54 protein-coding genes and 1 pseudogene (1 of these 55 running past the window's edge) are annotated in these 57,671 nt (G+C 37.7%); 48 read left to right on the forward strand and 7 right to left on the reverse strand.

The genetic code is table 11. From position 1 onward, the window contains the following. The first annotated feature begins 88 nt into the window (after positions 1-88). Entirely contained in the window at positions 89-2,464 is a 2,376-nt protein-coding gene (locus RRY75_RS02950) for a hypothetical protein (RefSeq protein ID WP_332527244.1), read from the forward strand. 98 nt (positions 2,465-2,562) lie between these two features. Here RRY75_RS02950 and RRY75_RS02955 read toward each other — a convergent pair whose 3' ends face one another. The 3 genes from RRY75_RS02955 to RRY75_RS02965 all read right to left on the reverse strand — a co-directional run bounded on the left by RRY75_RS02955 (position 2,563) and on the right by RRY75_RS02965 (position 4,886). Beyond that, positions 2,563-3,189 (reverse strand): DJ-1/PfpI family protein, encoded by a 627-nt coding sequence (locus RRY75_RS02955; protein ID WP_332491225.1) that lies wholly within the window; start codon positions 3,187-3,189, stop codon positions 2,563-2,565. A gap of 71 nt (positions 3,190-3,260) precedes the next feature. Continuing rightward, complete coding sequence (locus tag RRY75_RS02960; protein ID WP_332491223.1) at positions 3,261-4,190, reverse strand: helix-turn-helix transcriptional regulator; 930 nt, start codon at positions 4,188-4,190, stop codon at positions 3,261-3,263. 87 nt (positions 4,191-4,277) lie between these two features. After that, positions 4,278-4,886, reverse strand: coding sequence for a class I SAM-dependent methyltransferase (locus RRY75_RS02965; protein WP_332527245.1), 609 nt, complete (start codon positions 4,884-4,886; stop codon positions 4,278-4,280). 331 nt (positions 4,887-5,217) lie between these two features. Between RRY75_RS02965 and RRY75_RS02970 the strand changes: the two genes are divergently transcribed. The 3 genes from RRY75_RS02970 (at position 5,218) to RRY75_RS02980 (ending at position 9,205) form a co-directional block, all read left to right on the forward strand. After that, positions 5,218-7,128, forward strand: coding sequence for an ATP-dependent DNA helicase (locus tag RRY75_RS02970; RefSeq protein ID WP_332527246.1), 1,911 nt, complete (start codon positions 5,218-5,220; stop codon positions 7,126-7,128). Between the two features lie 196 nt (positions 7,129-7,324). Next, the gene (locus tag RRY75_RS02975) at positions 7,325-8,506 is read left to right on the forward strand and encodes a DEAD/DEAH box helicase (RefSeq protein ID WP_332491218.1); all 1,182 of its coding nucleotides are present in this window, start codon (positions 7,325-7,327) and stop codon (positions 8,504-8,506) included. A gap of 30 nt (positions 8,507-8,536) precedes the next feature. Then, positions 8,537-9,205 (forward strand): YkgJ family cysteine cluster protein, encoded by a 669-nt coding sequence (locus RRY75_RS02980; protein ID WP_332491216.1) that lies wholly within the window; start codon positions 8,537-8,539, stop codon positions 9,203-9,205. A 165-nt stretch (positions 9,206-9,370) separates the two neighbouring features. On the opposite strand, the gene RRY75_RS02985 is transcribed toward RRY75_RS02980, so the two are convergent. Further along, positions 9,371-10,186 carry a helix-turn-helix domain-containing protein gene (locus RRY75_RS02985; protein ID WP_332527247.1) on the reverse strand — a complete coding sequence of 272 codons (816 nt, stop codon included), beginning with the start codon at positions 10,184-10,186 and terminating at the stop codon, positions 9,371-9,373. Positions 10,187-10,301: 115 nt separating this feature from the next. Here RRY75_RS02985 and RRY75_RS02990 point away from each other — a divergent pair, with 115 nt between their 5' ends. The 15 genes and pseudogenes from RRY75_RS02990 (at position 10,302) to RRY75_RS03060 (ending at position 25,393) form a co-directional block, all read left to right on the forward strand. After that, entirely contained in the window at positions 10,302-11,453 is a 1,152-nt protein-coding gene (locus tag RRY75_RS02990) for a glycoside hydrolase family 27 protein (protein WP_332491212.1), read from the forward strand. A gap of 148 nt (positions 11,454-11,601) precedes the next feature. After that, positions 11,602-14,025, forward strand: a complete 2,424-nt coding sequence (locus tag RRY75_RS02995; RefSeq protein ID WP_332527248.1) for a hypothetical protein — start codon at positions 11,602-11,604, stop codon at positions 14,023-14,025. Between the two features lie 332 nt (positions 14,026-14,357). Beyond that, a complete protein-coding gene (locus tag RRY75_RS03000; protein ID WP_332491208.1) occupies positions 14,358-14,555 on the forward strand; it encodes a helix-turn-helix domain-containing protein in 198 nt (65 codons plus the stop codon). A 110-nt stretch (positions 14,556-14,665) separates the two neighbouring features. Further along, positions 14,666-15,142 carry an LURP-one-related/scramblase family protein gene (locus tag RRY75_RS03005; protein WP_332491206.1) on the forward strand — a complete coding sequence of 159 codons (477 nt, stop codon included), beginning with the start codon at positions 14,666-14,668 and terminating at the stop codon, positions 15,140-15,142. 158 nt (positions 15,143-15,300) lie between these two features. Continuing rightward, complete coding sequence (locus RRY75_RS03010) at positions 15,301-16,266, forward strand: tRNA dihydrouridine synthase (protein ID WP_332715624.1); 966 nt, start codon at positions 15,301-15,303, stop codon at positions 16,264-16,266. 54 nt (positions 16,267-16,320) lie between these two features. Continuing rightward, positions 16,321-16,494, forward strand: coding sequence for a protein adenylyltransferase SelO family protein (locus tag RRY75_RS03015; RefSeq protein WP_332527250.1), 174 nt, complete (start codon positions 16,321-16,323; stop codon positions 16,492-16,494). Then, the gene (locus tag RRY75_RS03020; protein WP_332491203.1) at positions 16,436-16,705 is read left to right on the forward strand and encodes a hypothetical protein; all 270 of its coding nucleotides are present in this window, start codon (positions 16,436-16,438) and stop codon (positions 16,703-16,705) included. Before RRY75_RS03015 ends, RRY75_RS03020 begins: the two co-directional genes overlap by 59 nt. A 117-nt stretch (positions 16,706-16,822) precedes the next feature. After that, entirely contained in the window at positions 16,823-19,234 is a 2,412-nt protein-coding gene (locus tag RRY75_RS03025) for an InlB B-repeat-containing protein (protein ID WP_332527251.1), read from the forward strand. Positions 19,235-19,426: 192 nt separating this feature from the next. After that, positions 19,427-19,660, forward strand: coding sequence for a hypothetical protein (locus tag RRY75_RS03030; protein WP_332491200.1), 234 nt, complete (start codon positions 19,427-19,429; stop codon positions 19,658-19,660). 178 nt (positions 19,661-19,838) lie between these two features. After that, the gene (locus tag RRY75_RS03035; RefSeq protein ID WP_332491198.1) at positions 19,839-20,528 is read left to right on the forward strand and encodes a YjjG family noncanonical pyrimidine nucleotidase; all 690 of its coding nucleotides are present in this window, start codon (positions 19,839-19,841) and stop codon (positions 20,526-20,528) included. A gap of 124 nt (positions 20,529-20,652) precedes the next feature. Beyond that, a complete protein-coding gene (locus RRY75_RS03040) occupies positions 20,653-21,993 on the forward strand; it encodes a TrkH family potassium uptake protein (RefSeq protein ID WP_334309871.1) in 1,341 nt (446 codons plus the stop codon). A 10-nt stretch (positions 21,994-22,003) separates the two neighbouring features. Continuing rightward, complete coding sequence (locus RRY75_RS03045; RefSeq protein ID WP_332491195.1) at positions 22,004-22,666, forward strand: potassium channel family protein; 663 nt, start codon at positions 22,004-22,006, stop codon at positions 22,664-22,666. 109 nt (positions 22,667-22,775) lie between these two features. Continuing rightward, the gene (locus tag RRY75_RS03050; RefSeq protein ID WP_332491193.1) at positions 22,776-24,101 is read left to right on the forward strand and encodes an MATE family efflux transporter; all 1,326 of its coding nucleotides are present in this window, start codon (positions 22,776-22,778) and stop codon (positions 24,099-24,101) included. Positions 24,102-24,222: 121 nt separating this feature from the next. Then, a pseudogene (locus tag RRY75_RS14255) lies at positions 24,223-24,342 on the forward strand (LysR family transcriptional regulator); the annotation flags it as partial. Between the two features lie 214 nt (positions 24,343-24,556). Further along, positions 24,557-25,393, forward strand: a complete 837-nt coding sequence (locus RRY75_RS03060) for a MerR family transcriptional regulator (RefSeq protein WP_332491191.1) — start codon at positions 24,557-24,559, stop codon at positions 25,391-25,393. A gap of 301 nt (positions 25,394-25,694) precedes the next feature. Here the strand turns inward: RRY75_RS03060 and RRY75_RS03065 are convergent, their stop codons facing one another. Further along, complete coding sequence (locus RRY75_RS03065; protein WP_332491189.1) at positions 25,695-27,263, reverse strand: extracellular solute-binding protein; 1,569 nt, start codon at positions 27,261-27,263, stop codon at positions 25,695-25,697. Between the two features lie 441 nt (positions 27,264-27,704). Here RRY75_RS03065 and RRY75_RS03070 point away from each other — a divergent pair, with 441 nt between their 5' ends. The 10 genes from RRY75_RS03070 (at position 27,705) to RRY75_RS03115 (ending at position 40,156) form a co-directional block, all read left to right on the forward strand. After that, positions 27,705-27,944: a thioredoxin family protein gene (locus RRY75_RS03070; protein ID WP_332527254.1), complete on the forward strand. Its 240-nt coding sequence runs from the start codon at positions 27,705-27,707 to the stop codon at positions 27,942-27,944. Between the two features lie 201 nt (positions 27,945-28,145). After that, positions 28,146-29,882, forward strand: a complete 1,737-nt coding sequence (kdpA, locus tag RRY75_RS03075; RefSeq protein ID WP_332528221.1) for a potassium-transporting ATPase subunit KdpA — start codon at positions 28,146-28,148, stop codon at positions 29,880-29,882. A 13-nt stretch (positions 29,883-29,895) separates the two neighbouring features. Then, entirely contained in the window at positions 29,896-31,968 is a 2,073-nt protein-coding gene (kdpB, locus tag RRY75_RS03080; protein ID WP_332491185.1) for a potassium-transporting ATPase subunit KdpB, read from the forward strand. Between the two features lie 143 nt (positions 31,969-32,111). After that, a complete protein-coding gene (kdpC, locus tag RRY75_RS03085) occupies positions 32,112-32,717 on the forward strand; it encodes a potassium-transporting ATPase subunit KdpC (protein ID WP_332491183.1) in 606 nt (201 codons plus the stop codon). A gap of 79 nt (positions 32,718-32,796) precedes the next feature. Beyond that, positions 32,797-35,472, forward strand: coding sequence for a sensor histidine kinase KdpD (locus RRY75_RS03090; protein ID WP_332527256.1), 2,676 nt, complete (start codon positions 32,797-32,799; stop codon positions 35,470-35,472). Then, a complete protein-coding gene (locus RRY75_RS03095) occupies positions 35,462-36,172 on the forward strand; it encodes a response regulator transcription factor (protein ID WP_332491180.1) in 711 nt (236 codons plus the stop codon). The genes RRY75_RS03090 and RRY75_RS03095 overlap by 11 nt, the downstream gene beginning before the upstream one ends. A gap of 157 nt (positions 36,173-36,329) precedes the next feature. Next, positions 36,330-38,234, forward strand: a complete 1,905-nt coding sequence (locus RRY75_RS03100) for a beta-N-acetylhexosaminidase (protein WP_332491178.1) — start codon at positions 36,330-36,332, stop codon at positions 38,232-38,234. 309 nt (positions 38,235-38,543) lie between these two features. Further along, entirely contained in the window at positions 38,544-38,741 is a 198-nt protein-coding gene (locus RRY75_RS03105; RefSeq protein ID WP_332491177.1) for a cold shock domain-containing protein, read from the forward strand. Between the two features lie 262 nt (positions 38,742-39,003). Beyond that, complete coding sequence (locus tag RRY75_RS03110; protein ID WP_332527257.1) at positions 39,004-39,588, forward strand: YeeE/YedE thiosulfate transporter family protein; 585 nt, start codon at positions 39,004-39,006, stop codon at positions 39,586-39,588. 1 nt (position 39,589) lies between these two features. Continuing rightward, positions 39,590-40,156: a YeeE/YedE thiosulfate transporter family protein gene (locus tag RRY75_RS03115; RefSeq protein ID WP_332491173.1), complete on the forward strand. Its 567-nt coding sequence runs from the start codon at positions 39,590-39,592 to the stop codon at positions 40,154-40,156. 50 nt (positions 40,157-40,206) lie between these two features. Here RRY75_RS03115 and RRY75_RS03120 read toward each other — a convergent pair whose 3' ends face one another. Next, positions 40,207-40,887: a Crp/Fnr family transcriptional regulator gene (locus tag RRY75_RS03120; protein WP_332491171.1), complete on the reverse strand. Its 681-nt coding sequence runs from the start codon at positions 40,885-40,887 to the stop codon at positions 40,207-40,209. 410 nt (positions 40,888-41,297) lie between these two features. On the opposite strand from RRY75_RS03120, the gene RRY75_RS03125 reads away from it, so the two are divergent. The 11 genes from RRY75_RS03125 to RRY75_RS03175 all read left to right on the forward strand — a co-directional run bounded on the left by RRY75_RS03125 (position 41,298) and on the right by RRY75_RS03175 (position 52,034). Beyond that, entirely contained in the window at positions 41,298-42,059 is a 762-nt protein-coding gene (locus RRY75_RS03125; protein WP_332491169.1) for a sugar phosphate isomerase/epimerase family protein, read from the forward strand. A gap of 24 nt (positions 42,060-42,083) precedes the next feature. Beyond that, complete coding sequence (gene yfcE, locus RRY75_RS03130) at positions 42,084-42,647, forward strand: phosphodiesterase (RefSeq protein ID WP_332491167.1); 564 nt, start codon at positions 42,084-42,086, stop codon at positions 42,645-42,647. Positions 42,648-42,878: 231 nt separating this feature from the next. Next, positions 42,879-44,204 carry an amidohydrolase gene (locus RRY75_RS03135; protein ID WP_332491165.1) on the forward strand — a complete coding sequence of 442 codons (1,326 nt, stop codon included), beginning with the start codon at positions 42,879-42,881 and terminating at the stop codon, positions 44,202-44,204. After that, positions 44,198-45,340: a BMP family ABC transporter substrate-binding protein gene (locus RRY75_RS03140; protein WP_332527258.1), complete on the forward strand. Its 1,143-nt coding sequence runs from the start codon at positions 44,198-44,200 to the stop codon at positions 45,338-45,340. Before RRY75_RS03135 ends, RRY75_RS03140 begins: the two co-directional genes overlap by 7 nt. 37 nt (positions 45,341-45,377) lie before the next feature. After that, positions 45,378-46,934: an ABC transporter ATP-binding protein gene (locus tag RRY75_RS03145; RefSeq protein WP_332491162.1), complete on the forward strand. Its 1,557-nt coding sequence runs from the start codon at positions 45,378-45,380 to the stop codon at positions 46,932-46,934. Next, positions 46,927-48,000, forward strand: coding sequence for an ABC transporter permease (locus RRY75_RS03150; RefSeq protein ID WP_332491160.1), 1,074 nt, complete (start codon positions 46,927-46,929; stop codon positions 47,998-48,000). The genes RRY75_RS03145 and RRY75_RS03150 overlap by 8 nt, the downstream gene beginning before the upstream one ends. A 10-nt stretch (positions 48,001-48,010) precedes the next feature. Beyond that, entirely contained in the window at positions 48,011-48,937 is a 927-nt protein-coding gene (locus RRY75_RS03155; protein WP_332491159.1) for an ABC transporter permease, read from the forward strand. A 355-nt stretch (positions 48,938-49,292) separates the two neighbouring features. After that, complete coding sequence (locus RRY75_RS03160) at positions 49,293-49,760, forward strand: MarR family winged helix-turn-helix transcriptional regulator (protein WP_332491158.1); 468 nt, start codon at positions 49,293-49,295, stop codon at positions 49,758-49,760. Continuing rightward, on the forward strand, positions 49,729-50,556 hold the full coding sequence (locus tag RRY75_RS03165; RefSeq protein ID WP_332491157.1) for a transporter substrate-binding domain-containing protein: 828 nt from the start codon (positions 49,729-49,731) through the stop codon (positions 50,554-50,556). Before RRY75_RS03160 ends, RRY75_RS03165 begins: the two co-directional genes overlap by 32 nt. 9 nt (positions 50,557-50,565) lie before the next feature. Continuing rightward, positions 50,566-51,315 carry an ABC transporter permease subunit gene (locus tag RRY75_RS03170; protein WP_332491155.1) on the forward strand — a complete coding sequence of 250 codons (750 nt, stop codon included), beginning with the start codon at positions 50,566-50,568 and terminating at the stop codon, positions 51,313-51,315. Then, positions 51,312-52,034, forward strand: coding sequence for an amino acid ABC transporter ATP-binding protein (locus RRY75_RS03175; protein ID WP_332491153.1), 723 nt, complete (start codon positions 51,312-51,314; stop codon positions 52,032-52,034). Before RRY75_RS03170 ends, RRY75_RS03175 begins: the two co-directional genes overlap by 4 nt. Before the next feature lie 161 nt (positions 52,035-52,195). Here RRY75_RS03175 and RRY75_RS03180 read toward each other — a convergent pair whose 3' ends face one another. Continuing rightward, on the reverse strand, positions 52,196-52,657 hold the full coding sequence (locus tag RRY75_RS03180; protein WP_332491151.1) for a DUF3888 domain-containing protein: 462 nt from the start codon (positions 52,655-52,657) through the stop codon (positions 52,196-52,198). A 354-nt stretch (positions 52,658-53,011) separates the two neighbouring features. Between RRY75_RS03180 and RRY75_RS03185 the strand changes: the two genes are divergently transcribed. From RRY75_RS03185 to RRY75_RS03215, 8 genes are all read left to right on the forward strand, one after another. Continuing rightward, positions 53,012-53,272, forward strand: coding sequence for a hypothetical protein (locus tag RRY75_RS03185; RefSeq protein ID WP_332491150.1), 261 nt, complete (start codon positions 53,012-53,014; stop codon positions 53,270-53,272). Beyond that, the gene (locus RRY75_RS14195; protein ID WP_334309870.1) at positions 53,262-53,456 is read left to right on the forward strand and encodes a 4Fe-4S binding protein; all 195 of its coding nucleotides are present in this window, start codon (positions 53,262-53,264) and stop codon (positions 53,454-53,456) included. The genes RRY75_RS03185 and RRY75_RS14195 overlap by 11 nt, the downstream gene beginning before the upstream one ends. Before the next feature lie 263 nt (positions 53,457-53,719). Next, a complete protein-coding gene (locus RRY75_RS03190; protein WP_332491149.1) occupies positions 53,720-53,854 on the forward strand; it encodes a hypothetical protein in 135 nt (44 codons plus the stop codon). A 22-nt stretch (positions 53,855-53,876) separates the two neighbouring features. Next, entirely contained in the window at positions 53,877-55,010 is a 1,134-nt protein-coding gene (locus RRY75_RS03195) for a 1-propanol dehydrogenase PduQ (protein WP_332527259.1), read from the forward strand. Between the two features lie 9 nt (positions 55,011-55,019). Next, positions 55,020-55,370, forward strand: a complete 351-nt coding sequence (locus RRY75_RS03200) for a BMC domain-containing protein (RefSeq protein WP_332491145.1) — start codon at positions 55,020-55,022, stop codon at positions 55,368-55,370. A gap of 2 nt (positions 55,371-55,372) precedes the next feature. Continuing rightward, on the forward strand, positions 55,373-55,816 hold the full coding sequence (locus RRY75_RS03205; RefSeq protein WP_332491143.1) for a EutP/PduV family microcompartment system protein: 444 nt from the start codon (positions 55,373-55,375) through the stop codon (positions 55,814-55,816). A gap of 27 nt (positions 55,817-55,843) precedes the next feature. Next, positions 55,844-57,277, forward strand: a complete 1,434-nt coding sequence (eutA, locus tag RRY75_RS03210; RefSeq protein WP_332491141.1) for an ethanolamine ammonia-lyase reactivating factor EutA — start codon at positions 55,844-55,846, stop codon at positions 57,275-57,277. 30 nt (positions 57,278-57,307) lie between these two features. Continuing rightward, positions 57,308-57,671, forward strand: the beginning of a protein-coding gene (locus RRY75_RS03215) for an ethanolamine ammonia-lyase subunit EutB (protein WP_332491139.1). It continues 1,001 nt past the right edge of the window; the window shows 364 of its 1,365 coding nt (coding positions 1-364); the start codon lies at positions 57,308-57,310; its stop codon lies off the right edge, out of view.

A 57,671-nucleotide genomic window follows, 5' to 3' on the forward strand; every position in this document is an offset into this window, starting at 1 on the left:
AAATACTTGAATTTATTAAAAAATAAAATATAATTATTGAGAATACAGCAATTTTATAACAGTAATATCTATTAGAAGGAGATTAATAATGGAAAAGTTCCAGTTCCAAGCAGGTCATCTCAGCGTTACATACAATCAAAAAGGCTACATTGAAACATTAGAAGTGAATGGGAAAAATTATTTACCTTTAGATGTACAGGCACCCCTTATAAGAGTCGTTAAACAAGAAAAGGTCTACTTGCCAACTCAAGCTGTTGTTGAAGGCGAGCGCATTTATTTAGCGTTTCAGGAGGCTCGTGCAACCATTAAGCTAGGCATGAAAGGCTATTCAAACTATCTCACATTAGAAGTTGAAGAAATAATAGGAGAGGGGATTGATACACTTATATGGGGCCCCTACCCTACTAGCATTCAAGAAACGATCGGTGAAATTATAGGCGTCGTAAGAGATCAGGAAACAGCAATAGGTATGCAAGCTTTAAATATTAAAACGCTTACAGGATGGCCTTGTGAGCTTACCTCTGAATTTGATGACCAAGGAGAACAAAGTCTTTTTAGTGTCTCAGTATGTGGATTTAAATATCCAGACTTAACAGCTGCACCCACTCAATTTGGTAGTGTGATTCAAGGCTATTGTAGAGATAGAAGGCATGACCGTATAGGTCAGGTATGGACGAAGGAACATGTATGTATTGAAGGTTTTGAAGGAGAAGATGCAGAGATTGTAGGAAGTAAAATTGCATTGTTTGGATGTCATCCAGATATGATATTAGATACTATTGAAAAGATAGAAGTTGAGCAAAATCTCCCTCATCCAATGATTGAAGGGGAATGGGTAAAGACGGCTAGAAAAGCCATGATGTCCTACATGATTACGGATTTTTCTGAAGCAAACATAGAAGATGTATTAGACATGGCACAAAAAGGTGGATTTGAATATATCTATCATCCAGACCCATTTACCCATTGGGGGCATTTTAAATTTAGAAATGACCACTTCCCAACTGGAGAAGAGGGGATGAAAGGGTGTGTTGAGCAAGCACAAGCCAAAGGTATAGGGGTAGGTGTCCATACGCTGACTACATTTACTACAACAAATGATGCCTACGTAACACCTGTGCCAGACCAGAGATTAGCTAAAGTCCAAACCACTTATCTCGTAGAGGACTTGGATGAAGAAGCCGATTGTATTGCACTAGCAGATGTAACCCATTTTGAAGAGGTTGACACATTAGGTGCTGCTTTGGTAGGAAATGAAATCATTCAGTATGAATACGTAAAGGAGAACGATGGGAAGTTTTATCTCATGGATTGTACAAGAGGGGCCTTTGGGACTCAATCTGCGCCACATAAGGCGAATGAAAGAATATCTAAACTATGGGATTATCCTTATAAGGTCCTATTCCCTAACTTAGAGCTACAAGAGGAATACATAGATAGATTGGTAGCATTGTTTAATGAGCTAGGATTAAAACAAATTTCCTTTGATGGATTAGAAGGCTGTCTTGCAACGGGGCATGAGGCTTATAGTATTTGTCGTATGGTGGCTAAATATTATGAAGGATGCAATCATGAGGTCATCAACGATTCAAGTCGATTACATCACTACTTATGGCATATTCATACACGTACAAATTGGGGAGAGCCTTGGGGAGCTAAGATGCGTGAAGGGCAGACAGAGCTTAGAACAAGTAATCAGCCTTTTTATAAGAGAAACTTGTTCCCAAGAATGTTAGGATGGTTCCTTATCAGATTAGCTGAGCGTAAGTTTGAAGCGACTACACCAGATGAGGTTGAGTGGATGTTATCAAGAGCAGCTGGATTTGATGCAGGATTCTCAATCTGTATGGATTATAAAGTCATGAAGGATCATGGGTATAGCGCGCGTTATATGGAACTGACTAAGCAGTGGGAGCGTGCAAGAGCACGAGATGCTTTTACAAAAGAGCAAAAGGCTAGATTAATAGAGGATCAAGAGGAATGGCATTTAGAAAAGGTTGGAGAAGATAAGTGGATACTTTATCCAATCCATATCTCTAAGGAATACATGTGCGACCCTGAACAGCTTCAACCCGGTCAACCAGGTGGCGCAGACTGGAACTACACCAATAAGTTCCACCAACAAGTGCTTCAGTTTAGACTAAAAGCTGCAAGTTTAGATAGAAACAGCGAAGGGTATATAGAAAATCCCTGTTTCAGAATAAATGGTAAAAAATATATGTTTAAATGTAGAGTACGTGCACATCAATACCTTGTTTATGAAGGAGGCAAAGAAGCTACAATTTGTGACCAAAACTTTAAGACATTGAGCACCGTAAAACTTTCTAGTAGTACAGAAGTAACAAGTGAATGTGGTCCGAATCCGATTATCTTTAACTGCGATTTTGGGGGAGAAGATAGACCTTGTGCAGAGGTAAGATTTATCGTCAAAGGACAAGGTGAAGCAGTAAGTGTGCAGGCATAGGTTGAACAATATCAGAAATTTATCCCAAGCCTACATCATCTTATGATAAGAGATAGACTTAGGATAAGGGGTGGGTGTAAAATTAATGTTTCATGATGCTATTTTACACTAGAGAGTAACGCTGTGTAATACTTAGGGTCACCTGTCAGATAGTATTGATACCACGCTTCTAGCGTTAGCGGAGAATACACATTGAGATACGCTAGAATGTGTTTAGCCCATAATAAGCCACCCGCTGAACTTGCGGTGATGATAGACGAATCTACAACAGAAGGTACATTTTGGTAAAGGTTATGACCTGTATAAGGGGTAGAAAAATAATCTAGGTAGGCTAAATCATTACTCGTATGTAAACGGTGATTTAAAACACCTAAGTCTGCCAATGCTAAAGTGGCTCCACATATGGCGGCAACTAAAATACCTTGTTCAATACAGGTACTTGCTCTGTCTAAAATAGACTTTTGAGTAGTATCTTGCCAAGTATTCGCACCCGGTAGAAGTAGGGCAACGACTTCTTGGTCATCTAGCTCCTCGAGGGACCAATCAGGGGTAAGGGTTAGACCACCTAAAGTTTTAATAGGATTTTTGGTTTGTCCCACTGTTTTAATAGTATACTTAGGTGTATTTTTAGAGAGCATGGTTTGCATACTCATGGCTTGTAAGAAATAGCCTATTTCCCAGTCAGCCATAGTGTCTAGTACATAAATACATAGTGTTTTTTGCATGTTTATTGTCCTTTTCTTTCTTAGAGGTATAAGGCTTTACTTAGTGCATTATAAAATAAGAACAGTGACAACTAGCTGTCACTGTTCTTATAAAAGTTTAGGGCTTGCTCTAAGTGATTTTGGATGTGTAAGGCAAAAGAAGGGGGAGATAGGACCCTCATCTGGCCACCAAATCCAAGAAGAATGGAAAAGAGCATAAAGTCATTACTTTTCATGAAGAGTTCACTGAGTAACCTGTTCTCTTTTTCACTGATAACAGTTGCATGGGGAAAATATTCTTGAAAGAGTGTTTGCATTTCTTTAGGATAGTCTACAACAACGGCGATATCATTTTTGTTACGGTTATTTTCGTGAAGTTCTAATTCTTTTTCAATATTATATGATTGTAGCCAACTCACATGATTGAGTGTCAAGTTACGCATGCGAACGAGCTTGTACATACGGAAACTTCTAGTATCACAATTGTAGCCAAAGGCATACCAAGCATACCACTTGTAAGAAACGTGTAAGATGTCAGCAGTGACCCTAGAAACTTTGTTTTGCATAGTGGTATATTCAAATATCACATTGACCTTTTGTGCGATGGAGGCTTTTAAAAGTTTAAGAAGCTCGGTCACATAAGTATTTTCAGCAATAACGGAGAGGTCAATTTCCAGCGGCTTTTTAGAATCAGAAAGGGCATAAATATGTTTGACCTTTTCGTAAGTTTCAGTTACTTTTTCATCACCATAAATATCTTTTAGACTTTTTAACGCCAACAACATGTATTCGGAATTGGTGTGGTCGATTAACTTTTCACTGAGTTTGTAATGACTATGAATGGAATAGCCACCCTTAGAACCCACTTCAGCATAGATAGGAATACCCGCTAAAGTCAGGCTATCAATATCTCGCAGAATAGTTCGGCGTGATACTCCAAACTGTTTGGCCAATACACTAGCACTTACACACTCTCGATTAAGAATATAAAAGAGAATCCCTATTAATCTTTCAATTTTCATTTGTAGACTCCTTATAGTAACGATTAGGTCTATTTTAGCTTGAGGAGTAAGAAACTTCAACCTTGGTGATCACTAAGAATACCGTTATCATTGCCTATCAAGACATTTTAGAATAGTATCTAGACGCCAAAGGGCAAGAGATTTATCTCTAGCGGTATTTTCGTTAATAAGGGCAAGGGGATGAGGGAAGTTAAAGGGCGCAACTTCAAAATTGAGTGGTCGCCAATACCCAGTTTCAATATCCGGATTCATAGTGTGCTCAGGAAAAGTGGTCATAAGGACATAAGTAGAAGAGCTTTTGACAAAGTTAGTTAAAATAGTATGAATATCTTCTAAAGTATGATGAACGAGACAATCACGGCATAAAATGAGGTCCGCTTTAGGTAAATCATCTGTGGCAATATTGCGAAGAAGAAATTGTCTGTGTGTATTACTATAACGCTTTTGAACAGACTCAATAAGTTCAGGAACCATATCTATACCAATATAGGAATCAATGCCTAAGTTGAGATATTGCATCCAGTTAAAGTCACCACAAGCAGCATCAAGGAGAGAAGAAATATGGTATTTCTGAAAAAGTGGGGGGAGCGCAAGCGCAATGGTTTGAGTAGAAGCCACAGTTGAACCCGTACCAGATACTGTCTCTTGAGCGCCCCAGAGATTTTGAAGAAAAATCTTATTGAAAATTTCGTGCATGATGGGCACCTCCTTTTAGTATAGTATGATTGAGCAATAAAAAGTTGACCTATGCAGACAATTTTTAAATCATAAGATTTTGTTTCTAGGATAGACTAAAGTGAATGTGCTTAGCTAAAAGTTTTTCATAAATCCAATTGAACATCCTATCAATCTCGAGTATACTAAGCTATAGAGTAAAAAAACGAATGGGCTTTAGCCAGAATCCTCTAAATACCTTAATGTAAATAGAGGATTCTATTTCTGTTTACAAAGAAATTTAGTTAATCGTGCTTAAAATGACAGTTGAAGTATTTTACATTAAATATGCATGAGGATATAGGAGAAAAATATGAGTATAAAAAGCAAAACACCCTTTGATTATAAGAATAAACAAGAATTTCAAAGTAAATTAGTAGAGTGGGTTGGAGATGTGTTGTATGACTATCTTCCAGAACATGAGTATGAGGTGCGTGATGAGCAAATTTTTACGGCTTTTCAAATTGCAGATGCCATGTGTGATAAAAAGGTTCACTTAGCAGAGGCAGGACTTGGAACAGGGAAAACATTTGCTTATTTATTATCAGCCATTCCTTATGCTAGGTTTACAGGCAAACCTGTAGTGATTGCCTGTGCCACTACAGCACTTCAAGAGCAGCTTGCAGGTGAGGGCGGGGATATTTTGGCCTTATCTAGATTACTAGAACTAGAAATTGATGCGAGAATGGCCAAAGACCCTAATCAGTATATTTGTGATGTGCGTGTCGAGGAACAAATAGAAAAATTAGGTGGATTATCTCATGAAATCCAAGCGTGGGTCAATACGACAACAATAGGTGCACGTTCGGAAATTCCAACGATCTCAGATAGTGAGTGGAAGAAGATAAAATGGGAAGAATCTATGGCTTGTGATATATGTTCTAGCCGAGGATTTTGTAAACTTGTAAAAGCAAGAGAACAGTACAGAGTGACAAAAGACTTGCTTATTGTAGACCATGAGACGTTCTTCCATGATTTATGGACACGTCAGGAACGATTAGACAATGGGAAATCTACTATTCTTCCGGAATATAGCGCGGTGATTTTTGATGAGGGACATAAAGTACTTCTACCTGCTATGATGCAAGCTGGGCAACAAGTGAATCAGGAAGAAATGGATACGATGATTGCTGAACTTGAGGAGCTACAAGGGGCGAGAGATTCATTAGTGTCTATAACGGATAGTCTAGAAAGTGCTGCTTATACATTCTTTAATGTATTGCAGGAGTCTATTATAGTAGATGAAAGTGCAGAGAGGGTATCCATTGGTAGAAACGATACTTTAGTAAAAGCTGCCAATACCTTACGTAGCTTATTAGATAGTCTTCTTTTAGAACTACAAATTGAACAAGAACTTCATACAGAGTCCCTCTCCCCCCATCAAATACAAGGTTATGAGGGCCAAATTGAAAGAACAATGTGGGCACTTGGCCAATTTGTGAGAGACCAAGGTGCAAATATTGTGTCTTGGGTAGACCAAAAGAATGATAGCTTTTGGGTGGTGCCACGTAGTATGGGTGCGATGATTCATCAACATTTGTTTAAACAGAATATCCCTGTAGTATTTACTTCTGCCACGTTAAGCCATAAAGGTGATTTTAGTTATTTCATAAGAACTTTCGGGTTAAAAGGGCCATCTAGCTCTACCATTGGAAGTCCTTTTGATTTGGAAAATCAAGTAGTTGTTCACTTATCAGAAACTACAAATAAGATTGAACACTTAGTAGCGTTATTAAAAGAGAATGGTGGACGTGCCCTTGTGCTTACAAGTTCCTTACATGAAGTGAGAAGCATTAGAAAGGCATTACAAGGACAACATTTCCCATTTGAAATGATATGGGAAGACCAAGGGGATCGTGGCTATTTGGTGCGCAAGTTCAAGGAAGAAGAGACCTCAGTTTTAATAGGCGCTCACTTCTGGGAAGGTATTGACGTGCCAGGAGATGCATTGACTTTATTAGTTGTATGGGATCTTCCTTTGCACATTTCGGATCCTCTTATTGAGGTACAACGTAAGGAAGCAAAAGAGCAAGGATTAGATTCAATTACAACAGTGGACTATCCTGAAATGGCACTTAAATTAAAACAAGGTTGTGGAAGACTCATTCGAACAGAAGATGACAAGGGTGCAATTGTTATTCTAGATCCTGTAATCGGAACACCTTGGGAAAGTTATGTCATGGGTGCCCTACCTCAAGGCGCAAAGGTTATTACTCAAAAATAAGTTGTGCTTATGGCTTAGAGATGTTAAATCTCTAAGCCATTTATTTTGTTCAAAGTTTCAATCGTTTTATCCAAATGATGTAGGATGTTACTTTTATGAATTATGTGTTATACTAATAATTTGAATAATAACACTTTAGAATCTAGAGTAATCATAGAATCTGGATTTTTTGAGATGAGAATGGAAGTAAATAGATATGAATTTTAATGAAATGAAGTTAATAAAACCCATTTTAAGAGCAGTTACAGAGGCGGGATTTGAAAAACCATCGCCGATTCAAGAGCAGACGATCCCCCTTGTATTGGAGGGACGAGATGTATTAGGGTGTGCACAAACAGGAACGGGAAAGACGGCAGCATTTGCACTCCCTATTTTACAACATCTCTCCAAGTCTAAGAGTAAAAATATACGTGCACTGATTCTAACACCTACAAGAGAATTAGCGATACAGATTAATGAAAACATTGAAAAATATAGTCAATATACCTCTATCCGTACAGGTGTGATTTTTGGCGGAGTGGGGCAAAGACCACAAGTCGAAATGCTCCGAAATGGTATAGATATTCTAGTGGCCACACCAGGGCGATTAAACGATTTAATTAATCAAGGATATATTAAATTGAACAAGATTGAAGTGTTTGTGTTGGATGAAGCGGATCGTATGCTAGATATGGGCTTTGTACAAGATATTAAAAAAGTTATCAAACAGTTACCTTCAAAACGTCAAACATTACTCTTTAGTGCGACCATGCCAAAAGAAATTGAAAAACTTGCAGTGGATATGTTGAAGAATCCAGCTACAGTGAAAGTAGCACCTGTTACCAATACATTAGATAAAATAAGCCAAGGAGTTTATTTTGTAGATAAGGCTAATAAGACATCATTATTAATATCGCTCCTCAAGAAAAAGGAAATTAAGAGTGCCATTGTCTTTACCAATACAAAGCATGGTGCCAATCGTGTGGTGAAAAATCTGGATAAAGATGGCATTAAGGCATTGGCTATCCACGGTGATAAAAGTCAGAATGCAAGACAGACTGCATTAAATAGTTTCAAAGAAGGTAAGATTAAGGTGCTTATTGCAACAGATATTGCGGCAAGGGGCATTGATATATCAGAGCTATCACATGTATTTAATTATGACCTTCCAGATGTGCCAGAAACTTATATTCATAGAATAGGTAGAACGGGTAGGGCTGGACAAGATGGTATTGCACTCAGTTTCTGCAACATTGATGACCTTGATAACTTACGAGGTATTGAACGACATATCAAAAAGGGCATTCCAGAGTTAGAATGTAAGTGGCCAATGGTTGTTCTGGAAAAAACTGAAAAAGCAGTTAAGCCACCAAGAAAGAAAGTAAACAGGAAGAAATAGAGGAATATGTGAGTATACCAGGAGGGGAATATGAATTCACGCATGACATTAGAAGGTATTTCAGACGGAAAAGTTTATGATATTGAAGATTGGGTAGCAGCAGATGCTGGTGGGTGTAATGGGTGTAGTGCCTGTTGCCACGATGTAGGCGACTTAGTTGTTTTGACACCCTTTGATATTTATGAGATGACAAGACGCCAAAAGGCGTCCTTTGACGACCTATTGGTAGATAAGATAGAGCTACGTGAAAAAAATAGAATTTGGTTGCCTCATTTAAAAATGCAAGAAGAGACTAAGCGTTGTAGCTTTTTAAATGAAGAAGACAGATGTACTATACATGGGCAACGTCCAAATATTTGTCGTTTGTTCCCGCTTGGAAGAGTTTATGAAGATGATGATTTCAAATACTTCTTACAAGTAGGAAACTGTACCAAACCTAGTTTAACAAAAGTACAAGTAAAAGAATGGATTGGCATCGAGAACTATGCAGAAAATAAAGCCTTCATCTTGGCGTGGCATCGCCTCTTAAAGGCACTCACTTTCCGTTTGAAGTTTGTACGTGATGAGGAAGAGCTTGCAGCCATCAACCAATACCTTTTAGATACTTTTTATAGAAAGTTAGTAAAAGAGGGGGAAGATTTTTACGTAGCTTTTGCTAAGTGTCTCCCAGAGGCTAAAAATCAGCTAAATATCCTCTAAAGTAAGAAGGATATGAAGAGAAGAAAAAATAAGACCTATCATCTGTTAAAAGCTAGTTGTTAATAGGTGATAAGTCTTATTTTGTTGCTCAAATCTATTGACCTATGGGCCTTAACGGAAAAATGAACATAATTTTACATCATTGTTTTGAATTGTTTAGTGTGCTCATAGGCCTTTTAAGTACTGAGTTTTATAGTGTAGAGGTGAACAGCCATAGGCCTTTTTAAAGGATTTTGAAAAATAGGCTTGGGAGGTAAAGCCTAAGCGTTCGCTAATGGTGGACAGGGTATTATTTTGTTGGAGGTAGCGTTTGCTCTCTTCAAGCTTCATATTCATAAAAAAGGTGTTGACCCCCTGTCCTGTATAGGTTCTAAAAATATTTTTAAGTGTTGTGCTACACACACAACAGGCAGTAGCAATTTCTAGGATGGGACAACTTCTGTGAAGGTTTTCCTTCATATAGGCAACGGCTTGATTATAGATGAGCGTTTCTTTTGTATTGGAATAAGGAATGGCTACACTTTCTTTGACAATACGTCCAATAAAAACTTCTAAAAGCTTTTTAAAGGAGGCGGGAGCAAGATCAATAGTATGGCTAGTGAGTTGATGTTTGACTCTAAATTGTTCAAAATCAGATAAAGCCAGCTTAAATAAAATAAGGTTCTCATCACTTAAGGCAAAAATTTGAGATAGATATAAAAGGGGAAGCTCATGACTTGTAAAGTGGATAACAATGAGTTCAGCCGTATGGCCTGGAGCAATATGATTACGATGAAAGACATTAGGCTCACCAATAAAGGCCTGATTAGCCTTAAGGGTGAAGACCGTATCATCATAAGTAACTTCTAGTTGTCCGTCTAGGACTACGTTGATTTCCCAAGTATCATGCCGGTGTCCATAGAAGACATGAGCAGAATCAAAGAAATAATGATTAAAGTATTGAATATGAGAGAGTGAAAAATCATGAATAAAGATGCTCATTGGGTACCTCACTGTGTCTAATAGTATAAAAAATATGGCTAATTATATATATAAATGAAATCTTTTAACCTTTATACTTTGATTATAAATAAATTATCCAGAAAAGGAAACAGTTATGTTTGAGACAAAAAAAGAAAATACTTATAAAAAAAGATTAACACCTATTATGGGATGGGCTTCATGGAATCATTACCATATAGATATCAATGAGGCGCTATTTAAAAGACAAATAGATGCTTTGGTAGAAACAGGGCTTGCCGAAGTAGGCTATACCTATTTCAATATTGATGATGGCTTCTTTGGTGGGCGTGATGAAAATGGATACATCAAGCCTCATCCTGAGCGTTTTCCAAATGGTATGAAAGTTATTTCAGATTATGTTCATGCTAATGGATTAAAAGCAGGGATTTATTCAGATGGGGGGAATAATACTTGTGCCCATATTTATGATAATCCAGATAGCAATACAGATGGGGTAGGCGTTGGTCTATATGGCTATGATGAACAAGACCTGAGAATGTATTTAATCGATTGGGATTATGACTTTATTAAGGTAGACTGGTGTGGCGGACTAAGAATGGGTCTAGACGAGGAAACCCGTTATACTGAAATAGGGAAAATTATAGAAAAAATAAGTGAAGAAAAGCAAAGTCATGTCATCTATAACGTTTGTAGATGGGAATTCCCAGGGGAATGGGTAGTAAATGTAGCAGATTCTTGGAGAGTATCAGGGGATATTGGATTATACTTTGACAGTGTTTTAAAACAAATTGATGCAGTGAAGCCTTTAGGAAAATACCATGGTCCAGGACATATTAATGACTTAGATATGTTACAAGTAGGAAGAGGCCTTTCTTATATAGAAGACCAAACACATTTTGCAATGTGGTGTATGATGTCTACTTCTTTAATGCTTGGAAATGATTTAACAACGATATCTGAAGAAACACTTTCTATCCTCAAAAATACAGAACTCATTGCGATTAATCAAGATCCTGCTTGTATGCAAGCGATCCTTCACGGTAATGAGGGGGATATTGAAATTTGGGTGAAAGATTTAGTAGGTCCATCTACTTGTCAAAAGGCTATAGCTCTTTTGAATAGAGGAAATGAAGATGCTGAAATCACTGTGAACTGGAGTGAACTAGGCTTTGAGGGAGACATAAAAGTAAGAGATCTATGGGCACATCAAGATATGGAAGTTAGTGGCGTACATAAGGTGTGCGTAGCGGCACATGGAACAGCAGTCTATAAAGTTACACAATAGTGTTTAAATGTAAACCCAGTAAAGCTTACTGGGTTTATTTATTTACTTTTAAAGTATAAAAATATTGAAAAATATTATATATAAATATACAATAAGGGTTCAAAGTATCGTATGAAAAGCTTGCAAGATGAGGAAGGTAGGAAATAATATGAATGCAGCAATAATCTACGTGGCACAGGGGACCAAGGGGGAAGTATGTGATGGAAGTAGGCACAATCCCTATAGTACACTCCAACAAGCTAAAGAGCATGTGAGAAGACTTAGACAGACTCAAGAAATTTGTGAAATTCGTGTAAAAATAGCAACTGGGAACTATTTTTTAGAACAGCCACTTGCATTTGAAGTAGAGGATAGTGGGTCCCCATTATGTTCAGTAATCTATGAAGGGGATACAAATGGAGCGCGTGAACAAGTCATTTTAACGGGTGCTAAAAAGCTTGACATCAATCAATGGGAGCCAGAGGTAGGTCGTTCTCATATTTGGTTTACCTACATAGAGAAGGGGCTTAAATTAGATGGTTTAGTACTCAATGGAAAACCACAAACTTTATGTCGCTATCCTAATTTTGTAGAAGGTGCATTGCCTTTGGGCTCTGCAGCTACAGCTGAAGAGATTAAAGCCAGGGTGCAGCAGTACGAGCATGTCAAGGGTGGCTATATTCGTGCCCTACATCACTGTCGTTGGGGTGGGAATTCTTATAAGATTTTAGGAAAAGATGCAGAGCACCCATTAGGCCTTAGTCTAGAGTGGGTGGGTGACAATAACAGAGGTTCAGCATTTGACCATGAAGCTGTTGTAATCGAAAATATTTATGAAGAGTTAGATGCACCTGAGGAATGGTACTACAATCCCAAAAGTGGTAAGCTGGCCATTTTTAAAACGCCTAATATGAATTTAGACCAAATGGTATGTGAAGGCATCATCAATAGTGAGTTGATTCAAATAGTAGGAGACAAAGCAGGGGAAAAAGCAGGACACCTTACTTTTGAAGGCATTCATTTTATGCATACCAAAAGAACGCTCTTTACAGTCGATGAACCCAAGAAGCACTATACACCATTACTTAGGGGGGATTGGTGTGTGGTACGTACGGGGGCAGTTTTGATTCAAGATGCAGAAGAGGTAACCCTAAGGAATTGTCATTTTGACCAGATTGGTGGGAATGCCATTTTTATTAATGGTTATAACAAAGGTCACAAAATAGAAGATAATATCATAGAAAATGTGGGTGCAAGCTGTATTCAAGTAGCAGGTTTACCAGAAGCTGTGTATGAACCTTCTTTTTGGAAAGAAAGTCCTAACTTAAGTGAGACAGAGCATGCTGTACACAAGACATTTATTGAGGAGAAGCATTGTACAGGACCTAAAAGCATGCACTATCCAAGAGAAATCTATATTATGAATAACTATATGTGTAATATGGGAATTTTTGAAAAACAATCTAGTGGCGTCAATCTTTCTGTGTGTAGCCGATGTAAAATTCTGAATAATACTATTCATAATAGTCCAAGAGCTTGTATCAATGTCAATGATGGAACCTTTGGAGGCCATGAAATTGCATACAATGATATCTTTGATGCTCAAAAAGAAACTACAGACCATGGTCCTTTCAATTCATGGGGAAGAGATCGCTTTTGGTCAGTACCTTGCTACAATGCCAGTGGTTTGTATGGCGATCAAATACGTCCCTATGCACTACTAGATGCTATAGAACCTGTCAAGCTACATGACAATCGTTTCCATCATGGGGCAGACCAACCTCATACTTGGGGAATTGATTTGGACGATGGGTCTTCTCACTATGAGATTTATAACAATCTGTGTCTAGGTCTTGGAATCAAGTTAAGAGAAGGATTTGACCGCAAAGTTTATAACAATATTTTAATGGACGGCAGTTTTAATATTCACTGTACTTATGCTGAAGCCAGCGACCAAATTTTCCGTAATGTGGTTATTTGTGATGAACCTTGGAAGTTTGCTGGACAACAAGGTGGTGATAACGCTAGGCTCAAGGTGGGCAAGTATAAAATAGATGGAAATATCTACTACACCGAAGGTGCGCAGGTAAGCTTGCCTGATTTCTTTGAAGCTGAAGGATACGATATACATGGAAGTATGAATCAAGATCCTCAGTTTGAAAATCCACTCGAAGAAAACTATACCATCACCAATGTAGAGGTGATTACAGAAACAGGTTTTTGTAATCTGCCCAAAGTGGTTTATGGTAGTACAAAAGCCAAGGTGAAAGGACCGCACTATGTTGGGCGCACTTATAGACCAAGTGGTGCTAGCCTCGTGTATAAATGGTTAGGGGCTACACTTACAGCGATAGACGAAGGCATTATTTCTTCTACAGCATCTAGTGGTTATAAAGGTGCCTATATAAAAGAAGTACCACTTGCATCTCAAGCTTATGCGTTAGGTTTACATGAGCAAGATTTATTGAGAGAAGTCAATGGAGAAAAACTTCAGCAACTAGAAGAAAGTTGGAAAGTACTAGAAAAGATAGATGCAACATCTATTAAGCAGCTTAAGGTATGGAGGCAAACTCAGAATTTAATCCTTAAATAAAGGATTTTCCCATTTGACTTACTTTAGGATTGCAAGTAAAAATATACCCATGCATCCACCTATTACTATGCTACCTTTGAACTAGAGAATGTCGAAAGGCTAGAGATGAGTATTCCTTCTGATAAAATAGGTTATATCATTGAAGGCGACTAAGGCATTTTAAGCTTTCAAGGCAATTTGTTTGTGAAATTTGAACGTTCGAGTGAAGTCTAGGAGTATACAAAGGGAAAAGCTTTGATTTAAGACTAGACAGAAAATAAAATGGCTTCTATGATAGAGAAGAACCTAAAATTATACGAGATAAAGGGATAAACCTAAAAGGAGACCAATGTATGCACGACAAAATAAATGAACTAATGAAAGAATACTATGTAACTTTTGAAGAGTTAGCGGTAAGGTTAGGTGTGAGTAAACAGACATTGACCAGAAAGTTTAAAGGGACAACAGACTGGACTTACCCAGAAATGATGTTGCTTGCACAAATTTTTAATATTCAGGATCCACAGACCTTTTTCTTTGAACAAAACTAACTTATGCTGTAAGTCTATACTTTGATGGCATATTCATTTATAATAAAATGAGATAATTTCAACTTGTAGAAGATTTTATAAGTTATAGACGAGAAGTGGGGGTACTAGGCATGCAAATGTTATTTAAGCAACGTTTTTTCTCATGGTTTGATAGCTATGATATTTACGGAGAAGATGGAAGCATTTTATATACGGTTAAAGGGAAGATGGCATGGGGGCATTGTCTAGAAGTTTATAATGCCCATGGCATACATGTAGGCACACTCAAAGAAGAAGTTCTCACATGGATGCCAAGATTTCGTATGTATTTAAATGGTGACCATGTGGGTGACATCAAAAAGGAGTTTAGCTTTTTTAAGCCATCTTTTACGTTAGACTGTAAAGGATGGAAAGTGGAGGGGAATTTCTGGGAGTGGGATTACCAAATTGCAGAAGTAGGTGGTGGTACTGTAGCCTGGGTTTCCAAACAACTTCTCAATTTTACTGATACTTATACAATAGATGTACCAGAGGCAGAAAATGCATTAATGTGTTTGATGATTGTTTTAGCCATTGATGCAGCTAAGTGTTCTTCTAATAACGGTTAAAAAGTAAAAATAAGATAACACGTTTAAGGCTTTCTATGTAATGAATATAGGGAAAGAATAGACGTGTTTTTTGATGAAAAGGATTAAAGATGAAGGATGAACCACTTTGTTGTATAATAGCTTTAAAGTAATATAAGCATAAAGGAGTTATTAAACAAATGAAATTTTATTTTGCACCTATGGAAGGTATAACAGGATATATTTACAGAAATGCTCATGCAAAGTATTTTGGACATGTGGACAAGTATTTTATCCCTTTTATTGCAGCCAATCAACATGGTACCCTTTCAACAAAGGAATTACATGATATTTTGCCTGAACATAATAAAGGTCTTGTTGTTGTTCCACAGATTCTTACAAACAATGCAGAGGACTTTATTCGTACGGCGCATCAATTAAAGGATTTTGGTTATGATGAAATTAATCTTAATCTAGGCTGTCCTTCGGGTACTGTTGTTGCAAAAGGGAAGGGTTCTGGATTCCTTGTAGACAAAGTAAAGCTAGAGCTATTTTTGGACCAAATTTTTGCCACGTCCCCTACAAAGCTTTCCGTCAAAACCCGCATTGGAAAGGAGGATCCAGAAGAATTTTATGAGCTGATTCAGCTTTTTAACCGCTATCCTATGGAGGAGCTTATTATTCACCCAAGAGTTCAAAAGGACTATTATAAAAATACACCTCATATGCAAGTCTTTCAAGATGGACTTGAAGTTAGCCAAAATCCAGTAGGGTATAATGGCGATATTTTTACAACCAGGGACTATGAAAGGTTTATACGTGATTATCCAAGTGTAGATCAAGTTATGCTTGGAAGAGGATTACTCACAAATCCTGGGCTTATCAATCAAATTACACAAGACTATACATTGGACAAACAGGTATTTAAAGCTTTTCATGATAAACTTTATAGAGATTATCAAGAGGAGCTTTCAGGGGAGCGTAATGTACTCTTTAAGATGAAAGAGGTATGGGCTTATATGATTTGGATTTTTTCAAATCCTGAAAAATATGCAAAAAAAATTAGAAAAGCACAAAGATTAAGCGATTATGATGGAGTCATTTCATCCTTGTTCGAAGAACAAAATCTTGTAGAGGGAGTGGGATTTGCTAACTTTAAAAAGTAAATACTAAACTATAAAAATATCAAAAAGAGAGAGGAATATATTATAAGTGAGGCCATGTATGCACTGGGTATTCCAACAACCCGTAGCCTAGCTGTTGTAGCAACAGGTGAAGAGGTAGTCAGACAGCAGATAGAAAAAGGCGCAGTATTGGTACGTATGGCAGGCATGGATGAAAAAATGGCAAGAGCGCTTAGCCGGTCAACAAAGGTCCCAAGAAGCAATTTATAGCCTAATGAAAAAACATAATCCAGCAGTCATACCGCGTAATTACCGCGTAGAAGAGGCATTAGAAGCGGCTGTTCAAAATGAAGACTATAGCGTGATGAATCAATTGCTAGAAGTACTTGCAAACCCTTATGCTTATTCCCAGGAACAAGAAGTCTATAGGACGTTACCGATAGCGACAAGTACGCCTTATAAAACATTTTGTGGCACTTGAGATAAGCTTGTCTTTATAAATATTACGAGTTGATGACACTTCCCCCTTTTTAGTAGATTCAAGAAAAAGGAAGCATACACTATTGTATAAGCAATCTATAACAAAGGGGGAAATTATATGAGACGTCAAAAATCCATCATTTGGATACTTGTAATGACTTTAGGCGTTATGACAATGCCAGTAATGCCTATTAGTGCGCGTACAACACGTGAGATAGCAGGAGGTGTCATCACCCAATCTCAATCTATTAAGGTTGGTGACTATCTTTACTACGGTAAGCGTGGAGGACGTGACATAATATGGCGAGTGGTAAAGCAGGATGAAAAGGGGATTTTACTTTTCCAAAATGACTTACTGCGCTATAGTGAAACAGTACAAAATCAAGGGGATAAGATTGATAAGAGAAGAGATTGGAAGACAGAATTAGAGATAGAAGATGTACTAGATAGAGAGAATATACTAGATGTAGAAGATTTGTTAGAACAACAAGGTTTAAAATTAGAAGATTTACCAAGTATGCAAAGCTTGATAGAAGATGACGATATGCACATGATTGTTACCTTTTATCTCAATCCGAATACGGTTGTTTTCAAGCTCGGGGAAGGCAGTTTAGAAAAGCCTTACACACCTTACATGGAATGGAGCCAAGTGCCCACGCTTAAAGCAAAAGGTAATCAAGTAAGCATGACAGGCGTAGAAGTTATAGGGAGTCAAAATCTATGGGAATCCATTCCTACTATTTGGGTGGATGGCATAGCCCAAACGATTTCTAATATAAATTATAATCAAGAGCGTCAAACGCTGACCTATGAACTGGCTCAACCCATTAAACAAAATCAGCGTGTAGAATTTGCCTATAGCTTAGTCGCACATAGCACAAGTGCGATTGCTAAATGCGACGAACGCTTAGTCATCAAGGAAGTGCCAGTTACGGGTATACCTAATGAAACGGTTGACAATGTACCACAACCTGTAGTGATCACGAAGCAATTGCAAGAGGAATGGTGGAAAGTTGGCGAACAAAGAAGATTAAGTGTCACTGCAAAAGGTGAAGGTCAACTCACTTTTAGCTGGTACAAAGATAATAAATGGATAGGTGAAGAAAAGATACAAGTGGTCAATCAAGAAGCAACGTCTTCCTATGCCATCAAACAAGTCACTACAGGAGATGCAGGTGTCTATAGTGTGGAAGTAAGTGGTACAACAGGACTTGCCAAGACACAAGCACCAGTACATGTCATCAGTCAGTGTACCATACGTACAGCAACTTATCCTGCAGATGCAGGGAATATTACCAACAACAGTGCAGGACAAAATGGTATCTATAATGTAAATGATGTGGTAACACTCACAGCGAATTCTAAAAGTTATTATCAGTTCAAGAATTGGACAGAAAATGGCCAAGAAGTAAGTCGTGACCGCACGTATACATTTACAGCAGCAAAAGATCGAAACTTGGTTGCCAATTTCTATTGGGATAGGCCAGAACCTATTCCTCAATATACGATTCGTGTCACGATTACACCAAAAGATGCAGGAACTGTACGTGGAGATTACACCTACAATAAGGGAGACCAAGCGACTGTCACCGCGAAGGCAAAAGACGGATATGTCTTTGACTGTTGGACGGAAGATGGGGACGTTGTAAGTCGTAATGAATCTTATAGCTTTACAGTTAAGGAAGAGCGAAGACTTAAAGTTAATTTTGAGGAAGAAAAACCTAAAGAAGTGACATTTAAACAAGCGTGGAGAGCGCTATCTTCAAGACAACAAAAGTCTATTTTAGAAAACTTTGAAGCTTATTTACCTTATACCACATTAGAGGAGTCTTTAACTTTAGACCAACTCAATGATTTGACAAAAGGATACTTTACTAAAGACCAATTAAGAGAAGTAAAAAGAGACTTAGATTTACTTGAAGATGTAGGGATAGACCTAGATTGGAAAGTAGTCGAGCTCAAGGAAGTCTCTCAAGTGAATTTTATAGATTTATCAAGAAATCATTGGGCGTATAGTAATATTACAGAGCTAGCCAAAAGAGGTATTGTAACGGGCTATCCGGATGGTAGCTTTAAACCTAATAAAGCGTTGACGGTAGAAGATACCTTTACCTTCTTAGACCGTGTACTCCTTCTTAACGAGCAAATGGAAGTCAAACACTCAAGAAGTGTTGTAGAAAAATATATAGAAAATCAAAGAAGTTGGGCCTTTGACCATGTGGCTTCTATAGGTGCCAAACTAGAAGAAAAGACACTCAGACAGATTGGGCAGATGGAAGATGCGTATGTCTCACGTGGGCAACTGGCACAAGTTATTTATGAAGTGACCAATGGAAACCTTAAGAAAATTAGACCTTCAAGCTACTTTACAGATACGGTTTATTCAGAATATGAAGCAGGGATTGACTACTGCGTACGAACAGGTTTGTTAGAAGGAACGACTGCCTCTACTATGGAGCCTAACAAGGCTGTAACAAGGGCAGAGATGATGACCATTTTAATGCGATTAGATGGGGCACTCAAACGCTAAAGTAAAAATGAATTTGTCAATCAATGCCCTAGGAAACAGGCTCTTTCATAGGGCATTGATTGACAGATAAGATAATTGACCCTATTATATACATAAGAATGCAGGATATGGATAACAATTTATTTAGCCAGTATTTTTTCTAGATAGAAATTTTACAAAATAGACCAACCGATAAAAGAGGAGACTGACAACATGACAGACCAAAAAGCGATGCAAATTTTAAAACTATTTTTCTTTGGTGCAGTAAGTGTTCAAGAGATTGAGCGTAAAGTGGGCTTACCAAGAGTGGAGGTAAGAGAAGTATTAAAAGGGGCACGTGCTTGTGATTTAATTAATTACAGTACACAAGATACAAGTGAAACTTTTGTTAACGTAAAGAAAAAAGGGTTAGAAAGATACTTACGTACAAAAGGGATTATTAGCTAAGACATTTAGATGAAGCTTTGAGGTACCTATGGATAAGAGAGGCACTTCCAATAAAAAGCACTAGCCCGAAAACAATGTATTTAGGGATAGTGTTTTTTGTTGGGAGATTTAAAGAGGCGGAAAGTCGTTTGCTAAAGGTAGTGGAGAGGACTAAAATGACACTTAAGAGGAGGATGACATGAAATACGAAATAATTCTTTTTGATGCAGATGAAACTTTATTTGACTTTAAAAAAACTGAACGCTATGCGCTTGAAAAAACTTTTGAACACTTTGCTATCCCTTATGAAGCAAGCTACCATTTAGAAATCTATGGGGCTATTAATAAAAAGGTATGGGAAGACTTAGAAAAAGGGCTTATTACACCCGATAGGTTAAAAGTTGAAAGATTTAAAAGGTTAAGTGAAAAGCTCGCATTAGAGTTTGACCCAAGGGAATTTAGTGACGCTTACTTACAGGCTTTAGGAGAGGGTTCTTTCCTATTAAAAGGGGCAGACAAATTAGTTGAGGCATTAAGCAAGGACTATCGGATGGGGATTTTGACCAATGGCTTAAGTGTTGTACAAAATAACCGGATTAAGCAATCTGTTTTAAAAGATTACTTTGAAGCTGTAGTCATTTCCGAAGAGGTGAAAGTGGCTAAGCCCAATGCTCAGATTTTTGATATGATTTTAAGTCAAATGGGACAAGTGGACCGTACGCGTGTTTTAATGATTGGAGATAGCTTAACCTCAGATATCCAAGGTGGCATCAATGCAGGGATAGATACTTGTTGGTATAACCCTCATCAAGTAAAAAATACAACAGGGATTCAACCGATGTATGAAGTCTGTGATTTTGAAGCACTTAGACAATGGTTAGAAGTCTAAAGTAGGCTACATAGTTCCTAAAGTATAAGTTAGATATATATTATAGAGAGCTCTCATATACTAGAATAGAAGGTGAGACAAGAGAAGGCATAATCTACCCGAGGAAGGGGAGGGAGTGTCTTTTCTGCTTTTCTTCAACTTTATAGAAAGTGAGGCCTTACACTTGGATGCACATGTTAGTTTCAAAAAGATGACACCGGCTAAAGTGATTGCGTTAAGTTTTGTGACAGTCATTCTAATTGGTGCAATTTTATTAACGCTGCCTATTGCGAGCCATGAAGGGATTCAGGTTTCTTTTATAGATGCCTTATTTACCTCCACAAGTGCAGTATGCGTAACAGGACTGGTCGTAGTAGATACTGCGGATACATTCAATGCCTTTGGGCAGAGTGTTGTGGCTATTTTGATTCAAATAGGGGGGCTAGGCGTCACATCCTTAGGTGTAGGCCTTATTTTGATTGCTGGAAGACGTGTAGGATTTAAGCAAAGGACGCTTGTAAGAGAAGCATGGAACATCAACAATTTTAAAGGGATTGTAAAATTAGTAAAAGCTGTTCTTCTTTTGACGTTGATTTTTGAAGGAATAGGAGCGTTGTTAAGCTTTATTGTATTTCGCCAAGATTATCCAACAGGGCAAGCTTTGGGAATTAGTATGTTTCATTCTATAGCTTCCTTTAACAATGCAGGTTTTGACATTTTAGGTAGCTTTCAAAATCTCATACCTTATCAAAATAATCTACTTTTGAATTTGACCACCTGCGTACTTATTATATTTGGTGGATTAGGCTTTTTGGTCATTTTAGATTTAGGCCAGATGAGAGGTTTTAAGCACCTGACACTTCATTCTAAAGTAGTCATCCTTACAACAGTGAGTTTATTAGTGATGGGTACTCTGTTTTTAAAGGGAACAGAGGAAATGACGTGGCTTGGAGCCTTTTTCCAAAGTACATCAGCAAGGACTGCTGGGTTTTGTACCTATTCTATTGGAGAGTTATCAAATGCAGGTCTTTGGATTCTTACTATTTTAATGTTTATTGGAGCATCTCCTGGTTCTACAGGGGGAGGCATTAAAACGAGTACTGTATTCGTACTTATTCAGTTTACAAGAAGTGTTGTAACTAATCAGCATTGTAAAGCTCTTAAAAGAAGTATTCCAGATGAGGCGATTGTAAAAGCTACGATTATTACATTATTGGCTCTAGGCATTGTAGGTAGTGGTGCTTTTTTGCTATGTGTTTTAGAACCAGAGTATAGTTTTATGCAACACTTGTTTGAAGTTACTTCAGCGTTTGGAACGGTAGGCTTATCTACAGGCATAACGCCAAGTCTTAGTGGATGGAGTAAAATACTACTGATTGTCGTGATGTATATCGGGAGACTTGGTCCTTTGACCATTGCTTCTTTGTGGTTTGTAAAGAATAAGTCAAATCTTCATTATACAGAAGAAATGATAACGATTGGATAGGAGGAATGCTATGTTTAAAAGTAAAAAGACAGTAGCAATAGGGATTATCGGTTTAGGACGATTTGGAATGGCTTTGGCTAAAAGGCTCTGTGAGTTGGGAAAAGAAGTATTGGTGATTGACCAAAATGAATCTAAAGTAAAAGAACTTAGAAGCCATACTCAATATGCCTTTGTAGCAAATGAACTGACTAAAGAAGTCTTAGAAGAGGCCGGTATACAAAACTGCGAAGTAGTTGTCGTCTGCATTGGTGAGAAAATAGATGTAAGTATTTTGACCACTTTAAATGTGGTCAGCTTAGGCGTTCCAAAAGTGATTGCTAAAGCGATTAGCTACGAACAAGGCTGCGTGTTAGAAAAAATAGGCGCAGAAGTGGTCTATCCTGAACGAGATATGGCTCTTAGAGTGGCCAAAAAAATTGTCTCTCATAACGTCTTAGATTATATTTCGTTAAGCAATGAAGTAGAGCTATCAGAAATTAAAGTGAATGAGAAGCTCATTGGTCAGACTGTAAGTGGAGCGAATTTGCGTAAGCAATATGGTCTTAATATCATTGCCATTGGTACACAAGGAAACATTGAGACAGATATTGCTCCAGACTATGTCTTTAAAGAAACAGATGTGGTGGTGGTGATTGGAAAGAAAGAAAGTATTAGTGCTTTTGAAATGGATTAAGTAAAGCTATTAAGCATACAAGTATTTATTTTGTATAAAAAAAGCTTGACTCTATAGTAACAATAGAGTTTAAGATAGTACATGGCAAAAGAAAAAGGGAGGAATGAATATGTTAAAAGAATTTTTTAAATATGCAATTCCCTCAGCCCTTGCTATGTTTATATCATCCCTTTACACGGTTATTGATGGTATTTTTGTAGGTCAAGGTGTAGGGGACATGGCACTTGCGGCCGTCAACATTGTTTTACCTTTTACTGTTATATTATTTGGACTTGCATCAATGTTTGCTATTGGTGGTGGGTCACAAGTTTCTAAATATATTGGAGCGGGAGATGGAGACAAGGCAGTTAATATTTTTAGACAAGTTTTCAAGTTTCTGATTATTTTAAGCGGAATCATCAGTTTGGTTTGTATTCTTTTTACAAAGCAAATTGTAGGAATGCTTGGAGCGACAGAGACATTAAGCGGACTAGCAGCAGAATACTTAAGGTTTTATGCTATCTTCTGTATTCCGAACTTAATTGGAATTGTGCTTAGTAGCTTTGTAAGAAATGATGGAAGACCAAAGCTTGCCATGATTTCTACCATTATGGGTGCGATCACAAATATTATTTTAGACTATCTCTTTATTTTCCAATTTGGACTAGGTATTAAAGGGGCAGCTATTGCTACAGGCCTTGGTCAAATTGTTACAGTAGCAGTACTTGTACCTCATTTTATGGGCAAAAAAGGCTACTTATCTTTTGGAAATATTAAACTTAACTTTGAAGAACTTAAGACTTTCTCTAAGATTGGTTTCCCATCTTTCTTTGCACAAGCAAGCTACTCAGTGATTGTACTCATTCACAATGTGATGCTGATTAAGTATATGGGTGAAACAGGTATTTCAGCGTACAGTATCATTAACTACATTACAACGAATACCTATATGGTGCTCTATGGTTTAACCCTAGGTGCACAGCCACTCATTAGTTACAACTATGGACGTGGAGACAGTAAGCGTATGCTAGGATTTTACAAAATCACATGTATCAGTGCAACGATTGTAAGTGGAGCCTTTGTGTTAATTAGTTTTGTATTAGGACCGAGCTTGATTGGAATCTTTACAACTGACCCAGAAATTGCACAGCTGGCTTATCTAGCACTTCGTATGGCAAGTTTTAGTTACTTTGCGGTGGGTATTAACCTAAATACCCTTGTTTACTTCCAAGCTTTAGAAAAACCAAAGTACTCTAACTTGAGTTGTATATTAAGATCTGTTGTCTTTTTGCCACTAGCGATGTTTGGTTTATGTATGGTGTTTGGTGGAAATGGGATTTGGGCAGGTACGATTGTGTCAGAGATGTTAACCCTTATTACAATTACACTGATTGGTAATGTGAAAAAATCTACAAAAGAAGTCTTCCAAATAGAAAGCCTAGCAATGGAAGCTTAAAAGGTAAAGAAAGTGCTATGATGCCCTAAAGGAGCAAAATAGCACTTTTTTCTATTCTGAAACGTTATAAATAGGGCGCTAACACGGTTTGTTTATTTTGAAACATTAAGAAGGTGAGCGTTTGAATATAACTCATTTAAAATATGCCATTGAAGTAGAAAAGACAGGTTCTATTACAAAAGCTGCAGAGCATCTTTATATGGGGCAACCTAATCTAAGTAAATCGATTAAAGAGTTAGAAGCTAAAGTTGAAAAAATTGCTGAACTTGCTGTAGGAGATGCTTGCACAGGGTCTAATCCAAGAGTGATTACACCAAGTGAAATGGAAAGACTCTTTTTTTGCCATTAGGAAATAGTGATACTAGGCGAGTGGTTCACCATAAGGTAGTGAGAATAGGCTATAAATAGTAAGGGGAAATGTATATAATAGAAGAAGTTCAAAAGGAGGGTCTAAGATGGATAGAAGATTTAGTATAGGAGAAGTTTCAAAACTCCATAATGTGTCCGTACAGACGCTAAGACATTATGATAAAGTAGGCTTATTGAAGCCGGCTTATATTAATGAAAGTAGTAAGTACCGCTATTATTCGGTGAAGCATTTTATTATGTTGGATTTTATTAAGCAGTGTAAAGCTATGGGATTGACATTAGATGAGATTAAGGAATTAATGGACCATCATACCTCTGTAGATGCAATCTTAGAAGTCATTACCAAACAAAAAGAAATGGTTACCAAGAAGATAGAAGAGCTTCAACAGATTCAAAAGCATATTGAAATATTAGAAGATAAAATTCAAACAGCTCTAAATGAGGGGATAGGAAGCGTCTTTGTAAAATACTGTCCTACTAGATATTTTATAAAATATAATAATACAAAACGCTATACAGAGGAGTTTGAGATTAAGCTGACTGAGACATTGCGTGATCTTGAGAAAGAACACGGGGTGGGCCACAAAGAGCTAGCCTTTGCAACATCTTATGAGAAGTTTAAACAAGATAAGCAGCTCACATATGACCATATGATGATAGGTTATGGAGAAAACAAAAGCGTTGTACAAAGAGAGCAAGTGGTCTTGCCAGAAGGTCACTATCTCACTTTAAATTTTGACGATGATTTTAAAAATACAAGCCCTTATTATGCACAACTTTTGACTTATATTGAAGCGCAAGATCTGCAGGTAGGGAAAACTTTTTATGAGAGTTATATGATTACAAGAATGGATTTGATGAACAATGAGGAGAAATCTCTTGGGCAAATTCAAATTCAACTTATAGAAAAGGTAATTACTTAGGCCAAGGGTTATTGCTAAGAAGTCAGACTAGGTCAGGGAAATGGCACACCAAATAGCAATTACACCTTGAACAATAATAGTGGCTAAGGCAGCACCACCTATACCCCAACTGAAGTCAATAATAAAAAGTAAGTCTAAAAAATATTAAGTAAGGCGGAGAGGATAAGGAAGCAAAATAATTATATATGAAGACAAAACTAAGCCCCCAGAAGATAACTATGTATAAACTTAATAAGTAACAGTTGAATAAAAATGGATAGCAAAAAGGAGATGTAATGACTACATCTCCTTTTTGTGTATATTAGTTACCTAAATATCTTTGATAAGCGCCATTGTAGATTTCCATGTATCTTTCTAATCCCATTTGGTTGAGTTTAGCTACATAAGCATCCCATTCAGCATCAGCGCTGTTTTGACCTGTTGTCCATTTTGCTTTGTTAAGATTTACAAAGTCTTGTAAATCTGTTTGAAGTGAAGAAAGTTCTTTAGATTCTTCTGGAGTTAAAGTCATGTTTGGAATAGCTGGAGCAAAGAATGGTCTGTACATTTCTTGTCTTGCATCTGCTGCTAAACCGTCTTTAGTTGGTATAAGATCATTTGCTTTGATTTCTGGTGTTTCCATAGTTGGAACGTATGGGCCTGGGCATTCACTTGGTACACCAGGTTGGCTAGGCATGATTTCCCATTGTTCGCCACGAGCTTCTAAACGGTTACCATATTTAAGTTTTAAAGAATGTTCTTTATCAAAGAATGAATCGATGTAGCGCATTGCTGCAGCTGGATTTTGGCATGTTGCAGAGATGATTGCACGGTTTTTATCGATACCGTAGTCAAATTGTGACCAAAGTTTGTGACCATCTGGTCCTTCTAATGGTTCGATAGCAATCCATTCAATATCTGTACCTTCTACAGGACCATTTGTAAGGTAAGCACCTAAGTAGTCAGAACTTCTTTTTGCCATGTATTGGTTGTGGTCTTGAGTGAAAAGTTCTTTGTCAAGTAAACCTTCTGTGTAAAGTTTGCTTGTCCAGTTGATGTAATCTTTGTAACCATCTTGAATTGGTGTGTAAATAAGTTCTGATTCGTCTTCGTTAAGCATCATGCTTCCTGTAAGTGTAACAACACCAAAAGCACCACTGAAACCAGTATCTCCATTCCACACATCGTATGGTGGTACTGGTTCGTATGTCATTGGAATTTCATCAGCTTTACCATTTCCGTTAGGATCTTGTGTTTTGAAAGCTTTTAATACTTCGTAGAACTCATCTGTTGTTGTTGGTACTTCTAAACCTAATTTATCTAACCAAGTTTTGTTGATACAAAGTTGAGTTGTTGCTGTACCAGCTTCAGCATTAACAGCTGGGATAGAGTAGATATTACCATCTGGCATTGTGATTGCTTTTTTGATGTCAGGTCTTGCATCAAGTACAGCTTTGATATTTGGAGCATATTGATCGATTAAATCATTTAAAGGAGTGAAAAGACCCATTCCAGCATATTTGTTGATCATAGATGAACTTAAACCTGAGAAGAAGATATCAGGGAGTTTGTTTGAAGCTAAAACTAAGTTAAGTTTTTCAGTTGCACCATCACCACTTACTGTTTCAAAGTCTACGAATACGTTTGTTTTTTCAGCAAGTTCTTGGAAAACTGGATAGTCATCCCAACTACCGCCACCTGGTTCACCATATGCAAAAGCAGTTAAGTCAACGCGCTCTTGTACGATAGGGTAACCTGTTAAGTTGATTTCTTGCTTTGTAGTTCCTGCACCTGTTGATTCATCTGCTGCTGGTTTGCTACAGCCTGTCATTGATGAGAATACAAGCATTGAAGCAGTTGCTAAAGTTAAAGCTCTAGTAAATTTTGTCATATTCGATCTCCTGTCTTGTTATAAAGTAATGAAAAAGTAAGGTAATCACTTTATATTTGTAGTTAACAGTTCTTAAAAAGTTAAGTGGAAGTTAAGGACTGTTTAATATGTATAGATAATAACATAAACTTGATGACTATTAAAGCATTTTAAAACAAAAAGTAAACAAAATTTAAATTTTTGTTCAAAAACAACCAAATTAGAGTAAAAAATAGGTTTAAAACAAGCATTTATTTGTGCAATATTACTAGTAAAAAAATTAAGTAAAGTTAAAAAAGTTAACTTTGATTTAAAAAATATATAAAGTAAAGTGTAAAAAAAGCGAAATAGAACCCTTAAATCGTAGGAAAAGTTAAGGAGAAGTTTTGTGACAAAGTTACAGAAAGTGGAAGAAGTATGACATAAACTATTAATGTATTACACAATAACTTATTTGATGAGGTGAAAGATATGAAGAGTATGCAAAGTACAAAGAGAAACTATGAACAAGAATTACTTCATGCAAGTGAAAAGTCTGATGTGAAAGTTTGTAAGATTAATATAGAAGAAGAACCAGAGCTGGCAGAACGATTCAAAATCTCAAGTATCCCAACGCTTATGTTTGTAAAAGAAGGGAAAGTCATAGAAAGAAGTGAGGGGGTTAAGCCGAAGAAAATGATTTTAGCACTGTTAGAAAAATAGGAGTATGAAATATATTTTTATTTTAACCACTTTAATGCCATTTTAACGTGGGGGGACTGTTCTCTAATACCTATTTAATTTTAGATTGAATATACTACAAGGGTAAGGAGGCATGAGTACTAAAATATAACAACTTAGAATATAACAACCTAAAATAGTATAAATGCAAAATGAAATAAACGAAGAGGAGTGAATAAAAGTATGTTTACATTTTTGCAGTATGGACTCTATTTAGCCTTATTAGTCATTTTAGCCATACCACTAGGGGCCTATATAGGTAAGGTTATGGATGGAGAAAATGTGTTCTTATCTAAAATCTTTGGATCTTGTGAAAAAATTGTTTATAAGGTTTTGCATATTAAGCAGGGCGAAGAGATGAATTGGAAAAAGTATGCACTGAGTGTAGGGGTTTTCAATTTAGTAGGATTTATTTTATTGTTTTTTATACATATGATGCAAGGATTGTTACCTTTTAATCCACAAGGTATACCTGGAACGAGTTGGCACTTAGCATTTAATAATACAGCAAGCTTTGTGACCAATACCAACTGGCAGGCCTATAGCGGAGAATCTAGTTTATCTTATTTCACACAGATGTTTGGTTTGACTGTGCAAAATTTCATTTCTGCGGCAAGCGGTATAGCTGTTTTATTTGCAGTTATTAGAGGGTTTGTAAAAACTAAAACAGAAGGACTTGGAAGCTTTTGGGTAGACTTAACCCGTAGTGTTTTATATGTCTTATTGCCTTTATCAATCGTTGTATCTTTACTCATTGTTTCACAAGGCGTAGTACAAAACTTTAGTCCCTATGAGACGGTACAACTTGTAGAACCGATTGTATTAGAAGATGGGAGAAAGATAACTGAACAAATTGTACCCATGGGACCTGCAGCAAGTCAAATTGCAATTAAACAATTAGGAACCAATGGCGGTGGATTCTTTGGTGTAAACTCAGCTCATCCCTTAGAAAATCCAACAGGGCTTTCTAATTTAATAGAAGTCCTTTCTATATTACTTATACCTGTTGCACTTTGTTTTACCTTTGGGAGAAATGTCAAAGATAAGCGACAAGGAAAGGCTATCTTTATGGCAATGCTGCTTATGCTGGTGATGGCACTCGGATGTATTGCCGCGGCTGAACAACAAGGTACACCACAACTTGCCGGAAAGGGTACGGTAGATCTTTCTACCTATAAGCAAGCTGGTGGCAATATGGAAGGAAAAGAAGCTAGATTTGGTATTGTTGGATCATCTGTATGGGCAGCATATACAACAGCAGCTTCTAATGGATCAGTCAATTCTATGCATGATTCCTACACACCTCTTGGTGGTATGATGACTATGTTGCAAATACAACTGGGGGAAGTCATTTTCGGTGGTGTAGGATGTGGATTATACGGTATGCTAGGCTTTGCTATTTTAGCTGTATTTATGGCGGGTTTAATGGTAGGACGTACACCTGAGTATTTAGGAAAGAAGATAGAGCCTTTTGAAATGAAGATGGCAGTATTGACTTGCCTTGCAACACCTGTTGTTATTTTAGTTGGGAGTGGCCTTGCGGCAATGGTGCCAGAGGTTGCAGAAAGTATTAACAATAGCGGTGCACATGGGTTCTCAGAAATACTTTATGCCTATTCTTCAGCTGGAGGTAATAATGGGTCTGCATTTGCAGGGTTTAATGCCAATACACCGTTTATCAATGTCACAATAGGCATTGCGATGTTATGTGCAAGATTTGTACCGATGATGGCTATGCTTGCATTAGCTGGAAGTCTAGTGAAAAAGAAACATATTGCAGCAACAATGGGGACACTTTCAACTTGCAATGGAATGTTTATAGGATTATTAATCTTTGTTGTACTTCTTATTGGGGCGTTAAGCTTCTTCCCAGCGCTTGCGCTTGGACCTATTGCAGAGTACTTTCAAATGTTAGGTTAGGGGGACTAGGAAAATGAAAACACAATCTACAAAGCATAGGGTGGATTCTAAAATGATAATGCGTGCACTTAAAGATTCTTTTACTAAGCTGGCGCCGAAGACACAACTTGAAAATCCAGTAATGTTTTTAGTGTATGTATCAGCGATTTTAACAACAGGTCTATTTGGTCTTGCCTTATTGGGTATACAAGATGCCCCAACAGGATTTATATTTGGGATAGCACTTATCCTTTGGTTTACTGTTTTGTTTGCAAACTTTGCAGAAGCTATAGCCGAGGGACGTGGGAAAGCACAAGCAGATGCCCTACGTTCAGCTAAAAAGGATGTAGATGCATATCGAATGACTTCTATAGAAGATAAAAATCATTTAACAGTAGTTTCTTCTGCAAGTCTTAAAAAAGGTGATTTAGTGCTTGTTAAGGCAGGGGTGCAAATCCCAGCAGATGGAGAGGTGGTAGAAGGTGCATCCTCCGTAGATGAAAGTGCCATAACAGGTGAGTCAGCACCGGTTATTCGTGAAGCAGGTGGAGACCGAAGTGCTGTAACGGGTGGTACAACTGTTATTTCTGACTGGATTGTGATACAGATAACAAGTGAAGCAGGTGAAAGCTTTTTAGACAAAATGATTGCCATGGTAGAAGGGGCAGCAAGAAAGAAAACACCTAATGAAATTGCCTTGCAAATTTTCTTAGTGGCTTTAACTATCATATTTATATTAGTTACGGGATCTCTTTATACTTATTCTGACTTTTCAGCTAAACAAGCAGGAATAGATAATCCAACATCTATTACAGCATTGATTGCGCTTCTTGTTTGTCTTGCACCTACAACTATTGGTGCGCTTTTATCAGCTATAGGTATTGCAGGTATGAGTAGACTCAACCAAGCCAATGTTTTAGCAATGAGTGGTCGTGCAATCGAAGCAGCTGGAGATGTAGATATCTTGATGCTAGATAAAACAGGTACAATCACACTTGGAAATAGACAGGCAAGTGAATTTATACCTGTAGACGGTCATTGTGTAGAAGAGCTGGCCGATGCTGCGCAACTTTCTTCTTTGCCTGATGAAACACCAGAAGGGCGTAGTGTAGTGATCTTAGCGAAAGAACGATTTGGTATTCGTGAAAGAAATTTAAGTGAACTTCATGCAGAGTTTGTACCTTTTTCCGCAAAGACTAGAATGAGTGGGGTCAACTTAAAGGGCATAGAAGTTCGTAAAGGGGCTGCGGATTCTATCAAGCAATATGTAGAAGCTCAAGGTAGTATTTATAGTAGGCAATGCGATGAAGTTGTAACCCAGATCGCCAATCAAGGAGGAACACCGTTAGTTGTTTCTAAAAACTACGAAATCTTAGGCGTTATCTTCTTAAAGGACATTATTAAAAAAGGCGTTAAGGAAAAATTTGCAGATCTTCGTAAGATGGGGATTAAAACCATTATGATAACAGGTGATAACCCACTGACAGCCGCAGCAATTGCAGCAGAGGCAGGAGTAGATGACTTTTTAGCAGAGGCTACACCTGAAGGGAAGCTTGCGATGATTCGGGACTTCCAGGTTAAAGGTCATTTGGTAGCTATGACAGGGGATGGAACCAACGATGCACCAGCACTTGCTCAAGCCGATGTAGCGGTGGCTATGAACACAGGAACACAAGCAGCTAAGGAAGCTGGGAATATGGTGGATTTGGACTCTTCACCTACTAAACTTATCGAAATTGTACGTATTGGCAAACAGCTTCTAATGACAAGGGGGAGTTTAACCACCTTTAGTATTGCGAATGACTTAGCTAAATACTTTGCGATTATTCCAGCGTTATTTATGGGCTTGTATCCAGGACTTAGCGCCTTGAATATTATGGGGTTACACAGTGGGGAGAGTGCAATCTTCTCCGCCATTATCTACAATGCCCTTGTCATTATTGCATTGATTCCACTTGCGCTTAAAGGTGTAAAATATCGTGAAGTTTCAGCTGGGCGATTGCTTGGACGGAACCTTTTGGTTTATGGAGTAGGTGGGATGATTACACCTTTTATTTTTATCAAACTTATTGATATGCTTATTGTAGCCTTAGGCATTGTAGCCTAAGGATTAAAATGGTTTAAAAGGCGTTGAGTCCTATAAGTGAAAAATAATGGTCTGTAAAACACACCATTATATAGAAGAAAAAAATAAAGTCATAGATAAAAAGTCAAGAAATAAAAAAGTTGCAAGTGATGGAGGTCAAAGTGATGAAGCTTATCAAAGAAGTATTACCAAAGGTAATTGGATTGGTTATTCTGTTTACGGTGTTATGTGGGTTTATATACCCAGCGGCAGTGACAGGGGTGAGCCAAGTTGTTTTTAAAGAGCAGGCGAATGGAAGTATTATTGAAGTAGATGGCAAAAAGTATGGTTGTGAATTACTAGGACAGCAGTTTGTAGGAAATGAGTATATGTGGGGGCGCATTATGAATGTGGACACAAGTACTTATGTAGATGAACAAGGTCAGCCTGTGATGTATGCAACCCCTTCTAATTTAAGTCCTGCTAGTGAAGAATATGCAGCACTTGTAGCCGAAAGAGTAGAAAAGATTAAAGCGGCACATCCAGATACACAGGTGAAACAAGTTCCTGTGGACCTTGTAACCTGTTCAGGCAGTGGACTGGATCCTCATATTAGTATGGCGGCAGCTACTTATCAAGTGGAACGTATTGCAAAAGCAAGAGGTATTGAAACAGATGCTGTAGAAGAGGCTATTGAACAAGCTACGCAAAAGGCGTTCTTAGGTGTGTTTGGCGAGAAAGTAGTCAACGTTTTGAACGTTAATTTGATATTGGATGGTATTTTACAATAAAGTTGATATAATGTGCATATGTATAACTTGAGTATAAGTTTATATATGCACATATTTTTTGAGGGATAGAGGGAAACACATGAATGAGGAGCAACGTAATCCGGATGTGATTCTTAGAAAATTAGAAGAAGAAGAGCGCCAAAAATATAGAGGAAAGCTCAAAATATTTTTTGGCTATGCAGCAGGCGTTGGAAAAACTTATGCCATGTTAGAAGCAGCGCATGTGGCAAAAGAAGCTGGTACAGATGTGGTTGCAGGATATATCGAACCCCATACAAGGCCTGAGACGATGATGAGGGTAGATGGGCTTGAAGTCTTACCACCTCTTCAAATGAATTATCGTAATATTGAATTGAAAGAATTTGATTTAGATGGTGCCCTTATACGTAAGCCACAGCTTGTTTTAGTGGATGAACTGGCACATACCAATGGAGAAGGATGTAGGCACCTTAAACGTTATCAAGATATAGAAGAAGTTTTAAAGTCAGGAATCGATGTCTATACAACAGTTAATGTACAACACATAGAAAGTCTGAATGATGTTGTGGCGAGTTTAACTGGAGTCGTCGTCAAAGAACGAATTCCAGATTTTGTATTTGATGGTGCAAGTCAGGTAGAATTAGTTGACTTAGAGCCTGTGGAGCTTTTAGAAAGGCTTAAGCTTGGGAAGATTTATAAGGAAAAACAAGCGGGACGTGCTATGCAAAACTTCTTTACAGAGGACAATTTAATTGCCCTAAGAGAAGTAGCTTTAAGAAGAATGGCAGACCGAGTGAACTTGATTCAAGAAAAGTTAAGTACAGCAGAGCATCTTTTGATTTGTTTATCTCCATCTCCTTCTAATGAAAAGGTTATTCGTAGAGCAGCACGTATGGCAAAAGCCTTTCATGGAAAGTTTACTGCTTTTTTTGTAGAGACCTCCGCATTTTCGGATTTTTCAAAAGAAGATATGGAAAGGCTCAGATGTCATACAAGATTGGCGGAACAACTAGGCGCTAAAACTGTTACTTCTTATGGGGATGACATTGTAGAACAAATTGCTGAGTATGCTAAGGCTGCAAAAGTGACAAAGGTGGTATTAGGAAGGACCTATACCAAGCGTTCTAGGTTTGGGGTAATGGAAAGTTTCTCAGAAAAGTTGACTAAGTTGGCACCACAGATAGAAATTTTTGTCATTCCTGACTGTTATGAGAAGGAATATGTGAACAAGAGAAAGAAAAAATGGAAATATGAAACAAATTATATTTTAAAAGATATTTTAGTTTCTTGCGTTGTATTAGGTGCTTCTACAGCTATTTCTTACTTGTTTGCCTACTGGGGATTTAGTGAAGCTAACTTGATTATGGTCTATTTGCTAGGTGTAATGGTTACCTCTTTGTTTACAAAGCATCGCTTATGCAGTACCCTTGCAAGTGTTTTAAGTGTCCTTGTTTTTAACTATTGCTTTACGGAACCTATAAAAACTTTTTCAGTCTATGACCCAGGGTATATAGCTACTTTTGTTATCATGTTTATTATGGCTTTTGTGAGTACAACGTTAATGCAAAAGATTAAGCAACATGCAAAGCAGGCGGTGATGAAATCTTACCGTACAGAGATTCTGCTTGAGACCAGTCAGAAGTTTCAAAAGGCAGCAGATGGTGAAGCAATTGCAGCTTATACGGCGCAACAACTCAGTGAACTTTTAGAAAAAAATATTTTGTTCTACTTTGGTAATCCAGATACGCATCCAGAGCCTATTGAGTGGAGAAGTGTCCAGGAAAGGGAGATGACTCCGTATGACCAGGCGGAATTAGGCGTGGCCAGCTGGGTATACAAAAACAATAAGCACGCAGGTTTTTCCACAAGTACTCTTCCAGGCGTCAAGTATTTATATTTGGCTGTAAGAAGTGGAGAAAAAGTTTTTGGTGTAGTAGGAATTGATATGAAAGGTAAACCTATGCAGACTTTTGAGCAAGGATTGATGGGGGCTATTTTAAATGAGTGTGCCTTAGCTCTTGAAAAAGAAATGCTTATTAAGGAAAGAAAGGAATCCGCTATACAACTTCAAAAGGAGCAGTTGCGTGCCAACTTACTCCGCTCCATCTCACATGACCTACGTACACCACTTACAAGTATTTCAGGCAATGCGGGTGTGCTTATCAGTAATGGCGATGAGATTAATGAATTAAAAAAACAGCAACTGTATGTAGATATTTATGAAGATGCGATGTGGCTTATCAATTTGGTAGAAAACTTATTGTCTGTTACCCGTATAGAAAATGGGACAATGGCGCTAAGCTTACAAGGTGAGCTGGTAGATGAAGTTATTACTGAGGCACTAGGACATCTACGTAAGAAGAAGGAAGACCATGAGATTGTGGTACACCAAGAAAATGACTTGTTTATGGCTAAGATGGATACCAAGTTGATTATTCAAGTATTTATCAATTTGATAGATAATGCAATCAAATATACACCACCTGGTACAACAATTCAAATTCGTACGAAAAAACGAAAAGACATGATTGTCATAGAAGTGATAGATAATGGTCAAGGCATCAAAGATGAGGAAAAAACTAAGCTATTTGATATGTTCTTTACAATGGGTCAGTCTGTTGCAGATGGTAGACGTGGGATGGGACTTGGGCTTGCACTTTGTAAGTCGATTATAGAAGCTCATGGAGGGGAGATTTCTGTCCATGACAACAAACCAAGAGGTACAATTTTTAGATTTACATTGAAGGCAGAGGAGGTACATTTAGATGAAGGATAAGGTGGAAATATTAGTAGTAGAAGATGATGCACCTATTAGAAATTTAATCATGACTACACTTGAGACACAAAAATATAAGTATCAGACAGCAAGTGACGGTAGTGAGGCACTCTTGATGGCGGTGTCCCATAAGCCAGATATCATTTTGATGGATCTAGGGCTTCCGGACACAGATGGTGTAGAAGTGATTAGAAAAATAAGAACCTGGTCAGTAGCTCCGATTATTGTCATCAGTGCGAGAAGTGATGATAGGGACAAAATAGAAGCCTTGGATGCAGGGGCAGATGACTATTTGACCAAACCTTTTAGCGTAGAGGAACTCTTAGCACGTATTCGGTCGACCTTACGCCGCTTGCAATACTTAGAAAGTCAGGGAACAGAGGAAATAGCCCTCTTTGAAAATGGGGACTTAACCATTGACTATGCAGCAGCAACCGTCAAGTTAGGTGAGGAGAAGATTCATTTGATGCCTATGGAGTATAGTTTGCTTTGCCTATTAGCAAAGCATGTAGGAAAAGTTTTGACCCATCAATACATTTTGGACAAAGTTTGGGTGAATGCGCTTGAAAGTGATCTATCTTCCTTGCGGGTGTATATGGCGACATTAAGGAAGAAGATAGAACCCAATAAAGGCCAAGCCAAGTACATACAAACACATATAGGGATAGGGTATCGTATGGTGAGAATAGAAAAAAATTAAGAAGATAAATAAAACGTAAACTAATGAACACAAAAAGCAGAAATTAGTTTACAAAACCCTTCTAAATAGAGCTGTTTTACGACTATTTTATAGGGGTTTTATAGATTAATGATATAATAATAGAAACAATATGATACAGTTGGGGAGGTTGAAAGATATGATTCAATTTATAGGGAGGCAACCTATAGAGAATGAGGTGCTTAGACACCTTTTAGAAGAAATAGCCTTTGAGAGCGAAGCTTATACATGTCACATAAGAGCAGTTCAAATAGAAAAAGGTTTAGAAGTACACTTCAATGAGACGGAAATTGTGATTGGTTACGACCATCCCATTACCTATGCAAGAGCGCTTGCACTTGTGAAAGAAAGACTTTCAAAAAAGAAGGGCTTAACAGGTATAGACCGAACACCTATTAAACAAGTTGCTAAATTTGAAAGTCTAGGTGTGATGATTGATTGCTCCAGAAATGCTGTGTTAAAAGTAGAAACGGTTAAGCAGTTTATGCGTTATTTAGCGCTTATGGGCTATAAGACACTTCAACTTTATACAGAAGATACTTATGAATTAGAAGGCTATCCATACTTTGGGTATATGAGGGGCAGTTACAAGAAAGAAGAAATTAAAGAAATTGTAGACTACGCTAAGAAGCTTAGTATGGAAGTCATACCTTGCATTCAAACCCTTGCTCATTTAGGTGCAACACTTAGATGGCGTGCTTTTGAAGAAGTGATGGATTGTGAGAATACCCTTCTAGTAGGGGAGGAGAAAACTTACGAATTGATTGAAGCGATGGTGAAACATGCGGCGACCCACTTTGAAAGTAGACGAATTAATATTGGAATGGATGAAGCTCATAATTTAGGACTTGGAAAATACTTAAAGCAACATGGCTACAGAGAACGGATTGAAATTATGGTGGAGCACTTAACACGCGTGGTGGAGATTTGTCGTAAATATGAGATGAAGCCAATGATGTGGAGTGATATGTTCTTTAGATTATTAAGTGTCAGTGGAGACTACGATGCCAACTGTGATTTAGGCGCTCATGAGGTGCTTGCAAAACTTCCAAAAGATATTCAGATTATTTTCTGGGACTATTATAACAAGCAAGAAAGCCACTATAATATGATTTTAGAACAACACAAAAAGCTTTCCAACACAACACTCTTTGCAGGAGGGGCGTGGCGATGGAGAGGTATAGTGCCTGACAATACCTTTAGTTTGTATGTGAGTGAACAAGCGTTACGTGCATGTGTGAAGCAGGGTATCCAAGAAATTTTTGTAACAGCATGGGGAGATAATGGTGGAGAGTGTGCAACTTTTGCTATTTTACCCAGCCTAGTCTTTTATGCAGAAAGATGCTACGAAGAGGTACTAAGGGAGGAAGTGTTAGCTTCTAGATTTGAAACCTTTACAGGTGCAACTTGGGAGGACTTCTTACTCTTAGATAGTGCCAACCATTTGCCAGATAACCCATCTCCTGGTAGATGTTCTGTTAATCCGAGTAAATATCTTTTCTTCCAAGATGTGCTCATGGGCCTTTTTGATAAACATGTGACCTATAGCGAGACAAATGCTTTTTACGCAGAACTTGCTCAAGAACTTGAAAGGGCAGTAGTAAGAAATCCTAAATGGAAATATATATTTATGCCTATTTATCTAAATGCCAAAATTCTTTCATTAAAATCTGAAATGGGCGTGCGTTTGCAAAAAGCGTATCAAGATAAGAATAGGGAAGCTATGGCAAGCTACAAAGGGGATATGGAGACTTTAATCCAAGACCTTCGTACGTACCACCAAGCCATTCGTAAGCAGTGGAAGATGGAGAACAAAATGTCTGGTCTTGAAATCCAAGACCAACGTATGGGTGGACTACTTACAAGGATGGAAGTAGCTAGGGAAACACTAGAGAGTTATATTAAAGGTGAAATAGATACAATAGAAGAACTTGAATATGAACGTTTACGCTTTGATTGCAATCTAGATGAAGCAGCACCACTTTCTATTCCAGGCGCTTGGTGGCATGAAATTATTTCGCCAAATAGAGTAGGCAGAACTTAATCAATGCAACAACACAAGCTAAAAATAAGCTTTGTAGAAAAAGATGAATAAAATAAAATAAAAGGGAAACACTAGTATAGTAGAAAAACATACTAGTGTTTTTTATGAAGTTTGTAATCCAGCTTGACAAAGAATTCTATTTACGGTATACTAGGTACATATTAGTCGATATTTATAAATTTCCAAGTTGTTGAATGCCCTTCACATAATATTAGAGATTATATCTATTAACTGAATGTAGTCTGTAATAATATGTGAATTTTTTATTTCAGTAGGATTGCAGAAATAAAATACAAGGAGGTACCTCAAATGACAGGTACAGTTAAATGGTTTAACGCAGAAAAAGGTTTTGGTTTCATCGAAAGAGCAGACGGAGATGACGTTTTCGTACATTTCTCAGCTATCCAAGGAGATGGATTCAAATCATTAGAAGAAGGACAAAAAGTAAACTTCGATATTACTAAAGGTCCACGTGGCGCTCAAGCTGAAAACGTAACTAAAGCTTAATTTAAGCTTCAAAAGAGATAATCTTGCCTAGCAAGATTATCTCTTTTTTTATGTTCAAAAATTAAATGATCTGTTTGGTCTTTATCAACATCTATTTGAAAATTTCTTTATCTTTTTTGTACTCTCTCCTCAGTATTGTCTAACAGAGCCAAATTAAAAGATAGAAAGATGCTTGAACAAATAAGTGACAAAGTTACAGAAAAAATACAAAAAATTGGATATACTAAGGATATAAGTGAAAAAATAAAAGGAGTGTACAAAAATGGAAAATTCAAACTGGCTCAAAAATGCCCTTGTTCTGGGGATTGTCTTTTTCTTGGCTATTTTCATTGTCAAGCCGATAGGTGTTTCTACACAGTTTAGTGTGTTAAGTGGCATACTGCACAGTATGGTAGATCCTGGTATGATTACAACAGATGCTACAAGAGAAAGTGGGTATCAAAGTAGCAATGCCTATTATGATAAAAATGAAGGAAAGTTGGCTAAGCAAATTAAAGATCCTTGGAATTATGATTTGGCTTTTGTGCTCGGAATGCCTTTAGGGGGAACCCTAGTTTATCTTCTAAATCGCAAGAAAAAACCTTCTTATCTGTCAAATGTAGGTCAGGTGCCAAGATTGTATCAAGATAAACAAGGTTTTCTAAGATTATATTTACCTAGTTTTGTAGGTGGATTTTTAATTTTATTTGGCGCTAGAATGGCAGATGGATGTACGAGTGGACATATGATGAGTGGAATGATGCAAGGGAGCGTAAGTGGGTATATTTTTGCAGGGGCTGTGTTTGTAGTAGCAATACCTACTGCACTTTTAGTGCAGATCTATAGTAAGAGAAAGGCAGGACGATAAGATGAATGTTGCATCAGGCATTGTATTAGGTGGACTTTTTGGCGCAGCCCTTTACTATGTGGGTGCCTCTAATCCACAAAAACTTTTAAGTATGCTACGTTTTCAAAATTTAAGGTTGATGAAAATTATCTTTTTTGCTATAGGGTTTGGAAGCACTTTGTTGGCAGTGACGAGCTTACTTGGCCTTTTTGATATCACGCATTTGAGCATTAAAGAGACCCACTTAGGTGTACTTGTAGGCGGGCTTATATTTGGTCTAGGGTTTGGAGGGCTTGGGACTTGTCCGGGTACTTGTGTGGTAGCCACTACAAGTGGTGGCTTCAAAAAGGCAATAGTTGCTTTATTGGGAGGTTTGCTTGGCGCTTGGGTATTTTCCATGAGCTATAGTTGGTTTAAGGAAAAGGGCCTTTTTGATGCTATGAATTTAGGGCGTCTGACTTGGTTTCAGGTTTCAGAGGCGTTTCAGGCAGTCTTTGAGGTCGGTTATGTTGGGTTACTCGGTGTAGGGGTTTTGTTTATGGTGATTGCAAGCATCTTACCAAGGCATCCTTTTAAAAAAAATGGCTAACAAAAAAGAGGATAGCATCTTATATACATATAGGGGCTATCCTCTTTTTGTTAGGGAAGGAAACGTTTTCTAAGTTTAGTTTTATCTTGTAAAGTTACGCCACCACGAGAAAGGGATACGAGACCTTCTTGCTCAAAGTATTTCAACATACGTGAGACAACTTCACGGGCACTGCCCATGTATTTAGCAATTTGCTCGTGTGTGAGCTTGAGTGTGGTGCTGCTTGTTTTAGAAGATTCATCAAGTAGGAAAAGGGCAAGGCGCTCATCAAAACTGAAAAAGAGCATTTGTTCCATTACCCACATCACGTCTGAAAAACGTTCAACAGCTATTTTATTGGCAAAGTTCTCGACATAAATATTTTCTTGCATAAGCTTAGCAAAGTAAGAGGTGTGAAGGAGTAAGACCTCAGCATCTTCTTCTACATCCATATGGACATCAAAGGTAATACTCTTCAAGATGCAAGAAGCAGAGAGTACACATAATTCACCACCATAGAGCCGATAAAGTGTGACATCTTTTCCTTTATCGGAAAGTAAATAGGTGCGCAAACAGCCTGTTTTAACTAAAAGAACCCCGATGCAATCCCGGTCTCCTCTATGTAATCTTTGCCCAGCAGTGTAATGTACAGTCGTTGTATGTTCTAATAAAAGGGCTTGTTGATTAGACGTTAAGTGGTTCCAGAAGTCTAAAGTGTGAATGAGAAAGTTTTGGTCTTCACGATTAATCATAAATAGCCTCCATTTTTTGGTATTTATACATAGTATAGAGAAAATAGCAGTAATATACCATAAAAAACTATTTACTTTATGAGGGATTTCCTATATTTTGATAAGTAAGCACACAACAAAAGAGAAAAGAGGGGATGACATGGCATCATCTTTAGCGTTTGTCCAGTACGTTTGTGAACAGTTAAAAGGGGCTGGAACGATTACTTTTAATAGAAGCAAGTCCTTATAAGGGGGCTAAACCTCACTTAATCTTAGAGAATTTAGAGGATGTACCCTTTCTGATAGATTTTATGAAAGCAACTTATCATGCACTCCCTCAGCCTCAACCTAAAAAACCTAAAGTGTCTACAAGACCAAAAGGGGATCAAGAAGAGCGGCTACCGCTTATTTAAAATAGAAAGGAGAACGCCGTGCTTTATATTTCTCAATTACTTGAAACCCATAGATTAGTCCCATTGTTAGAAGCTTATCCTATAGGGTTAGAAGTGATTAGCTTCAGTATAGGTTTTGTGTTAGATGATGTAGAAGCATCGATAGATCATTATCAAAAAGAATTTAGTGCCTTGTCCCAAGAGACACCCTTGACCTTTCATGGACCTTTCTTAGACCTACTTCCCGGAACTTGTGACAAGAAAGTACGAGAATTAGCACGCACACGTTTTGAGGCAGGCTATCAAGCAGCAAAGACTTTTGGAGTTAAGCATATGATTTTTCATACTGGGTATATGCCCAATACTTATCCAGATGTGTATTGGCTGGAAAATGTGATTCATTTTTGGCAAGACTTCTTAAAAGATAAGCTAGAGGATTGTACATTTTATGTGGAAAATGTCTTGGACTTAGATTGGCAACTCTTACATCAGCTTATAGATGCCATCGACCATCCTCACTTTAAGGTATGCCTAGATGTAGGACATGTAAAGGCCTATAGTCGTAGAAGTGTCAACGAGTGGATTCAGGGACTTGGAGATCGAATTGGTTATGTGCACCTTCACAATAATGATGGAAGTAGGGACGCACATGCTGGGCTTTTAAATGGAACGATACCCATGAAGGATGTATTAAGTCAACTTAGAGTTACGGCACCTGATGCCCATTGGAGCCTAGAAGTTTCAGATGAAGTAGAACTTAAAAGGTCTATTGAATGGCTTATGGAACAAAAGTTAATCTAAAGAACACGCTAAAGGAGAAAAAGGATGAAGTACTTAATTTTTTCAGATATACATGGCTCAAGTAGCCGTACACAACATCTGTTAGATGTTTTTAAAGCAAAGCAATGTGATTTAATGCTGATTTTAGGCGATGTGCTGTATCATGGGCCACGTAATCCTTTACCAGAAGGACATAATCCAGGCGAAGTGGTTCAGCTCCTCAATGACTATAAAGAAAAAATTATTTGTGTAGGTGGAAACTGTGATACTACAGTTGATCAAATGGTCTTGAGTTTTCCTTGTTTAGCCGAGTATACCATTATTATGGATGAGGGCATCAAACTTTTTGCAACTCACGGGCATCACTATCAACCCTCACAATTGCCACTTTTAAATAAAGGGGACGTCTTCTTGTATGGGCATACGCATTTATGGGAAATAGAAGAACATGCAGGGATTATACAGTGCAATCCAGGGTCTATTAGCCTACCCAAAGAAGGGCGTCCTGCCACTTATGCCATCTATGAAAAAGGTCAGTTAGAGATTTTTACTTTAGAGGGTGAATCGCTTAAAAGGTACCAAGTCAAATCGTTCAGAAGAGAAATCTAAGATTTTCTATTCTACAAAAGAGTCTACTTATTCTAGAATATATATAGTAAGTAGACTCTTTTGTAGAATAGAGCATTTTTCTTAAAAAAACACTAAACACCACAATAAAGGAACTTTTTGAAAGCACGTAAAAATCTATTGCTTGAATGAGAGAAATCGAATATTATTGTGGTATAGAAGATAAAAGTTCGGGAAATATTTACGCCGTTAACAGCAGATAGGAGAATTGACATGAAGACAAGTGCAAAGCAAGTAGCTAAACCAATTATTCAAAAAGTAATTAGCTTAGCAGAGGAAATTTTTAAAAACCCTGAACTTGGGTACAAAGAATTTAAGACAGTAGATGAGATTATAAAATTTTTAGAGGCCTATCATATTCCTTATACAAAGGAGATTGCATATACTGGAATCATTGCTACTGTAGACAGTGGTAAAGAAGGCCCACATATCGGTTTAGTATGCGACTTAGATGCAGTACCTACAAATGGACATCCTTACTGCAATCCACTAGATCAAGGTGCACATACATGTGGTCACTATGCTCAAGTAGGTGTCATGCTTGGTGTACTTGCAACACTTAAAGAGGCGGGTATTGTGGACGCACTGGGTGGAAAAGTAAGCTTCATTGGAACACCGGCTGAAGAGTTTGTAGACTTTGACTACCGTCAAGAGTTAATGGAACAAGGAAAAATTAAATATGCTTCAGGTAAGCAAGAGATGATTCACTTAGGCATCTTTGAAGATATAGACTTAGTCCTTTCTTGTCATACAATGGGTACTGGCATGCCATACGATGCAGAAGTCGATGCAACCCTTAATGGATTCATCAAAAAACGTACTGTATTCCATGGAAAAGCAGCTCACGCTGGTGCTAATCCATCACAAGGGATTAATGCTTTAAATGCAGCAAACCTTGCAATGACGGGGATTAACTTCTTAAGAGAAACCTTTAAAGAAGAAGATGCCATTCGTGTACACTTTATGCTTGTAGAAGGTGGACAATCTGTTAATACTATTCCAGAACGTACAACCCTTGATATGTACATTCGTGGTAAATCAGTAGAAGCCATTATGAATGCAAACCAAAAAGTAAATAGAGCGTTAAGAGCTGGTGGACTTGCTATTGGCTGTGACGTAGAAATTACAGATACACCAGGATATTTCCCATTAAGACAAGATAGAAATCTGACAAAAGTAGTGGAAGACAATTTTGATGCATATATACAACCAGAACGTATTTTAAGAGATGGACATGGCTTTGCATCAGGAGATATGGGAGATATTTCTTCAATCATCCCAACTGTTGAAATTGGTACAGGTGGATTCATGGGTACCCTTCATGGCAAAGACTTCCAAACAGAAGACACGCATATGGCATACACTGTCCCAGTACATTATTTTGTAGGCACAGTAGTAGACCTATTAAGTGATAAAGGTGAAAAAGTTCAAGCAATCAAAGCAAACTTTAAACCAATCTTTACAAGAGATGAGTATCTCAAAACTTTAGAAAACTTAAATCAAACTAGAATGTACAAACTGGAGGATGTAACATGTTAAGAAAAAAATTTGGTCGTTTATTATTAGTAGGTATGATGGCAATGACAACACTTGTAGGCTGTAGTAGTGGTGAAGCAACACCATCAACACCATCAACACCATCAGGTGAGGGGGCAACAACAGAAGATAAAGTAAAAGTAACACTTCTTTTAACAGGTTCTCTTGGAGATAAAGCATTCAATGACTCCGCTCAAGCAGGTATGGACAAAATTAAAGCAGAATTTGGTGACCAAGTTGAAACAGAAACCATTGAAATTGGTTTTGATAAAACAAAATTTGAACCAGCATTTATTGACGTATCAGAGTCTGATTCAGATATTATCGTTACAGGTCCTTGGGATATGAAAGAGCACATTGAAAATAATGCACCTTTATACCAAGATAAAAAATACATCGTATTTGATACAGACGTAGCTTATGACGAATATGACTTAAACAATGTTTACTCTATGAGTTACAAACAAAATGAAGCTGGATTCTTAGCAGGTGCACTTGCGGCACTTACAACAACTTCAGATATGAAATTTGCAAACCCAGATAAAAAAATCGGATTTGTAGGTGCACGTGATACATCACCTGTTATCAACGACTTCTTAATAGGTTACATTCAAGGCGCTCAGTTCATTGACCCAGAAATGAAAGTAGAAGTTTCTTATGTAGGTTCATTCACAGATACAGCAAAAGCAAAAGAATTAACACTTGCACAATATGCTAAAGGCGTAGATACAGTATTTGTAGCAGCAGGTCCAGCTTCAACAGGTACAATTGAAGCAGCTTTATCAGCAGGGAAATATGTAATTGGTGTAGACTCTGACCAAGCATTAGCTTATGAAGGGAAAGAAGAAGCTAATCACATCATCTCATCAGCACTTAAACATCTTGATACATCAATTGCTCGTGGTGTAGAACTTTATCTTAAAGATAGCTTAACATTTGGCGCACATGAAGAGTTAGGACTCAAAGATCAAGCAGTAGGTCTTGCAAATAATGCAATCTACGAAACGGTTGTAACAGAAGCAATCCGTACACAAGTACAAGAGGTAGAAGCTACGTTATTAAATGGTGAAGTAGAGTTAATCACAGCACTTGGGATGAGCCAAGAAGACTTACAAGCTATCATTAAAAGTGCACAATAAGTAAAAACGTAGACTACAAAGCATAGGGGTGAATGACGTGAAAAAGCCAATAATACTAGAAGTGAAAGACTTAACTAAAGTTTACCCAGGTGGAGTAGTTGCAAATCATGAGGTAAATATTAGTATTGAAGAAGGTGAAATCCATGCCCTCATTGGGGAAAATGGGGCAGGAAAATCTACCTTAATGAAAATGCTTTTTGGGATGAGTGCACCAACAAGTGGTAGCATTTATGTAAGAGGAGAAGAAGTACACTTTGCTTCTTCTAAACAAGCCATTGCACGTGGTATTGGTATGGTGCATCAACATTTTATGTTGGTGCCATCTCTTACCGTAGCAGAAAACTTAGTACTTGGACATGAACCTAAAAAGGCAGGGGTTATCAATCGTAAAGAAGCCATTCGTATTACCCAGGAAATGTCAAAACATTATAACTTAGATGTAAATGCAACAGAGCTTGTAGTGAATATCTCTCTTGCTATGAAACAAAAGCTAGAGATTTTAAAAGCACTTTACAGAGGTGCAAAAATTCTTATTTTAGATGAGCCAACAGCAGTTCTTACACCACAAGAAACAGATGAACTTTTTGAACAACTTAAGCTGCTACGTGAAAAAGGTCATACGATTATCTTTATTTCTCATAAACTTAATGAGGTTAAAGCCTTAAGTGACCGTCTCACCGTACTTAGAGATGGAAAGACAATGGGGACCCACCCAGTAAGTGACCTAACAGAACAAGAAATCTCAAAGCTTATGGTAGGGCGTGATGTGAGCCTAGATATTCCAAAAGAAGCCGGTGACTTTGGTAAGAGTATCTTGAAGGTGAAAGACTTAACTTATACCAACAAGTTTGGGAAGAAAAAAGTGGACAACATCTCCTTTTGTGTAAGAGAAGGACAAATTTTAGGTATTGCAGGGATTGATGGAAATGGTCAGTCAGAGCTGATTGAAACGATTGTAGGAAGTTTAAAACAAGACCAAGGAAAGATTACCCTTAAAGGGCAAGATATTTCCGCCATGGCTATTTTAAAACGTCAAGAAGTAGGCCTTTCTCATGTATCTGAAGACCGTATGGTCTTTGGGGCTGCACCTAAGCTCTCTTTAGAAGATAATGCCATTTCTAAAGTGTATCGTACACAAGAAGTATCTAAGTATGGCTTACTAGACGCCAAGAAGATCAAAGTTTTTACAGATAAAATTCTTCAAGACTTCAAGGTTAAGCATAGTACAAGTAAACAAAGCATTAAAGAGCTTTCAGGTGGAAACATTCAAAAGCTTATTGTAGGGCGAGAGTATCTATATGACCCAGAACTTTTCATTATCAATCAGCCAACACGAGGGATTGACGTCGGGGCTATTGAATTTATTCGTCATAAAATTATTGAGCTACGTAAAAGAAGAAAAGCAATTTTACTTGTATCTGCTGACTTAGGCGAAGTTTTATCTTTAAGTGATACGATTATCGTCATGAATGAAGGTAAAATTGTAGGCTATATTGAAGATGTAAAAAATGTTACAGAAAATGATTTAGGACTATATATGTTAGGTGTAAAAGTAGATGCACCAGAAGTTATCGGAGGTGCCTACAGTGAATAAAATACAAAATTGGTTTGACAAAAATGGCTTCAATGCCTTGAGGCTTTCTGTAGCAATAGGGATTGCCTTTGCTATTTCAACGCTTATTATTTTCTTGGTAAGTGATGCGCCAGGAGCGGCACTGGGTGCCCTTCTTACTGGTCCACTAGGATCTAAACGTCATTTCTTCAACGTATTAGAAATGGCAACGCCACTGGCTTTTACAGGTTTTGCACTTAGTTTAATTTATCAATCAGGGAATTTCTCTATGATTGCGGATGGTTCTTTGTACCTAGGTGCAGTGGTAGCTTCTGTCATTGCGATTAAATTGCCACTTCCAGCAGGGATTCACCCTGTCGTGGCTATTGCTGTTGCGGCAGTAGTAGGTGGCCTTGTAGGAGCTATACCAGCGCTTCTAAAAGTGAAGTATAAGTCTAATGAACTTGTAACCTCACTTATGCTCAACTATGTATGTTTCTATTCAGGTCTTTACGTGGTGAATCGCTTCATCATTGACCGCCAAGCAGGGAACTTTGCTTCTTTAAAATATGAAAAAACAGCATTGCTTGGAAAATTAATGCCAGGCACACGTCTTCACTATGGTTTTCTTCTCATGCTCATTGTAGGGGTTTTACTCTATCTCTTTATTTATAAAACAAAATGGGGTTATGAAATCCGTCTTGTAGGAAGTAACTTAGAGTTTGCTAAGCATACAGGGATTAATACAGCTAAAGTGATTATCATGACTCAAATGTTAGCAGGTGCTATTGCAGGGATGGGCGGTGCCAGTGAAAAACTTGGGATGTATACCCGTTTTGGTTGGGCAGATGCACCAACTTACGCGTGGGATGGTGTCATCATTGCCATACTTGCGGGGAACAATCCCAAGTATGTGCCTATTGCAGCATTTTTCTTAGCGTACATCCGTGTAGGGGCAGACATTATGTCTAGAACAAGTGACGTACAAAATGAATTGATTGCTATTATTCAAGGAGTTATTATTCTTTTAATCACAGCAGAACGATTCTTATATGTGGTGAAACAACGTCAAGAATCTAAAAAAGCATTAGAAAATTATTCAGCATAAGGAGGCGGACATGAACGAATTACTCGATATTTTCACTAACCAAGATTTTTATTTTGCTATGTTGCGTTCGACCACTCCAGTACTACTGACCACACTTGGAGCTATCATTGCTTCGCGTTCAGGTGCAAGTAATATCGCTTTAGAGGGGACGATGCTTGCATCAGCCTTTATGGGTGTAGTAGTCAGTGCACTTACTCAAAATGTATGGATGGGTCTATTAGGTTCTGTACTGATGGGGGTATTAATGAGTAATATATTAGCTTACTTTGCCTTAAAGCTAAAATCTAATATTATTATTTCAGGGATTGCCTTAAACTTAATGGCATCTGGTGGAACAGTATTTGGACTTTACCTTTTAACAGGGGACAAAGGGGCTTCAACTTCTTTAAATTCTCTTGTTTTACCAGCTGTGCATATTCCTATTATTAAAGATATTCCGGTTATTGGAGGCATCTTATCTGGCCATCATATTTTAACTTATGTTGGACTCATTCTTGTTGTAGCTATTTGGGCTATGTTCAAATACACAACCCTTGGTATGCGTATTCGTGCAGTTGGAGAATCTCCAGAGGCAGCAGAGTCTGTAGGAATTTCTGTAATCAAAATGCGCTATATTGCGCTTACACTAAGTGGTGTACTTGCAGCCCTTGGCGGTGCCTTCCTTTCTATGGGGTATGTTAAGATTTTCTCAGCAGGGATGACAGCAGGACGTGGTTATGTAGCTCTAGCAACTCAGGCTATGGCAGCAGGGAACACGATCGTGGGCCTTTTCACCTCTATGCTCTTTGGATTTAGTGAAAGTTTATCCAACTACTTACAAGGATTTAGTCTCCCCATTGAATTTATTCAAATGCTTCCGTACTTAACGATTGTTATCATCTATGTGATGTACACAGCGCGTCAAAGTAAAAAGGAAGAGCAAAAGAAAATAGACTAGTAAATAGAAACGAGTTATTAATAGAGGTCAAGCATTTCTACGAAGATTCTGTCAAGATCTTCACTAGGGATGAATATCTAGAACACATAAACTACCATTGGATTCACTTGTAATCTGATGGTAGTTTTTTGTTAAAGAAGACAACATAAAACAATAACACTATTAGTTAGAAAAGATGTTTAAGTTAAAAGAGAGCAACACAACAGTAAAAAAAGAAGTTATGGCAGGGATGAACAAGTATAGAAAGCACTATTTTTGATCCTATAAAAGGGTGAGAGGAAGAAACTTGACAATACTTGGGTATCAACGTAAAATGAGTTTGGATATCAAAGTATATTTATACGGAGGAATAAATATGGACAATACATTGCGGCTTATTAGTCAAGTAAGACATGCTATACAACGCTATATTATAGAGGGGCTTGCAGCACAAGGTGTAGAGGGCGTGGTACCCTCGCATGGGGACATCATGGTACACCTTTTTGAACATAAGACACAAACTATGGGAGAACTGGCGAAAAAAATTAAGAAAGACCCTTCTACAGTCACTGCTCTAGTGAAGAAGCTTATGGATAAGGGCTATGTAGAGCGTATGATAGACCCACAAGATAAAAGAGCTAACCCTATCCAGTTGACAGCTAAAGGGCAGGCACTTAGGCCTGCTTTTGATGAGATTACAAAGGGTATCTTTGAAGTTTTATACCAAGGGATAACAGAAGAAGAATGTACTATTTTTAAAAACGTTCTTCTAAAAATGTATGCCAATTTAACCTTAGAAGAAGGAGGAGACTATGAAACAAACAAAAAGAAAGTATCAAATTAGAATTATAGGGTTATTACTTTTTTTAATAATTGCCAACACCTATGTGTTTACACGTCACCGTACCGAAAAAGGGACATTGAATAAAGAGACTTTAATCGTGGGGATGGAGCTTAAATTCCCACCTTTTGAGACCATTGATGAAAAAGGAACACCTATGGGCGTATCTGTAGAGCTTGCTCACAAACTCGGTGAAAAGCTTGGAAAAAACATAGAGATTAGAAGTCTAGATTGGGCAGGGCTAATTCCTGCACTTCAAACACAAAATATTGATTTGATTATTTCCTCTATGAGTATTACCGAGGAACGCTTAGCAACGATTGATTTCTCTAATGAGTATGCCTCTTCAGATTTGGCTTTAGCCATTCATAAAGAGGCAGCTGCAAAAAGCTATGAAGATTTAAATCATCCAGAGGTTACAGTTGCCGTCAAGCAAGGTACCATTGGTGAAATGTGGGCGATGACTCATCTGCCACAGGCACAAATTAAAAGTTTTACAGAAGTTTCAGCAGGGCTTCTAGATGTGAACAGTGGCCAAAGTACAGCCTTTATCTATGACCCACTCAGTTTGATTGAAAGCTCTAAGAACTTAAGTCAAATTAAACTTAATCTGGATGCACTGCCAGGAACAAAAGGGTGGGGTATAGGTATGCGCAAAGGAGAAGCTGCCTTGCAAGAAGCCATTAACCGTGCCCTTGTTGAGATTCAGGCGGAAGGCTTCTATGAGGAGATGCGTGAGAAATATTTAAAGGAAGAAGTAGAAAAGTATGAGTCTTATGGACTTAAATACTTCTTTTAGGAGGGGAATATGAGCGAAAAAACTTTAAAAAAGATATGGGACGTACTAGCTGTCTTTGCCATTTTTAATTTCATCTTTTTAGTTGTTGTCTACCAAAATCCAGATTTTAAATTGAATATAGGGGCATTAGGTCAATATGCAGGATTACTTGGACAAGGCTATTTGTATACTATTATGATAAGTCTTGTTGCCTTAATCTTAAGCTTAGTTTTTAGCGGGATGCTGTTTGGCATGAGTATTTCTAAACATAAGTGGTTGAATTATTTTTATACATGCTTTACCCAAGTGGCATTAGGTGTACCCCTTATGGTACATATTATTGTCTTATATTTCTTTTTAACGTCTGCAATTGGTATACGTGATCCTTTAGTAGGTGGAACACTTATTCTTTCCTTATATATGTCATGTTACTTTGCCAAGACATTTGAAGGTGCGTATAAGGATATCTCACCTCAGCAATTTAGGATGATGCATATTTTGGGCTTACCTCGAACAATTTGTATGACCAAAATTATTTTACCTCAAATCATCAAAGGGACACTGCCAACACTCACAAGCCATTTTGCATTACTTGTTAAAAGTACGGCCTTACTTTCATTGATTTCAGTATCAGAATTCACACAAATCATTAACCTATTTAATTCTAGAACATTAGAGTTTGTCACAGGCTATGTGTTACTGGCAATAGGTTACTTAGCCATTACCATTCCACTTAGTATATGTGCGAATTGGCTAAACAAAAAGGTGGTGCAGGCATGAACATAAAAATTCAAAATTTAATCAAAACATATGGTGCGGAGTCTGCTATTCATATTGATACCCTTCATTTAGAAGGCATTCACACACTTGCTATTGTAGGACCAAGTGGCGGGGGAAAGAGTACACTTCTAAAGCTTCTAGGGACTATTGAAGAGGCTGACTCAGGTTCTTTACAAGTGAATAGTATAGAAATTGTAGGAATAAAGGATCCTAAGGCATATTTGCATGAAGTAGGCTTTGTTTTCCAACATGATAATTTGTTTCCTAATTTAACGGTTCTACAAAATGTAACGATTCATTTGATTTATACTTATCATATGAGGGAAGAAGAAGCACAAGCACTAGCTAGAAAATGGTTGGATAAAGTAGGGATACTAGAACATCAAGATAAGAAGGTTCATCAACTTAGTGGTGGGCAGGCTCAACGTGCAGCCATTGTTCGGGCGCTTGTAACAGGTGCCAATTTGCTCATGCTAGATGAACCTACAAGTGCATTAGACCCAGAATTGGCCTACGAAGTCATGATGACTTTGATTCATATGAAAGAAGAAACAGATATGATTATTGTCACCCATGAACTTAACTTTGCAAAACGTTTTGCTGATTATTACCTTTTTGTTGAAGAAGGGAAAATTCTAGCACATGGGCCGATGGAAGAACTATTTAAAAATGAAAACGAACGTATTCAAGATTTTGTTAATAAAATTACTTTTAAATAAGCGTAATAATGAACGACAAAGAGTAGGCAATCAGTGGGAAGATATACACTGATTGCCTACTCTTTTGATGTATTACAGCCACTACATAGGAAGCACTTATAACTTGAACAGTAAGAAGTGAAGATTTGGGCTATTAAACATTGAGAAGCAACCTATAAAAGTTAGGTTAGGGGTGGAATATGCAATTTAGGATAAGCATGTTCTTTGAGCGGTGGAAGAGGAAAACTCTGTGTATGCTTAAAGTTTTCTACTTGTATGCCATAAGGACTAATACTTAAAGTGATTTCATCCACACCAATAGTGTTATGTGCACCTACAAAAGGTTTGACTTGTACTTTGAGTGTAAAAGAAAATCCTCTGTAAGCTTCTCGTTCAACCTTTAGGAAAGTAACATCATAAAGGCCATAGAGGAGTGGCATACCGTATTGCTTTTCAATTTCTGCTGAAATAGTAGGCTCTAAGGTGGTCACTAACATATCTTTGTAGAGCTCTTCAATAGAGCCTTCAGAAGGCGTATAAGGATAAGGAATGCCACCTTTCGCATCTAAAGGTGTCGCACCAGTAAAAATGAAGATAGAAAAACATAGGGATAGGCAAAGCATTAAATAAGATATTTTTTTCATTATGAACACACTCCAATAGCTTTATAAAGTTAGTATATGAAAAATTTGTAGACTTATGAATTTAAAAATCTTTTTATGTACCAATGTTCCAATAAAGAATCATTTATAATGAGGACAAAGGTTCTTGAGATTGATTTAAGTTACTTAGGGATTTTGAACATCCAGATTAGCTCAGAGAGGAAGAAGCTGTGGAGGTGCTCTGAGTCAAATTTGAGGGCTTGTTTGATGCAAAAAGTAAAGGATGGACATTCTAAAGATCATTAAGGTGGGGTACAACTGAGGAGATATTAGGAGTTGACAAGTATTTGGCGTTGGAAGTAGACTATGGATGATGACAAAAGAAAGAGGTAGACTATGGAAGCCATTTATGAAGCAATAGAACAAAAGATTAAAGCAGCGGGCTATAACGGCAGCGTGAACGGAATGGCCATTTATAATGAAATTTGTGATGAAATCGATGGCAAAGAAAACGGTGGATATATCTTTATGTCTAAAGTAGATGACGAAGTTTTCTTTGAGTATAAAATTGATGTTATGGATGATGAATTTAATTTAGCCTATATCAATATTAATACACAAAATGGCATCATTCATGTAGATTTTGATGCAGAATAAGAAAAGCTATCACATTGATGAAAGATGCAATGGGTGTGGGGCATGTAAAATTGTTTGCCCAGTCCACTGTATTAGTAAAGGGCAACCTTATCTCATCAACCAAGCAAGCTGTATAAAATGCGGGCGCTGTGCCACAAGGTGTTGGCGTAAGTATATACAACTACAAACTGTAAAAAAAGCATAGATATCATGTAAGGCACTTCTAGGGGTTTCTCTAGAGGTGTCTTGTTTTTTTGGAAGTTTATTTAATATAAATTGTGGTATAAATACCCTTTGATATAAATAAAAAGCAAAAAACTGATAATAATAAGAACTGTAAAAAGATACGACATCAATGGCTTATGACACCTTTTTAGAAAAGAAAAATGTCGTAAGCCATTTTAATATTTACCTTTCTTTGGGTATATTTTTCTAAAAAGTGACATACTAACGAGAGGAGGTGAGTTTATGCCAAAAATTCATGATTACTATCAAGAAATGCTCAATACCCATTATGGTTCTCATCTAGAAATGTGTGATGAATTAGGTCTTACATTAAACGACTTATATACGAATGAGCTTGATGAAGACGATTTTCTATAACTAACACATAAGGATGATGAACATGGAGACTTTTGAAATTACAACCCAAATTAAATTTGGTAAAGGTGCACTTGGATACTTAACCAGTTTACATGGGCAACGAGTATTTATTGTAACTGACCCCTTTATGGTGAAGTCTGGCATGATTAATAAGGTGATCGATAAACTAGAAGCTGGCAGCTTTGAAGTATTTAGCGAAGTCGTGCCGGACCCGCCGATGGAGCTTGTGACTAAAGGGGTAGAGGCAGTCATTGCCTTTAAACCTAATACGATGCTCGCACTAGGTGGAGGTTCGTCCATTGATGCGGCCAAAGCTATTATGGATTTTTCTAAAAAAATTGGTGGCTTAAAGGATATGACCTTTATTGCTATCCCAACAACAAGTGGGACGGGTTCAGAGGTGACCTCTTTTGCTGTTATTACAGACCATGAAAAAGGGGTCAAATATCCTCTTGTATCCAATAGCCTTTTGCCAGACATTGCGATTTTAGAGCCAGAACTTGTAAAAAGTGTACCACCGGACATTGTAGCAGATACAGGTATGGACGTTTTAACCCACGCTATTGAAGCTTATGTATCTACTGCTGCTACAGACTTTTCCGATGCACTTGCAGAAAAAGCTGTAGAACTCGTCTTTGAGTACTTAAAACGTTCTTATGAGAGTAGTGAGGATATGGAAGCTAAAGAAAAGATGCACAATGCGTCATGTCTAGCGGGAATTGCCTTTAACTTAGCTTCCCTTGGTATTAATCATGCCATTGCACACAATATCGGTGGCAAATTGCATATTCCACATGGGCGTACCAATGCCCTTTTACTACCTTATGTTATTGAGTTTAATGCCGATATTGAAGGCTTTAATCCAACCCACTATACAAAAGCTGCTACCAAATATGCACAGCTTGCAAAACTTGTTGGCTTACAAGGTGCCCATACAAGAGCTTTAGTCAAGAATCTAGTCCATGAAATTATAAAAATGCAAAAAGAAATGAAAATGCCAGTGACATTAAAAGCATGTCATATCACACAAGAAGCAGTTAATGAAGTAAAACAAGACATTGCAAAAGGTGCGTTAGAAGATGCTTGTATGTTAACCAATCCACGTACAGCGACAACAGGGGATGTGTTAGAAATCCTGCATCAGATAACGGGTTAGGAGTAGACTATGGAATTTGAACCCAAACAACGCATTATTCAAGAGTTTGTACCAGGAAAGCAAGTCACACTTGCCCATATCATTGCCCATCCTACAGAAGATATTTATAAGAAGCTTGGGCTAATGGAAGACCATATTGAAGCCATTGGTATTTTGACCATTACACCAAGTGAAGGTGCAATTATTGCAGCAGATGTGGCAACAAAAGCTTCAGATATTCACTTAGGTTTTATTGACCGCTTTAGTGGTGCCCTTGTGTTTTCAGGGGATGTAGGTTCTGTTGATGCGGCGATGAGTGATATTTTACGTGTGCTTGAGCATGTACTAGGCTTTACACCAACTCACATTACGAGGACATAGCCATGAAACGAATTATCTTTATGGGTAAGACAGGGTGTGGCAAGACAACCCTTTGTCAAAAACTCAATGAATTAGAATTAAAGTATAAAAAGACTCAAGCTGTCGAACTCTATGAAAATGCTATTGATACACCAGGTGAATACTTGGAGAATCGTCATTATTACAGTGCGCTCATTATGAGTGCAGTAGATGCTAAGCTCATTGCACTTGTGGCAGACCCTACAGCCTATGACCACTTTATCCCTCCGGCTTTTGCAGGTACTTTTGCAAAGGAAGTGATCGGCATTATTACAAAAGTAAGTTTAGTCACAGACCCTAAGCAAATTGAAAAAGTAGAGCTTGGACTAAAGTCAGCAGGTGTAAGCCGCATCTTTAAAGTAGACACCGTAGAAGGTGTAGGCATTGAACCCCTTTTTATATATTTAGAATCTATATTAAAGGCATAAAAAGGGCACACCTAAGGAGGAGGAAAAGTGAGAGAAGAACTATTAAGTGTAGGGATAGATATTGGGACCAGTACAACACAACTCATTTTTTCAAAGATTATTGTAGAAAATATGGCGTCTAGTTATACAGTACCTCGCATTGTGATTGTAGATAAGGAAATCATTTATCGAAGTGATATTTATTTTACCCCGCTCTTGTCTATTCATGAGATTGATGGACCAAAGGTGAGAAGTATTATCGAACATGAATATGAAAAAGCGGGAATAGAACCTGCAAAGATTGATACAGGGGCCGTCATTATAACCGGTGAAACGGCTAGAAAAGAAAATGCACAAGAAGTACTCACAACCTTAAGTGGTTTAGCAGGAGATTTTGTTGTGGCTACTGCAGGACCAGACCTTGAGAGTATTATTTCAGGTAAAGGTGCAGGCGCACATCTTTATTCCAAAGAACACAGTACGAGTGTGGTCAATATAGACATAGGAGGTGGAACAAGTAATTTAGCTGTCTTTTTAAGAGGAGACGTAAAGGAAACAGGATGCCTAGATGTAGGTGGACGTCTGGTCAAAGTAGACCCAAGTACACATGCGATTACGTATATAGCACCTAAGTATGAACAGCTTATTTGTGAACGAAATTTGGGACTTGCCATAGGCACTATTGCCACTAGAGAAAATTTGAAGCCTATCTTAGACATCATGGTAGAAATACTTGAACAAAGTGCAGGACTTCGTACACAGGATCATCTATTAAGTTTTATTATGACTAATAAAAATATTGAACTTAGCGTGCCTATAGAATGTATATCCTTTTCTGGTGGTGTGGCAGATTATGTTTATTATGACGGAGAGATTAGCGACTATTTTAAATTTGGGGATATTGGCATTCTACTTGGACAAGCTATTCAAGGGTCTATTCTATGCCAAAAGTTGAAACTTATAAGAAGTACCGAGACCATTCGAGCAACAGTAGTGGGTGCAGGGACACATACCACGGAAATCAGTGGCAGTACCATTACGTACACCAACAATGCTTTTCCCATTAAAAACTTGCCTATTTTGAAATTAGCCCTTGAGGAAGAACTAGAAGGTATAGAGGGTTTAGCCAAGGCTCTTCACAAAAAGCTTGAGTGGTTCAAGTTAGAAGGCGACTTGCAACGGGTTGCAGTTGCTATACAAGGAAAAGCGAATCCAAGTTTTAATGACATCCAAACTTATGCGAAAGGTTTAATTCAAGGGATGCAGGAACTCATTGAACGTGAACTCCCCCTAATTATTATTGTCGAAGAAGATATGGCAAAAGCTTTAGGACAAAGTATTTATCATTTACTTGAATACAAAAAAGATGTCATTTGCTTAGATAGTGTGAAACTGGATAACGGCGATTATATTGACATTGGAAGTCCTATTGCAGAAGGTGCTGTCTTACCAGTAGTGGTGAAAACATTAGTATTTAGTTAAAAGATGTGAAATTGTGAAAGGAGGATCAAAATGATCTTAAAAACAAAATTATTTGGTCACACTTATGAGTTCAAATCACTCAAGGAAGTTATGGCCAAAGCAAATGAAGAAAAATCAGGCGATAAATTAGCCGGTCTTGCTGCCCAATCTGCAGAGGAGCGTGTTGCAGCAAAAGTAGTGCTTGCTAATATTACATTAGAGGACTTACGTAACAATCCGGCTGTACCTTATGAAGAGGACGAAGTAACACGTATTATCCAAGATGATGTGAATGAAAAAATCTACAACGAAATAAAACATTGGACTGTTAGTGACTTTAGAGAATGGATTTTAGATGAAAAAACAACAGGAGCAGATATTGCACGTGCTTCAAGAGGGATTACCTCTGAAATCG

The organism is Niameybacter sp. (genome assembly GCF_036655075.1).
Taxonomy (GTDB): Bacteria; Bacillota; Clostridia; order Lachnospirales; family Cellulosilyticaceae; genus Holtiella.

Excerpts from the sequence above, each read along its gene's own strand:
- RRY75_RS02950 (WP_332527244.1), top strand. The coding sequence starts at position 89 with ATGGAAAAGTTCCAGTTCCAAGCAGGTCATCTCAGCGTTACATACAAT.
- RRY75_RS02955 (WP_332491225.1), bottom strand. The coding sequence starts at position 3,189 with ATGCAAAAAACACTATGTATTTATGTACTAGACACTATGGCTGACTGG.
- RRY75_RS02960 (WP_332491223.1), bottom strand. The coding sequence starts at position 4,190 with ATGAAAATTGAAAGATTAATAGGGATTCTCTTTTATATTCTTAATCGA.
- RRY75_RS02965 (WP_332527245.1), bottom strand. The coding sequence starts at position 4,886 with ATGCACGAAATTTTCAATAAGATTTTTCTTCAAAATCTCTGGGGCGCT.
- RRY75_RS02970 (WP_332527246.1), top strand. The coding sequence starts at position 5,218 with ATGAGTATAAAAAGCAAAACACCCTTTGATTATAAGAATAAACAAGAA.
- RRY75_RS02975 (WP_332491218.1), top strand. The coding sequence starts at position 7,325 with ATGAATTTTAATGAAATGAAGTTAATAAAACCCATTTTAAGAGCAGTT.
- RRY75_RS02980 (WP_332491216.1), top strand. The coding sequence starts at position 8,537 with ATGAATTCACGCATGACATTAGAAGGTATTTCAGACGGAAAAGTTTAT.
- RRY75_RS02985 (WP_332527247.1), bottom strand. The coding sequence starts at position 10,186 with ATGAGCATCTTTATTCATGATTTTTCACTCTCTCATATTCAATACTTT.
- RRY75_RS02990 (WP_332491212.1), top strand. The coding sequence starts at position 10,302 with ATGTTTGAGACAAAAAAAGAAAATACTTATAAAAAAAGATTAACACCT.
- RRY75_RS02995 (WP_332527248.1), top strand. The coding sequence starts at position 11,602 with ATGAATGCAGCAATAATCTACGTGGCACAGGGGACCAAGGGGGAAGTA.
- RRY75_RS03000 (WP_332491208.1), top strand. The coding sequence starts at position 14,358 with ATGCACGACAAAATAAATGAACTAATGAAAGAATACTATGTAACTTTT.
- RRY75_RS03005 (WP_332491206.1), top strand. The coding sequence starts at position 14,666 with ATGCAAATGTTATTTAAGCAACGTTTTTTCTCATGGTTTGATAGCTAT.
- RRY75_RS03010 (WP_332715624.1), top strand. The coding sequence starts at position 15,301 with ATGAAATTTTATTTTGCACCTATGGAAGGTATAACAGGATATATTTAC.
- RRY75_RS03015 (WP_332527250.1), top strand. The coding sequence starts at position 16,321 with ATGTATGCACTGGGTATTCCAACAACCCGTAGCCTAGCTGTTGTAGCA.
- RRY75_RS03020 (WP_332491203.1), top strand. The coding sequence starts at position 16,436 with ATGAAAAAATGGCAAGAGCGCTTAGCCGGTCAACAAAGGTCCCAAGAA.
- RRY75_RS03025 (WP_332527251.1), top strand. The coding sequence starts at position 16,823 with ATGAGACGTCAAAAATCCATCATTTGGATACTTGTAATGACTTTAGGC.
- RRY75_RS03030 (WP_332491200.1), top strand. The coding sequence starts at position 19,427 with ATGACAGACCAAAAAGCGATGCAAATTTTAAAACTATTTTTCTTTGGT.
- RRY75_RS03035 (WP_332491198.1), top strand. The coding sequence starts at position 19,839 with ATGAAATACGAAATAATTCTTTTTGATGCAGATGAAACTTTATTTGAC.
- RRY75_RS03045 (WP_332491195.1), top strand. The coding sequence starts at position 22,004 with ATGTTTAAAAGTAAAAAGACAGTAGCAATAGGGATTATCGGTTTAGGA.
- RRY75_RS03050 (WP_332491193.1), top strand. The coding sequence starts at position 22,776 with ATGTTAAAAGAATTTTTTAAATATGCAATTCCCTCAGCCCTTGCTATG.
- RRY75_RS03060 (WP_332491191.1), top strand. The coding sequence starts at position 24,557 with ATGGATAGAAGATTTAGTATAGGAGAAGTTTCAAAACTCCATAATGTG.
- RRY75_RS03065 (WP_332491189.1), bottom strand. The coding sequence starts at position 27,263 with ATGACAAAATTTACTAGAGCTTTAACTTTAGCAACTGCTTCAATGCTT.
- kdpA (WP_332528221.1), top strand. The coding sequence starts at position 28,146 with ATGTTTACATTTTTGCAGTATGGACTCTATTTAGCCTTATTAGTCATT.
- kdpB (WP_332491185.1), top strand. The coding sequence starts at position 29,896 with ATGAAAACACAATCTACAAAGCATAGGGTGGATTCTAAAATGATAATG.
- kdpC (WP_332491183.1), top strand. The coding sequence starts at position 32,112 with ATGAAGCTTATCAAAGAAGTATTACCAAAGGTAATTGGATTGGTTATT.
- RRY75_RS03090 (WP_332527256.1), top strand. The coding sequence starts at position 32,797 with ATGAATGAGGAGCAACGTAATCCGGATGTGATTCTTAGAAAATTAGAA.
- RRY75_RS03095 (WP_332491180.1), top strand. The coding sequence starts at position 35,462 with ATGAAGGATAAGGTGGAAATATTAGTAGTAGAAGATGATGCACCTATT.
- RRY75_RS03100 (WP_332491178.1), top strand. The coding sequence starts at position 36,330 with ATGATTCAATTTATAGGGAGGCAACCTATAGAGAATGAGGTGCTTAGA.
- RRY75_RS03105 (WP_332491177.1), top strand. The coding sequence starts at position 38,544 with ATGACAGGTACAGTTAAATGGTTTAACGCAGAAAAAGGTTTTGGTTTC.
- RRY75_RS03110 (WP_332527257.1), top strand. The coding sequence starts at position 39,004 with ATGGAAAATTCAAACTGGCTCAAAAATGCCCTTGTTCTGGGGATTGTC.
- RRY75_RS03115 (WP_332491173.1), top strand. The coding sequence starts at position 39,590 with ATGAATGTTGCATCAGGCATTGTATTAGGTGGACTTTTTGGCGCAGCC.
- RRY75_RS03120 (WP_332491171.1), bottom strand. The coding sequence starts at position 40,887 with ATGATTAATCGTGAAGACCAAAACTTTCTCATTCACACTTTAGACTTC.
- yfcE (WP_332491167.1), top strand. The coding sequence starts at position 42,084 with ATGAAGTACTTAATTTTTTCAGATATACATGGCTCAAGTAGCCGTACA.
- RRY75_RS03135 (WP_332491165.1), top strand. The coding sequence starts at position 42,879 with ATGAAGACAAGTGCAAAGCAAGTAGCTAAACCAATTATTCAAAAAGTA.
- RRY75_RS03140 (WP_332527258.1), top strand. The coding sequence starts at position 44,198 with ATGTTAAGAAAAAAATTTGGTCGTTTATTATTAGTAGGTATGATGGCA.
- RRY75_RS03155 (WP_332491159.1), top strand. The coding sequence starts at position 48,011 with ATGAACGAATTACTCGATATTTTCACTAACCAAGATTTTTATTTTGCT.
- RRY75_RS03160 (WP_332491158.1), top strand. The coding sequence starts at position 49,293 with ATGGACAATACATTGCGGCTTATTAGTCAAGTAAGACATGCTATACAA.
- RRY75_RS03165 (WP_332491157.1), top strand. The coding sequence starts at position 49,729 with ATGAAACAAACAAAAAGAAAGTATCAAATTAGAATTATAGGGTTATTA.
- RRY75_RS03170 (WP_332491155.1), top strand. The coding sequence starts at position 50,566 with ATGAGCGAAAAAACTTTAAAAAAGATATGGGACGTACTAGCTGTCTTT.
- RRY75_RS03175 (WP_332491153.1), top strand. The coding sequence starts at position 51,312 with ATGAACATAAAAATTCAAAATTTAATCAAAACATATGGTGCGGAGTCT.
- RRY75_RS03180 (WP_332491151.1), bottom strand. The coding sequence starts at position 52,657 with ATGAAAAAAATATCTTATTTAATGCTTTGCCTATCCCTATGTTTTTCT.
- RRY75_RS03185 (WP_332491150.1), top strand. The coding sequence starts at position 53,012 with ATGGAAGCCATTTATGAAGCAATAGAACAAAAGATTAAAGCAGCGGGC.
- RRY75_RS14195 (WP_334309870.1), top strand. The coding sequence starts at position 53,262 with ATGCAGAATAAGAAAAGCTATCACATTGATGAAAGATGCAATGGGTGT.
- RRY75_RS03190 (WP_332491149.1), top strand. The coding sequence starts at position 53,720 with ATGCCAAAAATTCATGATTACTATCAAGAAATGCTCAATACCCATTAT.
- RRY75_RS03195 (WP_332527259.1), top strand. The coding sequence starts at position 53,877 with ATGGAGACTTTTGAAATTACAACCCAAATTAAATTTGGTAAAGGTGCA.
- RRY75_RS03200 (WP_332491145.1), top strand. The coding sequence starts at position 55,020 with ATGGAATTTGAACCCAAACAACGCATTATTCAAGAGTTTGTACCAGGA.
- RRY75_RS03205 (WP_332491143.1), top strand. The coding sequence starts at position 55,373 with ATGAAACGAATTATCTTTATGGGTAAGACAGGGTGTGGCAAGACAACC.